54 protein-coding genes are annotated in these 56,347 nt (G+C 61.3%); 28 read left to right on the top strand and 26 right to left on the bottom strand.

Features of this window, described 5'->3' with window-relative positions; genetic code table 11:
- The first annotated feature begins 60 nt into the window (after nt 1-60).
- Together H281_RS0119145 and H281_RS0119140 are read left to right on the top strand one after the other, a co-directional pair.
- The gene (locus H281_RS0119145) at nt 61-825 is read left to right on the top strand and encodes an SDR family oxidoreductase (protein ID WP_020068768.1); all 765 of its coding nucleotides are present in this window, start codon (nt 61-63) and stop codon (nt 823-825) included.
- Nucleotides 826-898: 73 nt separating this feature from the next.
- Nucleotides 899-1,690 (top strand): SDR family NAD(P)-dependent oxidoreductase, encoded by a 792-nt coding sequence (locus H281_RS0119140; RefSeq protein WP_020068767.1) that lies wholly within the window; start codon nt 899-901, stop codon nt 1,688-1,690.
- Between the two features lie 313 nt (nt 1,691-2,003).
- On the opposite strand, the gene H281_RS0119135 is transcribed toward H281_RS0119140, so the two are convergent.
- The 4 genes from H281_RS0119135 to H281_RS0119120 all read right to left on the bottom strand — a co-directional run bounded on the left by H281_RS0119135 (nt 2,004) and on the right by H281_RS0119120 (nt 6,746).
- Nucleotides 2,004-3,134 (bottom strand): amidohydrolase family protein, encoded by a 1,131-nt coding sequence (locus H281_RS0119135; RefSeq protein ID WP_020068766.1) that lies wholly within the window; start codon nt 3,132-3,134, stop codon nt 2,004-2,006.
- 2 nt (nt 3,135-3,136) lie between these two features.
- A complete protein-coding gene (locus H281_RS0119130) occupies nt 3,137-4,444 on the bottom strand; it encodes an MFS transporter (protein WP_027804760.1) in 1,308 nt (435 codons plus the stop codon).
- A 71-nt stretch (nt 4,445-4,515) separates the two neighbouring features.
- Nucleotides 4,516-5,790, bottom strand: a complete 1,275-nt coding sequence (locus H281_RS0119125) for a CaiB/BaiF CoA transferase family protein (RefSeq protein WP_020068764.1) — start codon at nt 5,788-5,790, stop codon at nt 4,516-4,518.
- Nucleotides 5,787-6,746: a hydroxymethylglutaryl-CoA lyase gene (locus H281_RS0119120; RefSeq protein WP_020068763.1), complete on the bottom strand. Its 960-nt coding sequence runs from the start codon at nt 6,744-6,746 to the stop codon at nt 5,787-5,789. The genes H281_RS0119125 and H281_RS0119120 overlap by 4 nt, the downstream gene beginning before the upstream one ends.
- 365 nt (nt 6,747-7,111) lie before the next feature.
- Between H281_RS0119120 and H281_RS0119115 the strand changes: the two genes are divergently transcribed.
- Nucleotides 7,112-7,888 carry an IclR family transcriptional regulator gene (locus H281_RS0119115; protein WP_033379624.1) on the top strand — a complete coding sequence of 259 codons (777 nt, stop codon included), beginning with the start codon at nt 7,112-7,114 and terminating at the stop codon, nt 7,886-7,888.
- A 215-nt stretch (nt 7,889-8,103) separates the two neighbouring features.
- Here H281_RS0119115 and H281_RS34745 read toward each other — a convergent pair whose 3' ends face one another.
- Nucleotides 8,104-8,739, bottom strand: a complete 636-nt coding sequence (locus H281_RS34745; protein WP_020068760.1) for a DJ-1/PfpI family protein — start codon at nt 8,737-8,739, stop codon at nt 8,104-8,106.
- Nucleotides 8,740-8,821: 82 nt separating this feature from the next.
- Here H281_RS34745 and H281_RS0119100 point away from each other — a divergent pair, with 82 nt between their 5' ends.
- The 11 genes from H281_RS0119100 to H281_RS0119050 all read left to right on the top strand — a co-directional run bounded on the left by H281_RS0119100 (nt 8,822) and on the right by H281_RS0119050 (nt 20,715).
- The gene (locus H281_RS0119100) at nt 8,822-10,153 is read left to right on the top strand and encodes an aminotransferase-like domain-containing protein (RefSeq protein WP_020068759.1); all 1,332 of its coding nucleotides are present in this window, start codon (nt 8,822-8,824) and stop codon (nt 10,151-10,153) included.
- Nucleotides 10,154-10,327: 174 nt separating this feature from the next.
- Nucleotides 10,328-12,700, top strand: a complete 2,373-nt coding sequence (locus H281_RS0119095; RefSeq protein WP_020068758.1) for a bifunctional salicylyl-CoA 5-hydroxylase/oxidoreductase — start codon at nt 10,328-10,330, stop codon at nt 12,698-12,700.
- The gene (locus H281_RS0119090) at nt 12,697-13,470 is read left to right on the top strand and encodes an SDR family NAD(P)-dependent oxidoreductase (RefSeq protein ID WP_020068757.1); all 774 of its coding nucleotides are present in this window, start codon (nt 12,697-12,699) and stop codon (nt 13,468-13,470) included. The genes H281_RS0119095 and H281_RS0119090 overlap by 4 nt, the downstream gene beginning before the upstream one ends.
- On the top strand, nt 13,467-14,039 hold the full coding sequence (locus H281_RS0119085; RefSeq protein WP_020068756.1) for a MarR family winged helix-turn-helix transcriptional regulator: 573 nt from the start codon (nt 13,467-13,469) through the stop codon (nt 14,037-14,039). Before H281_RS0119090 ends, H281_RS0119085 begins: the two co-directional genes overlap by 4 nt.
- Nucleotides 14,040-14,063: 24 nt before the next feature.
- On the top strand, nt 14,064-14,915 hold the full coding sequence (locus tag H281_RS0119080) for an enoyl-CoA hydratase family protein (RefSeq protein ID WP_020068755.1): 852 nt from the start codon (nt 14,064-14,066) through the stop codon (nt 14,913-14,915).
- 1 nt (nt 14,916) lies between these two features.
- The gene (locus tag H281_RS0119075) at nt 14,917-16,125 is read left to right on the top strand and encodes an acyl-CoA dehydrogenase family protein (protein ID WP_020068754.1); all 1,209 of its coding nucleotides are present in this window, start codon (nt 14,917-14,919) and stop codon (nt 16,123-16,125) included.
- Nucleotides 16,122-16,565 carry an acyl-CoA thioesterase gene (locus H281_RS0119070; RefSeq protein ID WP_020068753.1) on the top strand — a complete coding sequence of 148 codons (444 nt, stop codon included), beginning with the start codon at nt 16,122-16,124 and terminating at the stop codon, nt 16,563-16,565. Before H281_RS0119075 ends, H281_RS0119070 begins: the two co-directional genes overlap by 4 nt.
- A complete protein-coding gene (locus H281_RS0119065; RefSeq protein WP_020068752.1) occupies nt 16,562-16,957 on the top strand; it encodes a RidA family protein in 396 nt (131 codons plus the stop codon). The genes H281_RS0119070 and H281_RS0119065 overlap by 4 nt, the downstream gene beginning before the upstream one ends.
- A 60-nt stretch (nt 16,958-17,017) precedes the next feature.
- Nucleotides 17,018-18,658 (top strand): AMP-binding protein, encoded by a 1,641-nt coding sequence (locus H281_RS0119060; RefSeq protein ID WP_020068751.1) that lies wholly within the window; start codon nt 17,018-17,020, stop codon nt 18,656-18,658.
- Nucleotides 18,659-18,716: 58 nt separating this feature from the next.
- Nucleotides 18,717-19,940, top strand: a complete 1,224-nt coding sequence (locus H281_RS0119055) for a dienelactone hydrolase family protein (RefSeq protein WP_020068750.1) — start codon at nt 18,717-18,719, stop codon at nt 19,938-19,940.
- An 82-nt stretch (nt 19,941-20,022) separates the two neighbouring features.
- Nucleotides 20,023-20,715 (top strand): glutathione S-transferase family protein, encoded by a 693-nt coding sequence (locus tag H281_RS0119050; protein ID WP_020068749.1) that lies wholly within the window; start codon nt 20,023-20,025, stop codon nt 20,713-20,715.
- A gap of 72 nt (nt 20,716-20,787) precedes the next feature.
- On the opposite strand, the gene H281_RS34740 is transcribed toward H281_RS0119050, so the two are convergent.
- Entirely contained in the window at nt 20,788-21,075 is a 288-nt protein-coding gene (locus tag H281_RS34740; RefSeq protein WP_051121014.1) for a hypothetical protein, read from the bottom strand.
- 174 nt (nt 21,076-21,249) lie between these two features.
- Nucleotides 21,250-21,510: a hypothetical protein gene (locus H281_RS0119040; RefSeq protein WP_027804758.1), complete on the bottom strand. Its 261-nt coding sequence runs from the start codon at nt 21,508-21,510 to the stop codon at nt 21,250-21,252.
- A 705-nt stretch (nt 21,511-22,215) separates the two neighbouring features.
- Between H281_RS0119040 and H281_RS0119035 the strand changes: the two genes are divergently transcribed.
- From H281_RS0119035 to H281_RS0119020, 4 genes are all read left to right on the top strand, one after another.
- A complete protein-coding gene (locus H281_RS0119035; RefSeq protein ID WP_020068746.1) occupies nt 22,216-23,727 on the top strand; it encodes a DHA2 family efflux MFS transporter permease subunit in 1,512 nt (503 codons plus the stop codon).
- A 179-nt stretch (nt 23,728-23,906) separates the two neighbouring features.
- Nucleotides 23,907-24,740, top strand: a complete 834-nt coding sequence (locus tag H281_RS0119030) for an AraC family transcriptional regulator (protein WP_020068745.1) — start codon at nt 23,907-23,909, stop codon at nt 24,738-24,740.
- Between the two features lie 65 nt (nt 24,741-24,805).
- Entirely contained in the window at nt 24,806-25,255 is a 450-nt protein-coding gene (locus H281_RS0119025; protein WP_020068744.1) for a DUF488 domain-containing protein, read from the top strand.
- Between the two features lie 147 nt (nt 25,256-25,402).
- Nucleotides 25,403-25,930 (top strand): GNAT family N-acetyltransferase, encoded by a 528-nt coding sequence (locus tag H281_RS0119020; protein WP_020068743.1) that lies wholly within the window; start codon nt 25,403-25,405, stop codon nt 25,928-25,930.
- Here the strand turns inward: H281_RS0119020 and H281_RS0119015 are convergent.
- The 3 genes from H281_RS0119015 to pdxR form a co-directional block, all read right to left on the bottom strand.
- A complete protein-coding gene (locus tag H281_RS0119015; RefSeq protein WP_020068742.1) occupies nt 25,837-26,436 on the bottom strand; it encodes a flavin reductase family protein in 600 nt (199 codons plus the stop codon). The two genes, H281_RS0119020 and H281_RS0119015, sit on opposite strands and share 94 nt — an antisense overlap.
- Before the next feature lie 66 nt (nt 26,437-26,502).
- The gene (locus H281_RS0119010; protein WP_020068741.1) at nt 26,503-26,901 is read right to left on the bottom strand and encodes a hypothetical protein; all 399 of its coding nucleotides are present in this window, start codon (nt 26,899-26,901) and stop codon (nt 26,503-26,505) included.
- Between the two features lie 200 nt (nt 26,902-27,101).
- Nucleotides 27,102-28,613, bottom strand: a complete 1,512-nt coding sequence (gene pdxR, locus H281_RS0119005; protein ID WP_020068740.1) for a MocR-like pyridoxine biosynthesis transcription factor PdxR — start codon at nt 28,611-28,613, stop codon at nt 27,102-27,104.
- A 118-nt stretch (nt 28,614-28,731) separates the two neighbouring features.
- Between pdxR and H281_RS0119000 the strand changes: the two genes are divergently transcribed.
- Complete coding sequence (locus tag H281_RS0119000; protein WP_020068739.1) at nt 28,732-29,469, top strand: GNAT family N-acetyltransferase; 738 nt, start codon at nt 28,732-28,734, stop codon at nt 29,467-29,469.
- Nucleotides 29,470-29,508: 39 nt separating this feature from the next.
- On the opposite strand, the gene H281_RS0118995 is transcribed toward H281_RS0119000, so the two are convergent.
- Nucleotides 29,509-30,048, bottom strand: coding sequence for a GNAT family N-acetyltransferase (locus tag H281_RS0118995; protein ID WP_020068738.1), 540 nt, complete (start codon nt 30,046-30,048; stop codon nt 29,509-29,511).
- 107 nt (nt 30,049-30,155) lie between these two features.
- The gene (locus H281_RS0118985) at nt 30,156-31,022 is read right to left on the bottom strand and encodes a LysR family transcriptional regulator (RefSeq protein ID WP_020068737.1); all 867 of its coding nucleotides are present in this window, start codon (nt 31,020-31,022) and stop codon (nt 30,156-30,158) included.
- A gap of 136 nt (nt 31,023-31,158) precedes the next feature.
- Here H281_RS0118985 and H281_RS0118980 point away from each other — a divergent pair, with 136 nt between their 5' ends.
- The 3 genes from H281_RS0118980 (at nt 31,159) to H281_RS0118970 (ending at nt 33,437) form a co-directional block, all read left to right on the top strand.
- Entirely contained in the window at nt 31,159-32,103 is a 945-nt protein-coding gene (locus tag H281_RS0118980; protein WP_020068736.1) for an AEC family transporter, read from the top strand.
- A 125-nt stretch (nt 32,104-32,228) separates the two neighbouring features.
- Complete coding sequence (locus H281_RS0118975) at nt 32,229-32,807, top strand: DUF4337 domain-containing protein (protein ID WP_020068735.1); 579 nt, start codon at nt 32,229-32,231, stop codon at nt 32,805-32,807.
- Between the two features lie 12 nt (nt 32,808-32,819).
- The gene (locus tag H281_RS0118970) at nt 32,820-33,437 is read left to right on the top strand and encodes a LysE family translocator (RefSeq protein ID WP_027804756.1); all 618 of its coding nucleotides are present in this window, start codon (nt 32,820-32,822) and stop codon (nt 33,435-33,437) included.
- A 120-nt stretch (nt 33,438-33,557) separates the two neighbouring features.
- On the opposite strand, the gene H281_RS0118965 is transcribed toward H281_RS0118970, so the two are convergent.
- The 4 genes from H281_RS0118965 to H281_RS0118950 all read right to left on the bottom strand — a co-directional run bounded on the left by H281_RS0118965 (nt 33,558) and on the right by H281_RS0118950 (nt 36,192).
- Nucleotides 33,558-34,832 carry an RNA polymerase sigma factor gene (locus H281_RS0118965; protein ID WP_020068733.1) on the bottom strand — a complete coding sequence of 425 codons (1,275 nt, stop codon included), beginning with the start codon at nt 34,830-34,832 and terminating at the stop codon, nt 33,558-33,560.
- A gap of 4 nt (nt 34,833-34,836) precedes the next feature.
- The gene (locus tag H281_RS0118960) at nt 34,837-35,244 is read right to left on the bottom strand and encodes a VOC family protein (RefSeq protein WP_020068732.1); all 408 of its coding nucleotides are present in this window, start codon (nt 35,242-35,244) and stop codon (nt 34,837-34,839) included.
- Nucleotides 35,245-35,273: 29 nt separating this feature from the next.
- On the bottom strand, nt 35,274-35,687 hold the full coding sequence (locus H281_RS0118955) for a YciI family protein (RefSeq protein WP_020068731.1): 414 nt from the start codon (nt 35,685-35,687) through the stop codon (nt 35,274-35,276).
- A 151-nt stretch (nt 35,688-35,838) separates the two neighbouring features.
- On the bottom strand, nt 35,839-36,192 hold the full coding sequence (locus H281_RS0118950; protein WP_020068730.1) for a YciI family protein: 354 nt from the start codon (nt 36,190-36,192) through the stop codon (nt 35,839-35,841).
- A 382-nt stretch (nt 36,193-36,574) separates the two neighbouring features.
- On the opposite strand from H281_RS0118950, the gene H281_RS0118945 reads away from it, so the two are divergent.
- Nucleotides 36,575-38,536, top strand: a complete 1,962-nt coding sequence (locus tag H281_RS0118945) for a hypothetical protein (protein ID WP_027804755.1) — start codon at nt 36,575-36,577, stop codon at nt 38,534-38,536.
- Nucleotides 38,537-38,602: 66 nt separating this feature from the next.
- On the opposite strand, the gene H281_RS0118940 is transcribed toward H281_RS0118945, so the two are convergent.
- Together H281_RS0118940 and H281_RS0118930 are read right to left on the bottom strand one after the other, a co-directional pair.
- A complete protein-coding gene (locus H281_RS0118940; RefSeq protein ID WP_027804754.1) occupies nt 38,603-39,076 on the bottom strand; it encodes a hypothetical protein in 474 nt (157 codons plus the stop codon).
- Nucleotides 39,077-39,924: 848 nt separating this feature from the next.
- On the bottom strand, nt 39,925-40,194 hold the full coding sequence (locus H281_RS0118930; RefSeq protein WP_020068726.1) for a DUF1488 family protein: 270 nt from the start codon (nt 40,192-40,194) through the stop codon (nt 39,925-39,927).
- 913 nt (nt 40,195-41,107) lie between these two features.
- Here H281_RS0118930 and H281_RS0118920 point away from each other — a divergent pair.
- On the top strand, nt 41,108-41,581 hold the full coding sequence (locus H281_RS0118920) for a GNAT family N-acetyltransferase (protein WP_027804752.1): 474 nt from the start codon (nt 41,108-41,110) through the stop codon (nt 41,579-41,581).
- 35 nt (nt 41,582-41,616) lie between these two features.
- Nucleotides 41,617-41,967, top strand: coding sequence for a DOPA 4,5-dioxygenase family protein (locus H281_RS0118915; protein WP_020068723.1), 351 nt, complete (start codon nt 41,617-41,619; stop codon nt 41,965-41,967).
- Nucleotides 41,968-41,989: 22 nt separating this feature from the next.
- Here the strand turns inward: H281_RS0118915 and H281_RS0118910 are convergent, their stop codons facing one another.
- Nucleotides 41,990-42,301 (bottom strand): high-potential iron-sulfur protein, encoded by a 312-nt coding sequence (locus tag H281_RS0118910; RefSeq protein ID WP_020068722.1) that lies wholly within the window; start codon nt 42,299-42,301, stop codon nt 41,990-41,992.
- Between the two features lie 63 nt (nt 42,302-42,364).
- Nucleotides 42,365-43,102, bottom strand: a complete 738-nt coding sequence (locus H281_RS0118905; RefSeq protein WP_020068721.1) for a nitroreductase — start codon at nt 43,100-43,102, stop codon at nt 42,365-42,367.
- A gap of 206 nt (nt 43,103-43,308) precedes the next feature.
- Here H281_RS0118905 and H281_RS0118900 point away from each other — a divergent pair, with 206 nt between their 5' ends.
- Nucleotides 43,309-44,304 (top strand): aldo/keto reductase, encoded by a 996-nt coding sequence (locus H281_RS0118900; protein ID WP_027804750.1) that lies wholly within the window; start codon nt 43,309-43,311, stop codon nt 44,302-44,304.
- A 37-nt stretch (nt 44,305-44,341) separates the two neighbouring features.
- On the opposite strand, the gene H281_RS0118895 is transcribed toward H281_RS0118900, so the two are convergent.
- The 5 genes from H281_RS0118895 to H281_RS0118875 form a co-directional block, all read right to left on the bottom strand.
- Nucleotides 44,342-44,911: a YbhB/YbcL family Raf kinase inhibitor-like protein gene (locus tag H281_RS0118895; protein WP_020068719.1), complete on the bottom strand. Its 570-nt coding sequence runs from the start codon at nt 44,909-44,911 to the stop codon at nt 44,342-44,344.
- A gap of 42 nt (nt 44,912-44,953) precedes the next feature.
- On the bottom strand, nt 44,954-45,865 hold the full coding sequence (locus H281_RS0118890) for an ROK family protein (RefSeq protein ID WP_020068718.1): 912 nt from the start codon (nt 45,863-45,865) through the stop codon (nt 44,954-44,956).
- Between the two features lie 4 nt (nt 45,866-45,869).
- Nucleotides 45,870-47,489, bottom strand: a complete 1,620-nt coding sequence (zwf, locus tag H281_RS0118885) for a glucose-6-phosphate dehydrogenase (protein ID WP_027804749.1) — start codon at nt 47,487-47,489, stop codon at nt 45,870-45,872.
- An 87-nt stretch (nt 47,490-47,576) separates the two neighbouring features.
- On the bottom strand, nt 47,577-50,372 hold the full coding sequence (locus H281_RS0118880) for an MGH1-like glycoside hydrolase domain-containing protein (RefSeq protein ID WP_020068716.1): 2,796 nt from the start codon (nt 50,370-50,372) through the stop codon (nt 47,577-47,579).
- Between the two features lie 51 nt (nt 50,373-50,423).
- The gene (locus H281_RS0118875) at nt 50,424-52,388 is read right to left on the bottom strand and encodes an amylo-alpha-1,6-glucosidase (RefSeq protein ID WP_020068715.1); all 1,965 of its coding nucleotides are present in this window, start codon (nt 52,386-52,388) and stop codon (nt 50,424-50,426) included.
- 212 nt (nt 52,389-52,600) lie between these two features.
- Between H281_RS0118875 and H281_RS0118870 the strand changes: the two genes are divergently transcribed.
- Nucleotides 52,601-52,912 (top strand): hypothetical protein, encoded by a 312-nt coding sequence (locus H281_RS0118870; RefSeq protein WP_020068714.1) that lies wholly within the window; start codon nt 52,601-52,603, stop codon nt 52,910-52,912.
- Between the two features lie 58 nt (nt 52,913-52,970).
- On the top strand, nt 52,971-55,133 hold the full coding sequence (locus H281_RS0118865; RefSeq protein ID WP_020068713.1) for a phosphocholine-specific phospholipase C: 2,163 nt from the start codon (nt 52,971-52,973) through the stop codon (nt 55,131-55,133).
- 78 nt (nt 55,134-55,211) lie between these two features.
- On the opposite strand, the gene H281_RS0118860 is transcribed toward H281_RS0118865, so the two are convergent.
- The gene (locus tag H281_RS0118860; protein WP_020068712.1) at nt 55,212-56,327 is read right to left on the bottom strand and encodes a succinylglutamate desuccinylase/aspartoacylase family protein; all 1,116 of its coding nucleotides are present in this window, start codon (nt 56,325-56,327) and stop codon (nt 55,212-55,214) included.
- Nucleotides 56,328-56,347: the final 20 nt, after the last annotated feature.

Raw genomic sequence — 56,347 nt, 5'->3', positions numbered from 1 at the left:
CTATATTGCTTCCACGGGCCAAGGCATAGGGCACTGGCCGAATGCATCAGGAGAGAGAACATGCAACGCTTGATCGGAAAAGTCGCTATCGTGACAGGTGCCAGTGCAGGTATTGGCCGCGCTACTGCAAAGTTGTTCGCGAAGGAGGGCGCCAAGGTGGTCATTGCCGCCCGGCGCGCGGCGGAACTCGAAGCACTGGCTGCGGAGATCGCAAGCGAAGGTGGCGAAGCCGCATATCTGGCGGGCGACGTGCAATCGGAAGACTTCGCGAAGGCGCTGGTGGAACTTGCCGTTGGGCGCTTTGGCCGTCTGGATATCGCCTACAACAACGCCGGTACGCTAGGCGAGATGGGCCCGAGCACCGGCATTTCCGAAGCCGGCTGGAACGCCGCGCTTGCGACCAATCTAACGAGTGCGTTCCTCGGAGCGAAACACCAGATACCTGAAATGCTCAAGCATGGTGGCGGATCGATCATCTTCACGTCGACGTTCGTCGGTTACTCGTTCGCGTTTCCGGGTACCGCGGCTTACGCGGCGAGCAAAGCCGGACTGATTGGCCTGACGCAGGCGCTCGCCGCCGAATACGGCGCGCAAGGCGTGCGCGTCAACGCGGTGTTGCCGGGCGCCGTGGATACGGAGATGTATCGCGGCATGAACGACAGCGACGAATCGCAGGCATTCGTGACTGGACTGCATGCGCTGAAGCGCGTCGCCAAGCCGGAAGAACTGGCGCGTTCGGTGCTCTATCTCGCGTCGGACGATTCGTCCTTCGTGACCGGTACCGCCTCACTGGTCGATGGTGGCGCATCCATTACACGTACGTGAACCCCTTGGCGGCATCCGGCATCAAAGCTTCGATGCCGCCGTACTTACTTCAACCACGGAAAGGAATTCACTCATGGACTTGAATCTCACAGGCAAACTCGCATTGGTAAGCGGCAGTACAGCCGGCATCGGTTTCGCTATCGCGAGCACGTTGGCGCAGGAAGGCGCACGTGTGATCGTGAACGGCCGCTCGCAGTCATCCGTGGATGACGTGGTCGCACAGCTGAAAGCGGAGACCGGCACCGACGTGCAGGGATTCGCGGGCGACCTCAGTACGGCCGCTTCGGCAGAAGAACTCGCACGACGCTATCCGAACGTGGAAATCCTCGTGAACAACCTGGGCATCTTCGAGCCGAAGCCGTTTGAAGAGATTCCCGACGCGGACTGGCAGCGTTTCTTCGACGTCAACGTCCTGAGCGGCGTACGTCTCGCCCGCCTGTTTTTGCCCGCGATGAAAAAGGCCAACTGGGGCCGCATTATTTTCATTTCGAGCGAAAGCGGGGTGCAGATTCCAGCCGAGATGATCCACTACGGGATGACAAAAACCGCGCAACTGGCGGTCGCGCGCGGACTCGCGGAGGCAGTTGCGGGCACGGGCATTACGGTCAACAGCGTGCTGCCCGGACCGACGAAGTCGCGGGGCGTGGGCGATTTTGTGGAATCTCTTGCCAAGGCCGACGGCAAGTCGTTCGAAGCGTTTGAGAAGGAGTTCTTCGAGAAGGTGCGTCCCACATCGCTCATCAAGCGATTCGGCACGCCGCAGGAAATCGCCTCGCTCGTGGCCTATGTCGCCAGTCCGCTTGCGTCGGCCACGACGGGAGCTGCGTTGCGGGCCGACGGAGGGGTCATAAAGAGCGCATTTTAAGGGGGCGCTGGGGTTGGCGCCGGGCTCTCTGCGTGTTTGGTGGATCGCTTTTTTGGACGCAGTGGGCCTGGTTGATGCGCTTCCTTTTTGATGCGGGACCGTAAAGTCGGGGACGGCGGTCTCTCATGAACTGCTGGTCTGTATGGGAAAGGGCACCGGCTACGGTTCCCAGCAAGGTCCGTCACGCAACGCGATCTCGAGGCTTGAGCTCGGCCCACGCCGGCAAAGCGACAATGCCGTGTTTCTGCAAAGAAGCGGCATTGTCGAATGCCCATCGCCAGATTCACCTGGTCGCTCGTGCTTCGCACTTCGCTCAAGCAAGCCGATACACTGTGGATGCCGTCCCGCCGAAGAGCGCAGCACGTTCACCAACGCTGGCTTGCGCAGTCAGCCGCTTGAAGGCGTTCCAGCCGTTGCTGTACGGGTACGAGCCTTTGTCGACAGGAAAATTGCTCTCAAACATGCAACGGCTCGCACCAAATGCCTCGATGCATGTATGCATCCACGGCTTCCAGGTTTCGGCCAGTTCAAGAGAGGATGGCGGCCGCTCACCCTTTTCAAAGTCAAAGCCGTTGATCCGCATCCCCATGCCGCCAACCTTGACATAGACATTCGGCAACTGTGCCAGTTGACGCATGGACCGCGACCAGCTTTCGAACACCTCGTTTCGCTTGTCCGCGTAGCTGGCGATGCGCACGATCCCGCCACAATGGTTAATGATGATCGGCAGGTCAGGGAAAGTCTTTGCGAGGTCGTATAGTTCCGGAAGTTGTGGAAAGAACAGCCACGCGTCGTATGACAGGCCGCGTGGCGCCAGCTGCGCGACACCTTCACGATATTTTGGGTCAAGCAACAGACCGCGCGGAACCGCAGACAGCGGATTGACCAGCGTTTGATCCGCGTCCCAGGTGACCAGGTGCCGAACGCCCCGGAAGCGCCCTTTGCCTGCCTCAATGTGGGCGTCCAGAACGCTTTGCACGGCAGCGCCGCGACGAAGGTCCGCGTAACCCACGATGCCCTTTGCGACCTGTGGCGAACCGGCGGGCAGCGCTCCAACGGCGTTCGCGACATACTCCGTTTCTCCCACGGGTCTTAGCTCCTCCGGCCCCGTCTGACGGTAGCGAGTGAGCCCCTGCATGAATACGGACGCCGTAATGTTGTGCCCGGAGCGAACGTCTACCAGATAGTCGTCGAGCAGGTAGATCCAGCCGGGACGCTCGTAGAAATGATGGTGCGCGTCGATAATCGGCATCTCCGGCTCAATCGCGGCTTCAGTTCCTGACGCGAGCCATTCCGGGCGTACCGGGAGATAGTTGCTGGTCGTCTTCATGTTGGGCGTGTCCTCTGCGGCGAACGCATACCTGGTGTCGATGGCGGAGGCCGCAACCGATGCAGCGGCAACCGCGAGGAACCTGCGCCTGCCTCGTGAATGGATCATGTCCATAGTCATTTCTCGCGGTTGAACGCATACAGCGATAGGGTCAACAGAGTCGTGATGCCGAGCGCGATCGCAAGCCCCATCATTCCGGCCGTGAAGGTGCCGTAACTGTCTTTGAGGTAGCCGACCAGGTATGGTCCGGCGAAGCCTCCCAATGCGCCAATCGAATTGATCAGGGCGAAGCCACCAGCGGCTGCCTGTCCCGATAGAAAACGAGCGGGCAATGTGTAGAAGATTGTTCGTCCGGCAATCGTGCCAATGAGTGCCAGGGTTACGCCGACCATTGCAGGCCCGAGTTGGTGGAAATGGGTCGATACACCGAGTGCCACGCCACCAATAAGGAGGCCAGCAGCAAGGTTCGCAATGGCGCCTCCGCGGCGATCCACACGTTTGGCCCACCACAGCAGTGCGATCGTGGCAAAGAAATAAGGCACCGCAGAGAGCCATCCGGTCTGAGCGACGGTCATCCCGTGCGCCTTGAGCATCTGGGGCAGCCAGATGCCTATCCCATACGATCCCATCGTAAAACCGAAGGAGATCAGCGCGAGAATGTAGACACGCACATCCCTGAGTGCGGCACCGAAGTGCTTCTCCTTGCGGCTAGACGACCCTTCCCTGTCAAACGCGCCCTGAAGAGCGTCGCGCTCCGCGGGTGACAGCCATCTGGCATCGGCAGGTCGGTCTGCGAGCATCTTGAGTACGAGAAAGCCGACTACGCACGCGGGCAATCCTTCGATGATGAACATCCACCTCCAGCCTGCCAGCCCCAACACGCCATCCAAATGGAGCAGCCACGTCGAAAGCGGTGCGCCGATCAGAGAAGAAAGCGGCGTGGAGACGGTGAACCACGCCAGAACGCGGGTGCGATATTGGGCGGGAAACCACAGGGCCAGGAAGAAGATCACGCCGGGAAAAAAGCCCGCTTCACCAATTCCCAACAGCAGCCGAATCACGTAGAAGCTGTTCGGTCCCACAGCAAAGGAGGTCGCGGCAGCCATGAGGCCCCACGTGATCATGATGCGGGCAAGCCAGCGTCGCGCGCCGAAGCGATAGAGGGCGAGGTTGCTCGGGACTTCACAGATGCAATATCCCGCGAACATGATGCCGGCGCCCCAGCCGAATTGGGTCGCCGTGAGCCCCAGATCCTTGTTCATGGTCAGAGCGGCGAAGCCAACGCTGGTACGGTCGAGATAGTTGAAAAAGTATGCGAGCGCGAGCAGTGGAATAAAGCGCCACGCTGCTTTGCGCACCGCCTGCTGTTCGATCGAACTGGCGTTGAGGCTGTCGGAAACCATGCCGGGGGAAATTGATGTCATTGTCGTCTCCATAACTTCGCCGGTCCGCTGCAAGAATTGGCGCGGCCGGGTGATTTCTTGCGTACAGCGGCTCAGGCGCTGGCAAGCTCGTTTGCGGATGGGCTCGCCTGATCGCCCGGCTGCCATTCCTGACATCGGACAACGCCGGCCTCAGCCAACTGCCTCAGATCGTCGGCCGTGTATCCGAGCTCCTCGAGAAGCGCCTGCGTGTTCTGCCCGAGCGCCGGCGGCGCAGCGCGCAAACGCAGCCGTTCGCCGGCCAGGGTCAAGGGCAACAGTGCGGTTCTCGTATTAACAGGTTCTCCGGCTCCGCTTGCGTCCGGCGGCAACGTGACGTCCGCGAGTCCGCCGGTGGCGAGCAGGTGCGGATCGTCAAACAAATCCTGGGGTTTGGTGATCGGGGCGTAAGGCAGCCCAATCCGCTCGAAAATCTGACTGATCTGCGCCGCGCTGAACCCTTCCATGTGCTTGCGCAACCGGGGCAGCAACCACTCCCGCGCCTGGACTCGCTGGTTGTTGGTGGCGATCCGCTCGTCCGCTTTGAGGTCATCCAGCCCGAGCGCATCGCAGAAGAGCGCCCACTGGGTGTCAGACACCACTGCAAGAAATATCTGTTCTCCATTCTTGACGGAGAACACGTCATAGACGGCCCATGCTGAGATGCGGCTTGGCATCGGCGCAGCGGCTTTGCCAGTGACTGCAAATTGCATCATGTGCTGCGCGACGAGAAACACGTTGTTTTCGAACAGCGCGCTCTGCACTTCCTGACCATGGCCCGTGCGTTCACGCTGAGCGAGTGCGGCCATCGCACCGATGGCGCCGAACATGCCGCCCATGATGTCGTTGACACTCGTCCCAGCGCGCAGCGGACGTCCTTCGGGGCCCGTCATATATGCGAGGCCGCCCATCATTTGCACGACCTCGTCCAGTGCCGTGCGATGGTCGTAAGGCCCCGGGAGAAATCCTTTGTGCGAGACGTAGATGAGGCGTGGATTGAGCTTCGACAGGGCGGCGTAACCAAGCCCCAGCTTGTTCATCGTTCCGGACTTGAAGTTTTCGCTGAAGATGTCGGCGCTGCCCAGAAGCTTGTGCACGATTTCCAGCCCACGTGGATCTTTTACGTCGACGGCGATGCTTTTCTTGTTGCGGTTGAAAGTGCTGAAGAAGCCTGCGCCGGAACCTCGGAGGGCACGCGTGCTGTCGCCAGCAATAGGCTCCACCTTGATCACCTCTGCTCCGAGATCTGCGAGCACCATCCCGCACGTAGGACCCATCACCATGTGGGTCATCTCGATCACACGGACGCCGCTATACGGCAGCGATTGATTCTGCTGCAGATCATTCATTGCGCAACTCCCTTCAGACAGCCGTCGGGCTGCACAGCGCTCGGGCTACGGCCGTCGGCATACTTGAATCCCTTAGGAAGGCCGGCGTCCTGAACGTGTCCGTATAAAGCTTCTTCGGGCAGGGCTTCGCTCAGGATCGAGCGCGCTGCTACGAGAGCATCAATGTCAATCCCGGTGTCGTGTCCCATGGATTCGAGGAGAAACGCGAGGTCTTCGGTCACGATGTTGCCGGTCGCCCCTGGAGCATATGGACATCCGCCAAGACCGGCCTGGCTGGAGTCGATCGTCTTCACCCCCGCCTCGAGTGCCGCCACTACATTGGCCAAGCCTTGCCCGCGTGTGTTGTGAAAGTGGGCACCACCCGCCTTGCTGCCGAACTCACTTTGCAGACGCCGGAACAGACGACGCACCTGCGTAGGGTTCGCGTAGCCGCTGGTGTCCGACAGGCCGATTTCATCGACACCGCACTCCGCCATTGCCGCACACATGCGAATCGTCTCATCGTCGCTAACCGAGCCCGCGATCGTGCAGCCGAAGGCCACTGAAACGCCGGCTTCGATTGCAATGCCCGGAAACTCACCATCTCGCAACGCGACGATCTGCCGGACCTCTTCGATCATCTGGCCGGTCGACTTGCGGATGTTGGCCATCGAATGCTCGTTGGTTACCGATACCGGCAAGGTCACTTTGTGGACACTGGATTCGAACGCCGCCCGGCAACCGCGAAGATTCGGTGCAAGGACGGCAACGTGCAGACCGGGAATAGTCAGGGCGTGTGCCACGACGTCCCGTATGTCAGCCATCTGGGGCAGCAGTCTTGCTGGCACGAACGAACCCACTTCTATTTCTTTGAGCCCCGCTGCGGCGAGTGCCGAGATCCACCGCAACTTCGCCTGCGTTGGCATGATGCTTTTGATGCTTTGAAGGCCGTCGCGCGGACCAACCTCGCTGATCATCACAGGAAAAGAGGGAGAGACATCCACGATATGCTCCTTTTCGTTCTGCCTAAGAGAACGCCGTTCTGTTGTTGAAAACTATACGGTTGAGGCGTGGGCTGATCAAGCGGGTAAACCCGCCAGATTGATCTGTTTTACGGAATACCGTTCTTCTGGACAGAACAAAGGAAAAGTATTTAAAGCGTTTCCGGATCCATCGATCCGTAGGCGCCACTCGAGCCTGCAGGTATGACGTCGGCCCAGCGCCGCTGTTGGCCATGGCTTGCTGCCTGATGGCTCGCAAGGTTTCACCCGTGACGCTTCCGTAATTGACGCGCGGCAAGCGAGTGTCTAGGATGGTTCTGTCTAACAGAACGGTATTCGGAATGCCCTCGAACGATGACGAAAAAGGCGGCGTAGCGGCACTTGACCGGGCGTTTGCCATTCTCGGAGTTTTCCAACCCGGCGAACGTGCGCTTTCCCTTGCGGAAATCGCTCGACGCACTGGCTTCTACAAAAGCACTATCTTGCGATTAATAGGTTCACTGGAACGTGGCGGTTTTATCCGCAGACTTGAGGACGGCAACTACTCGATTGGTCCTGAACCGCTCAGACTCGCGCAGATATTCCAGGAGTCGTTTCACATCCGCGAGGTCATTGAGCCGGTACTCCGGCAACTTTCTGCGGACTCCGGAGAGACGTCATCGTTCTATGTACGTCAAGGTGACTATCGCGTCGTTTTACATCGGGTCGAGCCGTCGCGGTCGGTACGTGTGTCGATCCGCGAAGGCGAGCGTTTTCCAATCGATCGCGGTGCGTCAGGAAAGATTCTCATCGCGTTTTCGAAACCCTCCCGGGCAAGTCATGATGCCGTGCGCGAAAGGTTGTGGGCCTTGTCTTATGGAGAACGGGATCCAGACACCGCGGCCGTGTCAGCTCCTGTGCTTGGTCCAAATAACGAACTTGCGGGCGCCTTGACATTGTCCGGCCCGAAGGATCGCCTCGGAGCCACTGAGACAATGCGAGCTGCCTGCAACCTGTTGCTGACCGCTGCAGCGAGGGCGACCGCCGCCTTGGGAGGAGATCATCGAATCTTCGCTTATGGAATGGCACTCGCCGCGCAGTTCGACTTTCCGCCGCCCACCGAAGTCCAGAAAGCCTGAGTGTGCGGTGACGGCTTATCGCGCGAAAACGGGTACGGGGGTGGCGATACCGCGTTTATCGTGACTGGCCGTATATGGCCGACCACTGCCTCGCGCGATCGCGCGGCCCATGCCAACTGCCACGTTGGCAATGCTTGCTTATCGTGATCGTCGTGGGCACATTGAAGCGCGACTATCCGATACCGGACCTGATGAGCGAACCGGTTTGAGGCGGCTCAACTCACGATTGATTGGCGCTGCCGGTCGCCGGCATCCGCAAGAAACGGTGCGATGTTCGCCATCGCGCGCTCGACGTAGATCTCCTTTTCACCCACGGGCGCCACGTAGTGAATCGCGTTGCGCGCAGCCTCAACGCCCTCCAGACGCGCAATCACCCACGCCGCCAGGTATTGCGACGACAAACATCCTCCCGCCGTTGCCACGTTCCGGTTTGCCACGAACGGCCGATCGAGCACTGCGACGCCGGCCTCCTCGACCCACGGCTTCGTGGTTGAGTCCGTACAGGCAGGCACGCCGTCGAGCAGCCCGAGCTTCGCGAGAATCAGCGTCCCCGAGCATTGCGCGCCCAACAGTTGGTGCTGCGGATCGAACGCGAGCCGCGACATCAGCCCCGTATCCCCCGCCACATCCCGCGTCCGGACGCCGCTGCCCACCAGCACGGCCTGCGCGTCCCGGGCCTCGTCCAGCGACGCTTGCGCCTCGACAACCACACCGTTCATCGACCGGACATGCGACGACGGGCTCGCTATCGACACCCGCCAGCCAGGTCTTTTGACCCGATTCAGAATATTGAGCGCAATCAGCGAGTCGAGCTCGTTGAACCCGTCGAAGGTCAGAATGGCGATGTGCATGGCTTGCTCGCTGAATAGGGGTGAATTTGCATCGTAGATCCGGGTATCAATACAATCAAATAATTGTCATGGATACATTTCGATGCCCGAGCTCCGCTACAAACATCTCGTCGATCGATTGGCGGCCGAGATCCGCGCAGGCCGCTTGCAGCCCGGAACAAGATTGCCCACCCACCGCGAACTCGCCGCGCGCGAAGGCATCGCGTTGGTGACGGCCACGCGCGTCTACGCCGAACTTCAGTCGATCGGCCTCGTGAGCGGCGAAACGGGGCGCGGTACGTTCGTGAAAGAGCCGCTGCCCCGTGGCGAAGGGATCGACTTGCATGCGTGGGACGCCGACACCGTCGATCTGAGCTTCAACTATCCGGCGAGTGCCGGTCAGGTTGCCTCGTTCAGGACGGCACTGCGCGACCTCGCGGGCGCCGGCGACCTGGCGGCGCTGCTGCGCTACCAGCCCCACGGCGGCCGCGAGCACCAACGCGCGACCGTCGCACGCCACCTCGCCGGAGCGGGATTGAGCGCCACGCCCGACACCGTCCTGCTCGTGAGCGGCGCACAGCATGGACTGGCGACGACCACGCTGGCGTTGCTGGAGCCCGGCGACGTGGTGGCCGTAGACTCGCTGACCTATCCGGGATTCAAACTGGCCGCCGAGATCAACCGGCTGGAGCTCGTCGCGGTCCCGGCGGCGGGAAACGGTCCGGACCTCGACGCGCTGGCGGCGCTCTGCAAGCGTCGGCGCGTACGCGCTGTCTACACGATGCCGACGTTGCACAACCCGCTCGGCTGGGTGATGAGCGCGACGCGCCGGCGTGAGCTGGTCGCGATTGCGCGGCGGCACGGACTGCTGATTATCGAGGACGCCGCTTACGCGTTCCTTGTCGAAAACGCGCCACCGCCGCTAGCAACGCTCGCGCCGGAGTTGACCGTGTACGTGTCGAGCCTGTCGAAAAGCGTCGCGACCGGGCTTCGTGTCGGCTTCATTCATGCACCGGCCAGCTTCGTTCCAAAGCTCGAACGAACCATCCGGGCAACCACCTGGAACACACCGGCGACCCTCACGGCGATCGCATGCGGCTGGCTCGAAGACGGCACGGTCGACCTGTTCGCGGCCGACAAACGCCGCGACGCCGCGGTGCGCCAGGCGATGGCCACTCGTTTGCTGAGCGGCGTGAAGCGGATCGGTCATCCGGTCTCGTACTTTCTATGGCTTCCGCTTGCCCAGGAAGTGCGCGCGGACGCGATTGCCATGGCCTTGAGGCGCGAGAAGATCGCCGTTTCGACTGCCCACCCGTTCGCCACGTCGCCGCATGTGCCGCATGCGATCCGGCTTGCGCTCGGCTCGGTCGGCTTGACGACGCTCGAACAGTCGCTGCAGACGGTTGCGCGGGTCATCGCCGATCAGACCTACTGACCGACGACAGTGCGACGCCGCGCTCGTCACCCCAGCGCGGCCGATCGCGCGTTGCGCCGTTTTGCCTGTAGCGGTTGCCAGAACGCCCGGGTAAACGCATCCACACATTTGCTTGACACCTAAACTATCTACGCCTAAATTAACTCCACGAGCAAGTTCACAGTGGGGAGCAGCATGCGCATTGTCTGTATCGGCGGCGGCCCGGCCGGGCTGTACTTCGGCCTGTTGATGAAAAGCCGCGACCCGGCGCACGAGGTCATCGTCGTGGAGCGCAACCGCCCGTACGATACTTTCGGCTGGGGCGTGGTGTTCTCGGATCAGACGCTGGGCAACCTGCGCGCCGCCGACGCCCCCAGCGCAAACGCCATACTCGACGCGTTCAATCATTGGGACGACATCGAAATCAATTTCCGCGGACGCCAGGTGCGTTCGTCCGGCCACGGGTTTTGCGGCATCGGTCGCAAGCGTCTGCTGAACATCTTGCAGGCCCGTTGCGAGGAACTGGGCGTAAAGCTCGTGTTCGAAACGCAGGTCACCGACGACACCGAATATCAGGCCGATCTCATCGTCGCGTGCGACGGAGCGAACAGCGCGATTCGTCAAAAGTACGCGTCGACCTATAAGCCCGACCTGGACATGCGCGATTGCCGCTTCGTCTGGCTCGGCACGCGAAAGCTATTCGACGCTTTCACGTTCGCGTTCGAAGAAACGCAGTTCGGCTGGTTTCAGGCGCACGCCTACCGTTTTGACGATCAAACGTCCACGTTCATTGTCGAGACGCCGGAGCGTGTGTGGCGCGCCGCCGGACTCGACGAAATGAGCAAGGAAGAGAGCATTGCATTCTGCGAAAAACTCTTCGCGAAGTACCTGGACGGCAACGCACTACTGTCGAACGCCGCGCATTTGCGCGGCTCGTCGCAATGGATTCGTTTCCCGCGCGTCGTCAACCAGGAATGGGTGCATTGGCGCAGCGATACCGACGGCACGCAAACGCCAGTCGTGCTGATGGGCGACGCCGCGCACACCGCGCATTTTTCAATTGGCTCGGGCACCAAGCTCGCGCTCGAAGATTCGATTGAACTCGCCAACAGCATCGGTGCGCATCCGGGCGATTTGCATGCTGCGTTAAAGCATTACACCGACGTGCGCAGCGTCGACGTATTGCGCATTCAGAACGCAGCCCGCAATTCGACCGAATGGTTCGAGCACGTGGACCGCTACACATCGTTCGAGCCAGACCAGTTCGCTTACTCGCTGCTCACGCGCTCGCAACGCATCTCGCACGAGAATCTGCGCGAGCGCGACGCGCGTTACGTGTCCAGCTTCGAAGATTGGCTCGCACGGCGTTCAGGCGTAGAACGCGCGCCGCAAAAACATTCGATTCCGCCAATGTTCACCCCATTCACGTTGCGCGGTGTCACGTTGAAAAACCGCGTTGTCGTTTCGCCAATGGCGCAGTACTCAGCTGTCGACGGAATCGCTGGCGACTATCATCTGATGCATCTCGGCGCACGCGCAATGGGTGGTGCGGCGCTCGTTATGACCGAGATGACATGCGTGTCGCCCGAAGCGCGCATCACGCCGGGATGCCCCGGCATGTATGCGCCGGAGCACCTCGCCGCATGGAAGCGTATTGTCGATCTCGTGCACGGGCAGTCCGACGCCAGGATCGGCATTCAGCTCGGACATTCCGGCGCAAAAGGATCGACGCGCGTGGCTTGGGAAGGCATCGATCAGCCGCTCACCGAAGGCAACTGGCCACTCATCTCGGCATCGCCGCAGCAGTATCTGCCGGGCATCAGCCAGCATTCGCGCGAAGCGACACACGAGGAGCTCCGCGAGATAGAAGCGCAGTTCGTGCGCGCGACGCAAATGTCGGCGGAAGCGGGTTTCGACTGGCTCGAATTGCACTGCGCTCATGGCTATTTCTTATCGAGCTTCCTCTCGCCGCTAACCAACCACCGCACCGATGAATACGGTGGCTCGCTGGAGAACCGTCTACGTTATCCGCTACAGGTTTTCAAGGCGATTCGCGCAGTGTGGCCGCAGGACAAGCCGATTTCCGTGCGCATTTCAGCGAACGATTGGGTCGAAGGCGGCACCACGCCCGACGACGCCGTGCAGATCGCACGCGCGTTCAAGGCGGCGGGCGCGGACATGATCGACGTCTCGTCGGGCCAGGTCAGCAAGAACGAAAAGCCCGTGTACGGCCGCATGTTCCAGACGCCGTTCGCCGACCGCGTGCGAAACGAAGCCGGCATCGCGACTATTGCGGTGGGCGCGATTTCGGAGGCGGATCACGTGAACAGCATTATCGCGGCCGGTCGCGCCGATCTGTGCGCGATCGCGCGCCCGCATCTCGCGAATCCATCGTGGACTTTGAACGAGGCCGCGAAGATCGGCTACTTCGACGTGACATGGCCGAATCAGTACACCGCCGCAAAGTCGCAACTCGAACGCAATCTGGAACGTGAACGCGCACAGGTTGCGGCAAATGCCGGCCTCTCGGCGCAAGAGCGCGCGCAGCGCGCGGAAGGAACCACGTGAACTCGATCCAATCTCCCCTTGCGGGACAACATGCCGTTGTTACTGGCGGCGGAAGCGGCATCGGCGCGGCCATTGCAGAGGCGCTGCTGCACGCCGGCGCGCGCGTTACGCTGATGGGCCGCAATTCGGAGCGGCTAGCGGCTCAGCGTGAAAAATGCCGCGCATGGGGCGACGTTGCATGCATTACCGTCGATGTCACGCAAGAAGAGTCCGTTGCAAAAGCATTCAACGAAGCTGGCGCCGTCGACATACTCATCAACAACGCAGGGCAGGCACAGGCCGCGCCGTTCACGCATACCGACATGACGCTATGGCAGCGCATGCTCGACGTGAACCTCACCGGCGTTTTCCTCGGCACGCGCGCCGTGCTGCCGGGCATGCTCGAACGCAGACATGGGCGCATCGTCAACGTGGCGAGTACGGCGGGACAAATTGGCTACGCGTATGTCGCCGCATATTGCGCGGCAAAGCACGGCGTGATCGGTCTCACGCGCTCTCTCGCGCTCGAAGTTGCCACGAAAGGCGTGACGGTCAACGCCGTTTGCCCCGGCTATACCGAGACCGAACTGCTGCACGCGTCGCTGCAGCAGATCACCAGCAAGACGTCGCGCACGGAGGAGCAGGCTCGCGAAAGCCTGCTTCGCTCGAATCCGCAACATCGCTTTGTGAGTCCAGAACAGGTTGCCAATGCCGTGCTGTGGCTGTGTCAACCGGGTTCCGATGCAATCACGGGGCAATCCGTTTCCATCTCCGGTGGAGAGGTAATGTGACCAGGCCAGCCAACGTCAAGAAGATTGCAGCAAGCGATGCAAAGGCAGCAGAAACGAAAGCGCAGCGCAAAGGCGTTGCGAAGCCTGCGGAGAACGTCGTGGATCTGGAAATGAGCACGGGCGCGGACAGCCACATGGGCTTGCGCTTGTGGCTGCGCATGTTGACTACGACGAACCTCGTGCAAGCCGAATTGCGCAAACGTCTGCGTAACGAATTCGACACTACGTTGCCGCGTTTCGATCTGATGGCCCAACTCGAACGTCATCCAGAAGGACTCAAGATGACGGAACTGTCGCGACGTCTGATGGTGACGGGCGGCAACGTGACCGGCATTACTGATCAGCTGGAGAAAGAAGGTTTGGTCTCTCGCGATACCGACCCTAACGACCGCCGCTCAATCAGCGTATGCCTTACTCCCGCAGGCCGCAAAGCGTTCGACAGAATGGCGGTCGCGCATGAACAATGGGTCGTTGAACTATTCGGCGGACTCAGTCTCGAGGAAAAGTCCCGCACGCACCAGCGGCTCGGCAAATTGAAAAAACATCTGCTGGACAGTTTGAAAGACTAACGCCCAGCGACAGGAGACACGAACATGCCACATTCAAACGCCGACGCGCTGTTGGCCGGTAATCGCCTGACACTCGCAGGTTACGAAGCGCGGCACTTCGGCTGGTCGGTCGCGAACAAAGTCGCGACCATTACGTTGAACCGGCCGGAGCGCAAAAATCCGCTTACCTTCGAATCGTATGCCGAGCTGCGCGATCTGTTTCGCCAGCTCACGTATGCGACCGATGTGAAGGCCGTTGTGATCCACGGCGCGGGCGAAAACTTCTGCTCGGGCGGCGACGTGCACGACATCATCGCACCGCTGATCGATCTGCCGATGCCTGAACTGCTTCTCTTCACACGCATGACGGGCGACCTCGTCAAAGCCATGCGCCATTGTCCGCAGCCGGTGATTGCATCGGTCGACGGCGTTTGCGCCGGCGCAGGCGCGATTCTCGCGATGGCCTCGGACATGCGTCTCGGCACTGCACGCAGCAAGCTCGCCTTTCTGTTTTCGCGCGTCGGCCTGGCGGGTTGCGATATGGGCGCGTGCTCGATCCTGCCGCGCATCATCGGTCAAGGGCGTGCCGCCGAACTGCTCTTCACGGGGCGCTCTGCCAGCGGCGACGAAGGCTACGCATGGGGCTTCTATAACCGGCTTTGCGAGCCTTCTGCACTTCTTGAGGACGCGCAACAACTCGCCGCCGATCTCGCCGCTGGCCCGACATTCGCGCACGGCATCACGAAGAAGATGCTGCACCAGGAATGGAGCATGAGCATCGACGAAGCGATCGAATCCGAAGCACAGGCTCAAGCCATTTGCATGAGTACTCGCGATTTCGGGCGCGCTTATCAGGCGTTCGCCGCGAAGTCGCGCCCCGTCTTCGAGGGAGACTGAGGTGAGCGCGGAAAAAGACGTTGATCTGCACAGTGCGCTCGCGTGGCCTTTTTTCGAGCCACGGCATCGCGAACTGGCTGCCGGTATCGAAGCATGGTGCCGCTCGAATTTGTCGCATGTCGAACACGGCGATGTCGATTCGACCTGTCGTCAACTGGTGCGCGAACTCGGCGCCGCCGGCTGGTTGAAATATGGCGTGGGCGGCGTGGCCTATGGCGGCCACGGTGACACGATCGACACGCGCGCCGTCTGTCTGCTGCGCGAAACGCTAGCCAGGCATTCGGGTCTCGCCGACTTCGCTCTCGCGATGCAAGGGCTTGGCTCCGGTGCGATCTCGCTTGGCGGCACGCATGAACAGAAAACGCGCTACCTGCCGCGCGTGGCAAACGGCTCCGCGATTGCGGCGTTCGCGTTGTCAGAACCGGAAGCCGGATCGGACGTTGCAGCAATGTCGCTCGCTGCACGCGAAGACGGTGACGCCTACGTGCTGGACGGCGATAAAACGTGGATCTCGAACGGTGGCATCGCCGATTTCTATGTGGTCTTTGCGCGCACCGGAGACGCGCCCGGCGCGCGCGGCATTAGCGCGTTCATTGTCGATGCGGATACGCCGGGACTGGAAATCGCCGAACGCATCGACGTGATCGCGCCGCATCCGCTGGCGCGCCTGCATTTCGCAGGCGCGCGCGTGCCGCGCAGCCAGATGCTCGGCGCACCCGGCGAAGGCTTCAAGCTCGCAATGCGCACGCTCGACATTTTCCGCACGTCCGTGGCGGCTGCCTCGCTCGGCTTCGCACGACATGCGATGGCAGAAGGACTGACGCGAGCCGCATCGCGCAAGATGTTCGGTCAGACCTTGGGCGATTTTCAACTCACGCAAGCGAAGCTCGCACAAATGGCGTTGACCATAGATAGCAGTGCGCTGCTCGTGTATCGCGCGGCATGGTTGCGCGACCAGGGTGAGAACGTGACTCGCGAAGCAGCCATGGCCAAGTGGCACGCGAGCGAAGGCGCACAGCAGGTGATTGACGCCGCCGTTCAGCTTCACGGCGGCATGGGTGTGCAAAGCGGCGTCGCGGTCGAACTGCTGTACCGCGAGATTCGCGCACTGCGCATTTACGAAGGTGCGACGGAAGTACAGCAATTGATTGTGGGCCGCGATCTGTTGAAAGAGCATGCGGCGACAAGCGCTGGAGAACGCGCGAAATGACCACGCACTTCGAAAGGCCCGTACGCATCCGCTTCTCGCACTGCGACCCTGCGGGCATCGTGTTCTTTCCGCAATATCTGGTAATGACCAATGCCCTTGTTGAGGACTGGTTCAACGAGGGTTTGCACGTCGACTACGCGCAGATGATCGGCCAGCGCCGCCTCGGCCTGCCGATCGTCAAACTGGACTGCGAGTTTTCGCGCCCGAGTCAGATGGGCGAAACAATCATGCTGACGCTAACCGTTGCCGCAATCGGTCGGCGCTCGATCACCATCGATATTCTCGGTCACTGCAACGGCGAGGCGCGGTTTAGAGCAAAGCAGGTGCTCGTCACAACCTCGCTGGAAAGCGGCCGCTCGATCGACATTCCCACCGACATCGCCGGCTCACTGGCGAAGTTCGCTCCACAGCCTGAACTCAGCGAGGCGCAACGCACATGAAAAAAGCTCTTCTCCCCGCCGGCTGGGTCAAGCCGCGCGGTTATGCGAATGGCGTCGCGGCAGTCGGCACGCAAGTTTTCATTGCCGGCCAGATCGGCTGGAATGAAGAAGCGCGCTTTCAAACCTCGGACTTCGCCGGCCAGGCTATCCAGGCACTCAAGAATGTACTGGCCGTGCTCCACGAAGCGGGCGGCAGGCCAGAGCATCTTGTGCGCCTGACGTGGTACGTCACGGATAAGCGCGAGTACCTCGCTTCGTTAAAAGAAATAGGCCGTGCGTTTCGCGAGTTGATCGGCGACTACGACATCGCAATGAGTGCGGTGCAAGTGGTTGCGCTGATCGAAGACGAAGCCAAGGTCGAAATCGAAGCAACCGCCGTCATTCCGCAGTAAGGACACGCAGCCCTCGTCAACTGAAGCGCATAGAGCCGGCTTGAAACCGGGGAGACCACGATGGAACCGTCAGCACACGTCGATACTTTCGCGCGCGACAATCTTCCGCCGCAGGATGAATGGCCTGTATTTCTGCTGGACAATCCGGATGTCGCTTATCCGGCGCGTTTCAACTGCGCGACGGAACTTTTGGCTAGGACGATCGAAGCAGGTCATGGCGAGCGTGCGGCTATCTGGTCGCTGGTCGACAACGAGCCGCGTGCTACGAGCTACAAAGAATTGCTTGCGATGGTCAATCGCAGCGCGCACGTACTCGTCGATGAAATGGGTTTGCAACCGGGCAATCGCATTCTGTTGCGAGGGCCAAATACATTGCAAATGGCGGTTGCTGCACTCGCCGCGCTGAAAGTAGGCCTGGTTGCGGTGCCTACCATGCCGCTGCTGCGGGCGAAAGAGTTGAAGCAGATCATTGCAAAGGCGCAAGTAAGCGCCGCGCTCTGCGATGCACGCCTGACCGAAGAACTCGCGCGTTGCAACGATCCTCAGGACGAATTTTATTGTGCTGAGCTGAAGCAAACGCTGCTGTTTCATGACGATGCAGTGGATTCACTCGACACGCTTGCGATCAACAAGCCCGCTGACTTCGCCGCATGCGATACGGCAGCCGACGACGTGTGTCTGATCGCCTTCACGAGCGGCACCACGGGCGCGCCGAAAGGCTGCATGCATTTTCATCGCGACGTGCTCGCCATGTGCGATCTGTTTCCGCGTCATGTGCTGAAGCCTTCGGCGAGCGACATATTTTGCGGCACGCCGCCGCTCGCTTTCACCTTCGGGCTCGGCGGCTTGCTGTGTTTTCCGTTGCGCGTGGGCGCGTCGACGGTATTGATAGAGAAGCTCACGCCCGAGACGTTATTGCAGACCGTCGAGCGCTTTCACGCAACCATCATGTTCACGGCGCCCACTTTCTATCGGCAGATGGCACCGCTCGTCGCGCGTCACGATGTGTCGAGCTTGCAGAAAACCGTGTCGGCCGGCGAGGCGTTGCCCGATTCGACACGGCGGCTGTGGCGCGACGCTACTGGCATCGACATGATCGACGGTATCGGCGGCACTGAGTTGATTCACATTTTTGTTTCGGCGCAGGGCGACGAGATTCGCCCCCATGCAATTGGACGCGCGGTGCCGGGCTACATCGTGCAAGCCGTGGACGACGCAATGCAACCCGTTGCGCCCGGCACGATAGGCAAGCTAGCCGTGCGCGGGCCGACAGGTTGCCGTTATCTCGCAGACGAACGGCAAATGAAATTCGTGCGCGACGGCTGGAATTTGCCGGGCGATTCGGTATATCTCGACGCGGACGGCTATGTTTTCTATCAGGCACGCGCCGACGACATGATCGTCTCAGCCGGCTACAACATTTCGGGTCCTGAGGTAGAAAGCGTTTTGCTGCAACATGAAGCGGTGGCCGAATGCGGCGTAATCGGCGTGCCGGATGAAACGCGCGGGCAAATCGTGAAGGCCTTCGTGGTGCTGAACCCCGGTTATACCTGCGACGACAATCTCGTGGCGCAACTGCAGGACTTCGTGAAAAATACGGTGGCGCCTTACAAATATCCACGCGTGGTCGCTTTTGTCGATTCACTGCCGCGCACCGAAACAGGCAAGCTCAAGCGCTTCGAATTGCGTACGATGGCGTAGGCTCTTCCCCGCTTCCTCGCTTCCTCGCTATTCCTCGCAAACCTCAGGAGACAAACGCATGGCCGGCTCTTTCATTGAAGTTGTCGCCCAGGACGGCGGCCGTTTCAACGCGTACGTCGCTCGTCCCGCGCAAGGCTCGGGCCCCGGACTCGTTCTGTTGCAGGAAATCTTCGGCGTCAACGACACCATGAAGGCGACGGCCGACCGCTTCGCCGAGGAAGGCTACGTGGTGCTGGTGCCCGATCTCTTCTGGCGGATAAAGCCAGGCATCGAACTGGGTTATGACGAAGCCGACATGAAGCAGGCGCTCGCCTACCTGAATCAGTTCGACACTAATCGGGCAGTGGACGATATCGCGGCCACCATTGCCGCACTGCGCGCGATGCCCGAGCAGGCCGGCAAGGTCGGCGCAGTCGGGTACTGCCTGGGCGGCAAGCTCGCGTTCCTGAGCGCGGCGCGCACCGACGTCGATTGCGCAGTGAGCTACTACGGCGTGGGTCTCGATGCCTATCTGGACGAAGTGCCGGCCGTGCGCTGCCCTATGGTGTTTCATTTCCCCGAAAACGACGCGCTCTGTCCGCCGGAAACTCGCGAACGAATCAGCGCCGCATTGCGCGCACGTCCGCAAATCGAGCAGTATGTGTACCCCGGTTGCGACCATGCGTTTGCGGCACCCGCGCGTCCGCAGTACGACAAGCCCGCGGCAATGATGGCGTATTCGCGAACGCTTGCGCTACTGCGTAAAGTGCTGGGACCGGTCTACGATCTGAACGCGCTGTGGGAGGCGCATTGCTATCACGAGTTCGCCACGCGCGACGTGGAAGCGGTCATGCCCACAATGGTCGCGCAGCCTTACGTCAATCACGTGCCGACTATGACAGGCGGTGTCGGCCACGACAACCTCAAGCGGTTCTATACGCATCACTTCGTCAACTCGAATCCGGCTGATACAAAGCTGATTCCGATTTCGCGGACCATCGGCGCAGATCGTATCGTCGACGAATTCATTTTCAGCTGCACGCATGACTGTGAAATCGACTGGCTGTTACCGGGCGTTGCGCCAACGGGAAAATATTTCGAGGTGCCGATGCTCGCGGTCGTGTGCTTCCGCGGCGACAAGCTTTATAACGAGCACATCTATTGGGATCAGGCTAGCGTGCTCGTGCAGGTGGGCCTGCTCGATCCGAAGGGACTGCCCGTGGCCGGCATTGAAAGCGCGCGCAAATTGCTGGACGAAACGTTACCTTCGAACGAATTAATGGGAACCAAGTCGCGAGTGTGACCAGGTTGGCCTGCTGCTAGAGGCCTGCCTCTGCGCAATATCCTTATGATGTGACGTTCCATTGGCCACAATCTATCGACCCATGCTGACCGTCCATCATTTGAATAACTCCCGCTCGCAACGCGTCTTGTGGCTGCTCGAAGAACTCGGCGTGCCGTACGAGGTGAAGCGTTACGAGCGCGATCCGAAAACCATGCTCGCGCCGCCCGAGTTACGCGCGGTGCATCCGCTCGGCAAATCGCCCGTCATTACCGATGACGGGCAGACCATTGCAGAGTCGGGCGCGATTATCGAGTATCTGGTGGAGAAGTATGGGCAGGGGCGTTTTGCGCCCGCGCAGGGCACGCCTGAGCGTTTGCGTTACACGTACTGGCTGCATTACGCGGAAGGCTCGGCAATGCCGCCGTTGCTGCTCAAGCTGATCGCAGGGCGCATCGCGAGTGCGCCGATGCCTTTCTTTGCGAAGCCAATTGCGCGCAAGATCGCGGCTACGCTGCAAACAGGATTTGTCGACCCGCAATTGAAGCTGCATTTTGGATATATCGAGAAGGAATTGGCAAAGAGCCCGTGGTTCGCCGGCAATGAGTTCACGGCCGCCGACGTACAAATGAGTTTCCCGCTCGAGGCGGCCACGGCCCGCGGCGGAATGGCGTGGCCAGCGGTCACCGCGTTCTTGCAGCGGATCCATGCGCGGCCCGCATATCAGCGGGCGCTGGAGCGCGGTGGGGAGTATGGGATTGTGGGTGGGGGTGAGGGACGCTCCGGATCAGGCTAGCCAAGCGCGATGAGAAGCAAAAAGGGCAGACAACCTGTCCGCCCTTTTTACTTTCGGCTCCGAGTCACTTTCTTATGAATTGTTGCCTGGAGGACTTGGCGGGCTGCCGGTCGGGTCTTGCGTAACCCTCATGTATTGCTTAATGCCCGGTTGACCCAAAGCGATGAGGTTGAGCATGGCGACTCCAAGCCGTCGAGCGAACTCGTCGTCAATCGTTGAGTCGCCTTCATCCCAAACAGGCAGCTCCATTCTTTCAGCCAACAGCGGAGCGAGCTTTGCAACTTCTACGGTATGTACGACCAACTGTTTAGGATCGCTCGTGTAGCTTAAGACTACGTCGTACGGTTGATGTTTCGCCATCAAAATCCTCGGCATGTTTGGTATCTTTGGAATGCTCGCACCCGGCACAGCGCGAGGCGTCTGGCATCGAGCATTGGCTTGTAGATTGCCGTGCACATAGGGGGAGGGCCAAGTTGTTCTTGGCCCCTCCCAGTCCGCGTGGTTTCAAGTCATCCTATTCGCGGCTACTTGCGGCTATTCGATTGGATCTTTAGTAATGTTCATGTATTGCTCGATAGCGGGTTGACCAAGTGCGATCAGGGCCAGCATTGCCGCACCGAGCCGTCGCGCGAATGCATCGTCAAGGTTAAATTTGTGCTCGTCGAGCAGAACAGGAATCTCGAGCGAGCCTGCCACGACAGACGTTAGTTTGGCTCGATCAATGGCCTGTAAGGAGAACTCTTGACGGTCTTCGAGGTAGGTCAGACCTACAGAATATGGTGGATGGTTAGCCATTAATAACCTCTACACTCTTGATAGATTTGAAATGCCTTTTGCTTGCATAGAACGATGGCTCGCGCTCCTCCCATGTACGGCGCTATCGCATTGCACATTGACATGTGAGCAGCATACTGCGCAAAGCACCCGCTTTCATGAGCTTCTCTCCCACTACATTTAACCATCCCCCCGCCGTCGCCTCCGGCCGCGAACAGCGCACTATAAAGCGCCGACCGCTTAGCAGAAGCCGACAAGTCCGGCACTAGGCCTGGATTGTTATGGCCGGTGTCGACGTAGCAACTGTTAAGGAGATTTGAATATCTTTACATCCGACAACTCTTAAAACTACGGTCAGCTTGCACTCGACTGAAACCAGCCCGTCATTCGCCCCTTCTCTGTGTGAGAAGTTGCCTGCGTACCTGTCGTGATTCCCGGCAGCGTTAGGAGAGATTGCAGAATCGGCGACTTGCGTCTGAGTCCGTCTCAAGGCAGCTTGGACATCAAAGAAAGTCCACCCGCCCAGGAATTCGTAGTTGTGACGCAAAACTCGCGAGTGCTAAACTAAAAAACCCCTCGCCCTCGACAACTTGCCAATTGCTTGATCAACATCGGGTTGATCAACATCGCGCCGGGCCGTGGGCCCGTCCGGCATCGCATTGAAACGGCGCACCTATGCTCGAAGCCGCCGGCAATCTCCATCGACCGCGGCTCAGGAGTTCTCGCATGACCCATTCCATTCACGGCAACAAACGCTGGCTCGCGCTGATCGTGCTGTGCCTCGGTGTGCTGATGATCGTGCTGGATACGACAATCGTGAACGTCGCGTTGCCGTCTATCGCTGCGGATCTTGGCTTCACGGAAACGTCGCTCGTGTGGGTCGTGAACGCGTACATGCTGACCTTCGGCGGGTGTCTGCTGTTGGGCGGACGGCTCGGCGATCTGTACGGTCATCGCAGACTGTTTCTCGGCGGCATCACGCTGTTCACCGTGGCATCCCTCGCTTGCGGCCTCGCCAACTCGCAGATTTTGCTCGTGTGTGCGCGCGCCGTACAAGGGTTGGGCGGCGCTATCGTGTCCGCGGTGTCGCTGTCGCTCATCATGAATCTGTTCACCGAGCCCGGAGAACGCGCGAAGGCGATGGGCGTCTATGGCTTCGTCTGCGCGGGCGGCGGCAGCATCGGCGTGCTGCTCGGCGGTCTGTTGACCAATCTGCTGAGCTGGCATTGGATCTTTCTCGTCAATCTGCCGATCGGCATCGCCGTGTACGCGTTGTGCGTGGCGCTGCTGCCTTCCGCGCGGGGTCACGCGCACGGCGAACGGCTCGACGTGGCCGGCGCGGTCACGGTCACCGTTTCGCTGATGCTAGCCGTGTACGCAGTGGTCAACGGCAATGAAGCCGGCTGGACTTCGGGTCAAACGCTTGGCTTGCTGCTCGTTGCGCTCGCGTTGCTTGCGGCGTTTCTCATCATCGAATCACGCGTTCAACATCCGTTGATGCCGCTCGGCCTGTTCCGTCTGCGTAACGTAGCCACCGCGAATGTCGTCGGCGTACTGTGGGCAGCCGCGATGTTCGCGTGGTTCTTCATTTCCGCGCTTTACTTGCAGCGCGTGCTTGGCTATCGACCGCTGCAAGTCGGGCTCGCATTTTTGCCCGCCAATATCATCATGGCGTTCTTCTCGCTGGGCCTGTCGGCGCGTGTGGTGATGCGCTTCGGTTTGCGCATTCCTCTCGCGGTGGGCCTGCTTGTTGCCGCGTGCGGGCTCGCGCTGTTCGCGCGCGCACCTGTGGGCGGCAGCTTCGTGCTCGATGTGCTGCCGGGCATGATGCTGCTCGGCTTCGGCGCGGGCATCGCCTTCAACCCGATGCTGCTCGCCGCAATGAGCGACGTCGATCCCGCCGACTCGGGACTCGCGTCGGGCATCGTCAATACGTCGTTCATGATGGGCGGCGCACTCGGCCTCGCGGTACTCGCGAGTCTCGCGGCCGCACGCAGCGGTGACTTGCTGGCGACGCAAAACGCGCTCGCCGCGCTCAACAGCGGCTATCACGTGGCGTTTGCCTTCGGCGCCATTTTCGCGGCGGCGGCAGGCGCGATCGGCGGTGTGATGTTGCGCGCGGGACGGCCGGGCGGTGCGGACGCCGCTACACATACGGATGCGGAGGAAGCACACGGCGCGTCCGCCGCCGGGCGGCCTCGTCCCACGGGCAATACGGCGGCGACGGAGAACGTCTGATCGACATGCGCGCGCGGCGCTGGCAGCCGGCGTGAGCTGGTCGCTTTGCACGCGCTCGTGGCACCGGTCACGCAGCCTGCATCGAGTAGTCGTTTGCATCGATTGCGAAACCGCAAGCGCGATCAAATGCCTGCGTCTGCGGCTGGCTATGCTGGTTTCATGCTGACATGAGAGCTGCTATGAATCCGGTTGGAAAAGCGCTGTGGTTTATCGAAAGCCACTTTGCCGACGAACTCACGCTCGACGACATCGCGCACTGTGCATGCGTGTCGCGCTTTCACCTTGCGCGTGCTTTCGAAGCAGCGACCGGCGCGCCGGTCATGCGCTACGTGCGCGGGCGTCGCCTGAGCGAGGCCGCGCGGCGACTCGCGAATGGTGCGCCGGACATACTGACGGTTGCTATCGACGCTGGTTACGGCTCTCACGAAGCATTCACGCGCGCGTTTCGCGAGCAATTCGGGCTCACGCCCGAGGCGTTGCGCGCGCGTGGTCATCTCGACAATCTTGTCATCGTGGAGCCGATCAAAATGGACGAAACCCTTCTTACGCATCTGGAGCCGCCGCGCTTTGAGGACGGCAGGGCGTTTCTCGTCGCGGGTCTGAGCGCGCGCTATACGTGCGAGAGCGCCGCCGCGATTCCATCGCAATGGCAACGCTTTAACGCGTATTTCGGCAAAGTGCCGGGCCAGGTGGGCAACGTCGCGTATGGCGTCTGCTACAACGCGGACGACGCCGGCAACATCGACTACGTGTGCGGCGTGGAAGTCAGCGACTTCGCTTCATTGCCCGGCGAGTTCAGTCGTTTGCGCATTGCGGCGAACAGGTATGCGGTGTTCAGTCATCGCGAGCATGTGTCGACGGTGCGGCGCACCTGGAACACAATCTGGAACAAGTGGCTGCCTGCGTCGGGACACCTTCCCGCCGATGCGCCCAACTTCGAGCGCTACGACGAGAAGTTTGATCCGGTTAGTGGGATGGGCGGGTTTGAGATATGGTTGCCTTTGAAGGGGTGATCTAAGTTGATTCCCAGAATCACGCATGACCTCACCGGACATGACGCAGCGAGGACGCGAGGCAAGTGACGAACATCGACGTTTCAACGATTGGATTCACGAACAAGACCGCGGAGAAGTTTTTCAGCTTGCTGCGCGGGGCTGGGGTGCGAACACTGCTTGACGTCCGTCTGAACAATACATCTCAGCTGGCCGGCTTCGCAAAGAAGGCGGATCTGAAATTTTTTCTGTCTGAGCTGCTCGGCGCCGACTTTGTCGAGCTAGGAGACCTGGCTCCGGAGAAAGGCATGCTGCGGCGGTATCAGGACAAAGAGATGACGTGGGACAGTTATGCTGACGCATACACAGAGCTAATCGCCAAACGGCGCGTGGAAAGCAATCTGGATATCGCGCTGTTCGATCGCGGATGCTTGCTATGCAGTGAGGACAAACCTCACCAGTGCCACCGCCGCCTCGCAGTTGAGTACCTGAATTCGCGATGGGGCAACAGGCTGAAGGTCTCTCACCTTTACTAAGCACCGTTACGAGTCCGTCGCATGGAACCTCGGCGCAGTCACTGCTATGCTCGCTGTTCAAGCTAAAGGAGCGCTGGCCTACCCGACGTGCTACGTGCGCATCAGGCTCCGACACTCGATCATTCAACGCAACAACAGAACCCACCCTTGACCATCCAGATCCGCCCCGCCACCGCCGCCGACGCCCCGCTCATCCTCAACTTCATCACCGAACTCGCGATATACGAAAAGGCTGAGCACGAAGTCGTCGCCACCGTGCAAGACATCGAAGCGAGCCTCTTCTCCCCCGCAGCCACGGCCACCGCGCTGATCTGCGAAATGAACGGCGCGCCGATCGGCTTTTGCGTCTATTTCTTCTCCTACTCGACGTGGCTCGGCAAAACAGGCCTGTATCTGGAAGATCTGTACGTATCGCCGAAATCGCGCGGCAGCGGCGCCGGCAAACAGATGCTGCGCCACCTCGCGCGCATTGCATGCGAGACCGGCTGTGGCCGCTTCGAATGGAGCGTGCTCGACTGGAATGCGCCCGCAATCGGCTTCTATGAATCGATCGGCGCGAGCGCCCAAAGCGAATGGGTTCGTTACCGGCTCGCCGGCGACGCGCTCAGAGCATTTGCCGCAGGTGAAACTTCGAACGCGTCGCCCGTGGCAAAAAACGTCCCGCCGGCGACGTAATGGCAGGTGCGAAGATCGGGATCGTCGCCGAAATGCCAACGGTTGTTCGAGTACACACGGCTGTCGGCATAGGCGGCCACCACTTCGCCGATAATCAGATCGTGCCGCTGGCTATCGTCGGGAATCACCTTGCATTCCATCCACGTGATGCAGCCGGCCAGCATCGGCACGTCGATTTTTTCCGCAGAGAACGTTTCGAGTTCGAAGGCAGAAAACTTGTCGAGTTCCAGCCCAGCGTTGGTGCCGACGGCAAGCGTCTGCGCGGCGAACTTGCGGCTCGGCAGTTGTAGACCGAACACACCGCTTGCTTCGATCAATTGCCGGGTCAGCGTGCGGCTGTCCACCACGACCACTACCTTCGGCGGATCGAAGTCGAGCGGCATCGCCCATGAAGCTGCCATGACGTTCGAGCGGCCCTCGTGCGCGCTCGTGATGATGGTGACCGGTCCATGATTGAGTAACTGCGTGGCGCGTGGCAATGCCACCGGTTCCCGCGTAACTTTCATACTTTGTTTTGCCCGAAGGTCTGATCTGTCAGGGCGGCAACCCATGAGCCGCCGCCCTCGCATGCATCAATGCGGCGCTTTTCCGTTGGGAACGGCGTCCACCGGTTTGTGCTGCTCTTCGCCAAGCCCTGGGAAGAACGCGTTCCATGCGGCTCGTACGCCGTTCGCCGCGGTGGCCTCGGCGTCGATGTGTTCGTCTGCGCCTTTGGCGTCGGCATCGCCGGCGGCTTCGGCCCCGTCGGTCACTGCTTTGGCCTCGTCTTCAGCGCCCTCACCCGCCTGCGATGGATCGGCGGAAAGCCCGCGCCAGTGCGTGAACTCATCGTCCGGCTTCTCGGTCCACTCGCCCTTGCCGAATTTGGCGAATGCCGTGTCCCCGCTCGCCAGTTGCACCTCGTACCAGCCGTCGCGCGCGGGCAAGTCAGCGGCCAGTTCAAACCACGGGGTCGGTTCGATTTCCTTCATGTCATCTCCAATCGGATAAATCGTCATAGAAAACCACACCAAAGGGATGCTTCATGCCCGGACTGCGCAGCCGTCCGGCGACGCGCACCAGACGGCGCGCGGAACATGATGCGGGCGCTCCGTCGATATTGCCTCGTCGCAACCGCCACGCATAAACGACACGATAGCGCGACATGGGCCGCGCGGACAAACGCTAAAACTCAGGCCCGGCGACGACGCGGTTTTTCCATGCCGGCAGCAAGCTCGGACAGGGTCCGCACGGCCGGTGCGAGTTCCTCCGCGGAGGTATTGCCATAGCCGATCACAAGGCCGTTCGTGCCGGCGTTCGGCTTGAGCGCGAATCCGGACAACGCACGCGGACTTAGCCCTTTCGCCAGTGCGCGTGGGATAAGCGCCTGATCGTCGATGCCCGGCGGCATGCGGAGTGTCAAATGCATGCCGCAATCGCCGCCCAATATCTCCGACGACGCGAAGTGTTCGCTAAGCGCTTCGCGCAGTGCCTGCTGCCGCTCACGATATAGCCGTCGCATGCGGCCAAGATGCCGCCCGAATTCGCCGCTCTCCATGAAATGCGCGAGCGCAAGCTGCTCCAGCCGATGCCCGCCACGCAGCATTTCACACAAGGCTCCCTCGACGTGCGCGGCAATCGCCGGCGGCAACACGACGAAGCCGATGCGCAGCGCCGGGAACATCGTCTTGCTGAACGAGCCGACGTAGAGAACCGGCGCGTCGTCGACGAGCCCCTGCATGCTCGCAATTGGTTCCCCGGCGTAGCGGAACTCGCCGTCGTAATCGTCCTCGATCACCCACGCGCCGCAGCGGCGCGCCTCGGCGATCAATTCCAGCCGCCGGGCTACCGACAATACCGCGCCCGTCGGATACTGGTGCGCGGGCGATGTATAGATCAGTTTCGGCAGATGCGCGCGCCAGGCGCCGGACGGCACGCACATGCCTTCCGCGTCGACGGGCATGGGCACCATTGTCAGATCACCCTGGTTGAACGCCGCCTTCGCGCCGCGATAACCGGGGTCCTCGATCCACGCGACATCGCCGGGATTCGTGAAAAGGCGCACGCAAAGGTTCAGCGCCTCCTGCGCGCCTTCGGTGATCACTACCTGCGAGCCTTCGCAGCGCACCCCGCGCGCCATCCGCAAATGCGCGGCAATGGCGTCGCGCAACGCCGGCTCACCCGCTGGCGTCCCGTAGCCAAGCGCGAGCGGCAACGCGCGCTCCATCGAACGCTCCAGCGCGCGCCGCCATGCGGCCAACGGGAAGCGGTCCAGCGCCGGTGTGCCGGGCGTGAGCGGCAACGCAGCATCCACAGGGGTGCGCGTCGCCGTGAACTGGCCGACGCGGGCCGCGTAGGCCACTTTCGGCGGGGCAGATCGTGCAGGCGGCTCGGCACGCGCGGCGCGGCTCGACAGCGGGCTTACGCGCGTGCCCTTCTTGTCCGCCACCACATAACCGACTGCCGCCAGGTGTTCATAGGCAATGACCACGGTGTTTCGCGACACGCCCATTTCCGCCGAAAGCAGTCGCGATGACGGCAGCAACGACCCGGCCGGCAAGCGCCCGCCGAGAATCGCCTGCTGCAAACGCTCGATCAATTGCTTCTGCAGCGGCGCGGGCTTCTGGGCGTCGCCGATAGCGGCGCCAGCCGCGAGCCCGCGGTTCGCGGCTGTGTGAGCAAGCGGGCCAATAATCTCGATCATGGACGGCTGGACCTATCAGAAACGCTTCGCGTGGATCTTTTTAACATACCACGATTGCCGTATCGTTCATCATGTTCTTTGTGACCAACGATTAACCCCAGACGCCAGGAGTGCAGACATGGAACCCCGACGTAACGCGTTCGAACAACCGATCGGAGCGCCGCTGCCCGACTGGAACGGCGCGAAGCCGCCCGCGCGGACGCCGCTAGCCGGCCGCTATTGCCGGATCGAACCGGTCAACGTCGAAGCTCACGCGGCGGATCTCTTCGACGCCTACCGCTCGGCACCTGACGCCCGCGACTGGACGTATCTCGCAATAGGCCCGTTCGAAACCCTCGACGCCTACCGTGAGCATCTGACGCGCATCGCGGCGTCGGCTGATCCGCTGCACTACGCAGTGATCGACGCCGCAAGCGGGAAGGCGGTCGGCACGCTGGCGCTGATGCGAATCGATCCGGCTAACGGCGTGATCGAAGTGGGACATGTCACCTATTCGCCGCGTCTTAAGCGAACGCGCGTGGCGACCGAGGCCATGTTTCTGCTCATGCAATACGTGTTCGACGAGCTTGGCTACCGGCGTTTCGAGTGGAAGTGCGATTCGCTGAACGAGCCGTCGCGCGCTGCGGCGTTGCGCTATGGCTTTACGTTCGAGGGAATCTTCCGCCAGGCGATTGTTTATCGTCAGCGCAGCCGCGACACCGCATGGTTTTCAGTTATCGACAGCGAATGGCCTGCGCTGCGTCCGAGCTACACACGTTGGCTCGACAACTCGAACTTCGACGCCGAAGGCCGGCAGGTCGAGCGGCTAGCGGATCTCATCGCGCGACAAAGAGCAGCGTCTCACGAAGGTCAGTGACGGCCTATCTAAGGGTGAATAAGCCAGCTTCGCGCTGGCTTATTTCGCCGCACGAGGTGCGCGCCGAAGCATGATGGTCGGCTGCCCCTTGTATATGGTGCGGAGGTGCTCGCGATAGCCGACCTTGTGCGCGACTCGCAGCGAAGCTTCATTCTCCGGCGCAATGATGCAAGCGGTCTCTGCGTCTGGCCATCTTTCGTCTGCCCAATCCAACACGGCACGGACGGCTTCCGTCGCATAGCCGTGGCCATGCAGTGCGGGGCTCAAAGCCCAGCCCATTTCCGGCGTGCCCGCCAGCGAGGGCTCGATATCGCGCTGATAATCGGCCAAGCCCACTTCGCCAATGAAACGCCCGCTGTCTTTCTCGCGGACGACCCAATATCCGTAGCCGAGCATCGTCCAATGACCGGCGTAGCGCAGCAAACGCGCCCAGACTTCTTCGCGTGTGGAAGGCTTGCCGCCGATATACCGGATCACCTCGGGATCGGACCACATCGCGTGGCTGTCGAGGAAGTCGTCGCGCGTGTGGGCGCGTAGGATCAGGCGGGCGGTGGTGAGAACAGGCGGCTGTGTCGGCATTGAAAGATCAGCGGAAAGGCAAGGTTAGCTAAGGCGCGTGCTTTCGATGATCGCAGATTCCTCGCTGAAAAAAATTGCGCTTGCGTTCGCACTTGCGTACTTCGAACTCAAGCCAACTCCAGGAACCGCGCGAGACACGGATTCCGGTTCGCCGGCGACCAGGCCAGCACCTGCTCGATCAACGGCGCGTCCACCAGCGGCTTGAACACCACTCCCGCAAGCTGGGCCTTGCGCATGGAAGCGGGCACGAGTGCAACGCCCACGCCTTCATCGACGAGGCTCAACACGGTCTGTTGCAGCTGCACTTCAAAGCGAATGTCCGGTTCAAAGCCGCCTGAGCGGCAATGATCGAGAATCGTCGCGCGTAACGTGGGCGCCACTTCCGCGGATGCCAGCACGAACGGCTCGCCGGCTAGTTGCGCGATCTTGAGCCGCCGGGCGCGAGCCCGCGGGTGACCTCGCGATAACGCGACGCAAAGCGGCTCGCGCAAGATGGTGCGCGTGGCGAGTCCCTTATCGGGCACGTGCGGAAACATGATGGCGGCGTCGATGTGCCCCGCCACCACCTGCGCGGCCAGGTCGTTCGACACCACTTCGCGCAGATTCAGCGCGACCTCGGGGTACGCCGCGCCGAACGCCCGCGCATAGCCGGGCACGACGTTATAGGCGGCGCACATCGTGAAGCCAATCGCGAGCTTGCCCGCGTCGCCCGACGCCGCTGCCTGCGCATTGCTCACCGCCTGTTCGACCGACGCGAGAATCGCCTTTGCATCCGCGTAAAAGCGCTCGCCCGCGGCGGTCAGCGTGACGCTGCGCGGGCTGCGCTCGACAAGCATCACGCCGAGGCTCGCTTCCAGCGCCGCCAGTTGACGGCTCAACGGGGGCTGCGACAAGTTCAGGCGCGCCGCCGCCCGCCCGAAATGGCGCGTCTCGGCAAGCGTCACGAAATAGCGCAGCGGCTTGATGTCGATCACGTGTCCACCTGAGTCAAGCGACGATGCATAAAAGGTATCGTCCAGCGTAAAAAACAGTATTTGATTGTATCAACGCAAGTCACTACGCTGACGGGTTGCCCTCTTACACGCCGTATCGCTCGCGCGTTTCCCACCGATGTTAGCCACTCTCGAGATCCTGCTTCCCGTTTTCGGCCTCATATTCGCGGGCTTTGCCTGTCGGCGACGCGGCGTGCTCGGGCCGAACTCGGCGTCGGAACTGAATCGCTTCGTGGTCTGGCTCGCGTTGCCCGCGCTGCTGTTCGACACCATGGCGCGCGCCACATGGGAGCAGCTGTACCAGCCGGCGTTTGTCGTCACGTTTTCGATTGCATGCGCTGGCATCTTTGCTGTGATTCTCGTCATGCGACTACTAAGCGGCCGCCATCTCGCGGATGCAAGCGTCGACGCGATTGCCGCGTCGTATCCGAACACCGGCTACATCGGCTTTCCGCTCGGCATGATCGCGTTCGGCCAGGCGAGCCTGACACCCACCACGATCGCGACAATTCTCGTCGCCTGTGTGCTGTTTGCAGGCGCCATCGTGTTGATCGAAATCGGCTTGCAGACCGAACGCACACCGCACAAGCTCGGCTTGAAAGTGCTGCGTTCACTGGCGCGCAACCCGTTGATCGTGTCGCCGATCGCGGGCGCGCTGTTTGCCGGTCTGCACGTGGCCATGCCGCCGAGCGCGGAGACGTTCCTCAAGTTACTGAGCGGTGCGGCCAGTCCGTGTGCACTGGTCAGCCTCGGCTTGTTTCTCGCCGAAAGGCGCCCGTCCGAATCGGGTACACGGGGCATTGCGTTGCTGCTGACGCTCGTCAAGCTTGTCGTGCAGCCGGCGCTGACATGGTGGCTCGCCTCGCGCGTCTTCCGGCTCTCGCCCGCGCTGGTCGAAATGGCGGTCGTGCTCGCAGCGCTGCCCACTGGCACCGGCCCGTTCATGCTGGCCGAGTTCTATGAGCGCGAAGCGCAGATCACATCGCGCACAATTCTTTTATCGACCGTGGGTTCTGTCGTGACGCTGTCGCTCCTGCTGCTGTGGATGGGTCATCGCACCTGAATCGGAACAACGAGGCACTCGCAGAAAGCATGCTTCTCCATCGTCGTGACGTCACGCGCTAAGATTGAGGCCCCGGGTCCGCGCGACGCCCGGATACGACAAAAGAGTTTGCCTCGGAGAATCTGATGCCTGAAGAGTATGAAGTGCATGGTCCACACGACCACGCGGTGCAGCACGCCGGCCACCACGACGCGGACTCTTTCGGGAGCCGCATGGCCGTGGTAACGGCGGTCCTCGCGACGATTGGCGCGTTGTGCGCGTACCAAAGCGGAAACAGCGAGAACCTCGCGCTGTACTACAAGAACGAAGCCGCGATCAAAAAGACCGAAGCGTCGAACCAATGGAACTATTACCAGGCGAAGGGCGAAAAGCAGAACCTCGCGGAGCTGGGCGCGGCGCTGTCGGTCGCCAGTTCTGACGAGCATGCAAAATTTCTCGCGGATGTCGACAAGTACAAGCAGCAAAAAGAGCCGATCCGCGCAAAGGCTGAAGCGATAGAAAAAGAGGTGCTCGACAATGACGCGAAAAGCGAGGCGCTGCTGCATGGCCATCATCGCTGGGCGCAGGCTACTACGCTGATTCAGGTTGCCATCGCTCTGTGCGCGATCACGCTGCTCACGCGCAAGAAATGGTTGCGCAATGTGTCGTTCGTGGTCGCGGCTGCGGGCGTCGCGACCGGTGCAATGGCCTTTTTCTCTGCTTGATCGGAGCTTCGCGTGGTAGATAGTTCGGCCGTTCTAGGTGTGTTATCCGTGTATGTGGCCGGCGTTGTGATTCCCGGTCCGAACTTCGTTGCGGTCGCGCATAAGGCGGCCTCCGCTACACGCACCGAAGCGCTGGCGGTGGTGGCGGGCATTGTGCTCGTCAATCTGTTCTGGGCGAGTTGCGCGATTCTCGGCGTCGGCATTGTGTTCGCAGCGTTTCCGTGGCTGGCCTTCGCCGTTAAAGTGGCCGGCGCCGCTTATCTGATCTGGTTCGGTGGACGTCTGATCTTCAAGGCTTCCGCAGGCAACCCGCAACCGAATGCGCAGGCGCCCGGCGGCAGCGTCCGCCAGGCATTCGCTCAAGGCTTCGCGACGAATATCGCGAATCCGAAATCGGTCGCGTTTTTTGCCGCCGTGTTTTCGTCGGCGGCGCCGCCGCATGAGAGCGTCGGCACTTTCGTCGCGATGCTGGGCATGGTGTTCGTCGTGGCAAGCAGCTGGTATGGCTTCGTTGCGCTGACGTTGTCGCACGCGCGGATCGCGTCCGCGTACCGGCGCAGCAAGGCATGGGTCGACCGGGTCTGCGGCGGCCTGATCATCGCGTTGGGCGTGCGTCAGTTGATCCGCTAGCAGGTTCCATTGCGCCTTCGGTGATGTTTCCTACAGTGCCGGAGAATAATGCCGTCGTCGGCGCACGACAGCGCGCAGTGCCGTGGCTATGCCCGGTTTATGCGCACAAACTTCGGCAGCCTACTGCATCACCGCGCGCGCGCGTTCGAGCAACAACTCGCGCTCGCGTGCGTTGCGCGTCATCGCGGCAGCACGTTCGAAGTCCGCGCGCGCTTCATCCATACGACCGAGTTTCGCAAGCAGATCCCCGCGCACGCTCGGAAGCCAGTGATAGTTGGCGAGCGCCGCATCTGCCGCGAGCGCATCGACAATCTCAAGGCCTGCCGCCGGTCCGAAGGCCATACCCACCGCAACCGCGCGGTTCAATTCGACAACCGGCGACGGCGCCACCTGCGCAAGCGCGTCGTATAGCGCGACGATCTGCGCCCAATCGGTATCTTCGGCCCGATGCGCACGGGCATGACACGCGGCCAGCGCGGCTTGTAGCGCGTATGGCCCGCTCGCGCCGCCAAGCGCGTGCGCAGTGTTGAGCGCGGCCAGCCCGCGACGGATCAAAAGCGGGTCCCAACGGCTTCGGTCCTGATCGAGCAACAGAACGGGGCGCCCTTGTGCATCGGTGCGCGCATGCGTGCGCGACGCCTGAATTTCCATCAACGCGACAAGGCCGTGCACTTCACTTTCGTCAGGCACGAGACCGCTGAGCACGCGCCCGAGCCGCAGCGCTTCTTCGCAGAGTGCGGGGCGCATCCAGTCGTCACCGGCCGTCGCCGAATAGCCTTCATTGAAGATCAGATAGATCACCTGCAGCACCGACGCGAGCCTCGGCGCACGCGCTTCCGCCTGCGGCACCTCGAACGGCACTTTCGCGGCCGACAGCGTCCGCTTCGCGCGGACAATGCGCTGTGCGACGGTCGGTTCCGGCACAAGAAAAGCGCGGGCGATCTCGTCCGTCGTCAGGCCGCCTAGCAAACGCAACGTGAGCGCGACGCGCGCGTCGGTGGACAACACCGGATGGCATGCGGTGAAGACGAGCCGCAGCAAATCGTCACCGATATCGTCGGCACGCGCGGCGTCGAGCGCATCGACGAAATCCGGCACGACATGCGCCTCTAGCGCGTCCAGGTCGTGACCCAGCTCTTCGCGTTTGCGCGCGTGCAACGCTTCCTGCCGCAAGCGATCGAGGGCGCGGTTCTTTGCGGCCGCCATCAGCCACGCTCCGGGATTGTCGGGCACGCCCGCGTCGGGCCAATGTTCGAGCGCCGACACGAGCGCGTCTTGCGCCAGTTCTTCGGCGAGCCCGACGTCGCGCACCATTCGCGCGACGTAGGCGATGACCTTGGCGGACTCGATCCGCCAGACTGCCTCGATGGCACGGTGAGTGGCCGGTTTCGTCACAGATTCAACCCGGCGCCTTCGCGTTGGGGTCCATGTAGATCAGCTCCCAGATATGCCCGTCGATGTCTTCGAAACCGTGGCCGTACATGAAGCCGTAGTCCTGCGGCGCACGCGGCGCCGTGCCGCCCGCAGCGAGCGCTTTGGCGACGAGCGCATCGACTTCGCCTCGACTGTCGCATGACAGGCCTACGAGCGCTTCCGTGCTTTCCTTCGGATCGCAAAGCGACTTGCGCGTGAAGGACTTGAACAGGTCTTTGACCAGCAGCATTGCGTAAAGATTTTCACCGAGGATCAAACACGCCGCCTGATCGTTGGTGAATCGCGGATCGAAATTAAAACCGAGTGCGCTGAAGAATGCCTTTGACCGATCGAGTTTATCGACCGCGAGATTGACGAAGATCTGCTTGTGCATGATGAGTCCAGTAATCGATTGGCGTGGAATCAGCGGCGGCCCGCTTCCAGTTCACGAAAGCGCTCGAGTTCCGCGCTCGGCTCGAAGTCATCGAGTTCGTAGAGTTGCCGCACCTCGATTTCACCGTCGGCCTGTTCGCCGAACGGCGCGGGAAAACGCCGCGCCCATTCCATCGCTTCTTCACGCGAACGCACCTGGATCAGTGTGTAGCCGGCGACCAGTTCCTTCGTCTCAGCAAACGGACCGTCGATCACCGAGCGCTGACCGCCGCTGTAGCGAACGCGCCATCCTTTCGAACTGGGCTGCAAGCCCGTGGCGTCCAGCAGCACACCTGCCTTGGCGAGTTCTTCGTGGTAAGCGCCCATCGCGGCCATTAAGGACGCTTCTGGCATTTCGCCGGCTTCGCTCGCGGCAGTCGCCTTCACCAGAATCATGAATCGCATCGCGGTTACTCCTTTCGTCGTGAGGTTCGAGGATGTCTCGTTGAGCGTGGCGCGTTGGCCTGCTCTTACTCACACGACGAGCAATGCACGAGCGATTCGACAGACAGCTCGGGCGCCTGGTGAAAACCCCGAGCAAACAGCCGGAGATAGCCTAGGCGAAGCAGGGGCCGAGCTTGCGTACCTCGACGGTGCACCAGGTCGCCGCCGGACAGGCTTGCGCAATGGCCACCGCTTCCTCGCGCGAGTCGCAATCGAGGAGGAAAAAGCCGCCGACCATTTCCTTCGCTTCTGCGAAGGGTCCGTCGACCAGTTTCGGCTGCCCGTCGCGCACCTGCACGCGCACAGCGTCGCGGGAAGACGTGAGCGATTCGACCGCGAGCAGTTTGCCGCGCTCTTTCAGGTCAGCGGCGAAACGCACCATCTGATCGTAGACTTCACGGCCTTTCGCCTCGCCGCGCTCGATGCGCTGTTCCGGGGGCTCGACAATCAGCAGCATATAAGACATGGCGTCTCCAATGAGTGAGCTGCGGACAGGCGCCCGGCAGTCGTATGGCGGAAGAAAAATGCGCTTGGATGAGCGCGGAAAACCAGTCTAGCAAGCGCGGATCGTTCCGGTAAGCCTGAACCGCGGACTAATCGGCGGCTAACCCCGCGCTTTTACGGAGACTCGTAAGCTTCAACGCTTTGCGGATTCACTTTTGCGACACGGCACGCTTGCGTCGATTTGAAGTATTCTCCCAACGCGCCATCAGCCGCTATTTAAACGGCCGTTAAAGTGTGAGAAAACATAGGTATTGCTTTCAATCCGACGACACCGCGCGAGGATTGAAAAGCGCTTATCGACATAACGGGCCGATATCAAAACGAATCACAGCATCGGGGATTTCATGCATCGAACGTTAGTGCGCAGCGCCGTCGCGGCCGCAGTGGCTTTTGCGTTTCTTCAACTGAGCGGTTGCGGCGGGGGTTCGGGGTCGGGGTCAGGCTCGTCCAACACGCAAACTGCCACCGCGACATCCGTTACCGGCACTGTAGCGAGCGGCAGCGCATGGGCCGGCGCAAGTGTGACCTTGATGGACGCCACCGGGGCGCAAGCGACCGCCACCACCAACGCACAGGGCGCGTTTAGCGTCTCCGTCAAAGGCATGACCGCGCCGTTCCTGCTGATGGCAAACGACGCGACCGGCTTCTCGAGTCCGCTTGTCTCCGTGCTGGCCAAGCTACCCAACGGCACGGCGCCCGCCGTTGCCAACATCACCACGCTCACCACTGCTATTGCCGCGATGTTGACGGCATCGGGCAATCCGTCCGATCTCGCGTCGAGCACCGCACTCGCTAAAGTTACGCTGCCCTCGGTTCAGATCGCCATCATCACGCTCGACGCAATTCTCGCGAACGTGCTCGCGCAAAACGGCATCCAGTCGGCCGGCTTCGATCCTGTCGGCACCGCGTTCACGCCGAATCACACGGGTGCGGATGCGGTGATCGATACGGTGTCGGTTGTGACCGGCCCTAACGGCGGCTTGCTGCTGCTGTCCAACGCCGCGCCCGGTACAACCGTCGCGCTGAACAAGCAGACAGGGCAATCCACGAAGCTCGCCGCGCCGGCGGCTGCAGCCAATTATCTGGAACCGCTCGCGCCATTGCTGACGGCGTGTGCTGCGACAGGCACGCTGGATACGTCGTGCGCACCCGCCATCGACAGTACTTTTCTGGAGAACGGCTCAAGCAACCTTGCGACGGGTCACGGCTTGCCGAACGCGTCGCTTGCCGGTGCGCGCTTCGGATCGCCGAAGACCCTCGCGTTTTTCACGCGCAACGGCAAGCAACAAGCGCTCGTACAAATCCCGCTGACGCTCGCCGACGGCACAGCAGGCGCGCTGTACAGCATTGCTCAGCAGATGGCGGCCCCGGTTGCGCTCGCGGGCGGCACGCAGCTCGGCTGGAACCTGGTCGGCAACCAGTCGCAATTCGCCGTGGCGATCAATTCGCGAATCCAGCGCCGCACGTTTCTCGACGCGCGGGTCAACGACGTGAACCGCTATGAGTCCGGCCTGGAAATTACGATTCCGGTCGCGCTGAACCCCGCTGTGTACTCCGCGTCCGTCTCAGGGCCCGGGCTCGCGGCGCCTGTGTGGCTTCTGCCGCGCAGCGCCGCTGGCAGCAGCACGCTCGGCCTCTCTGACACGGCGTTGAGTGCCGCGCCGGTATCGCCGGCCACGACTGCGAGCAGCACGTCCATGTATCGCTGGTCATGGCAATCGCTACCGTCTACGGCCAGCTTCGCGCCGCCCGCGTCGAGCGGCGCGTATGCGGCGCAATCAGTCGATGTCGGCACAGTGCCGCTCTACGCCGCCTACACGGTGACGTTTTACGACAGCACCGGCACGAAACTCGGCGTGTCGCAGGTCATGAATCCGGGTAGCCCGCTCGGCGCGGCAGCCGGTGCGACGGTGTCGTGGCCGACTTTGCTGTCCGACTTCCAGACGCAGTTTCTTACTCCTGCCGGATCGCTTGCCGGTATTCAGTATGCGATGAGCGTCAGCTGGTCCAGCCTCGTCAACGGACAGAGCCTCGCGTATCCCGTGAATTCGGTGCAGATTCAGGCATTCGGTCTGACCTTGGCCGGCACGAACGGCGAAGTCGACGGCTTTGCAGTGGGCAGCCCGAACAACACCACGTTTGGGCAGTATCAAACGACGGTCAGCGCCGGAATCGATTCGCAAGGCGTTCGCACGTGTACGAATTGTCCCTTCCCCGCGCTGACCTCAGGGGGTTCGCGCCTGGTTGAACTCGGCGGCAATCAGAACTGGATCAGCTATTACGATGTAACGCAGTACAACGATTAACCGGCGCGGCAAAAAAAAACGCCCCACATGGGGCGTTTTCTATTTGGGGGATTTGCGGCTTTACCGTCAGAGCACCGCTTCGGCGATTGCTCTCGTCCGCGCGGACCGCATCAAGCCTTCGATCATTCGCGCCTGAGCGCTCGCAATCTCGCTCAACGATGCCACGGACAATTGCTCGTCCAGAATCGCGAGCGACGTGCACAGGCGTGCGTGTTCGTCGTCGCTGAGCGTCCACTTGCCGGTTATCTGCTCGCGGCTGTCTAAGTGGACCATAGCGGCGTGGCCGCTCTCGATATCGTCGATAAGGTCTTCGCCGAGGCCGAGGCGCGCAAGCTCCTGCGACACGAGCAAGTGCCGGCTCAACGACATGTGCAGATCGCGTGAGCCGTGACCGTGCTCGAACGCGTCGAGCGCCGCATAGCACTGCAGAAGCATCGCAGCGGTAACCGGCTCGTGCGTGCTACGGCTTTGAGTCAGCGCACGCAACAGCGGCGACATGGCCGGCGAATTGTGTTTGCGGACTCGCGATTTACTGGACATAGGTTTTACCTCCTTCGCTAATTCTCGGCTTCGTCGCACGATCGGTATGATTTCCCGCGACGAGTGCCGCCGATGCGCCGGCGGCCGAACAGCCTCTAATGTGAGTCTGTGTAAGCATGATGGCAAGCGAATATTAAGTCCGGCTTAAAACGCGAAGGTCGCGGGCCTTCATCGCATCGACGAAAAAAAACCCTGTTCCCGCGAGAGAACAGGGCCGGACAGGATGGAAGAGTCGTGCTCGCGCGTGGATGCTCGCCGACCTGTAACCATCGAAACTGAAACGCTGTTACTGCCAATCTGCTACTTATGTTGCTGCTGCGAAGACATCTTCTGAACTTGTACTGCTACTGCTGAGACTTTCGTTGCGACTTCAACTGTTACTGGAAAACGGTCGTTGCCAGGTCAACTACTACCAGCACTGCAAAAACGGTTGTTGCTACTTCACCTGCTACTGCGCCATTGTTCTGCTTCTACTTCGTGTTGCGTTACTGCCCTGCCGCGTCGAACACCGCGGCAAACTGCCATCAACGGTACGGTTCAAAACAACGCGGGGGAAGACCGCGTCGATGGGGCTCGGTGATTTGTCGCTCCATGTAAAACAGTTTATGCGAGCGAGCGCCCAGGCAATTGGGCAAAAGGAAGGGATTTGCCGCGCCAGTTTGACGAATCGGCGTAACAATCGGGGACGCATGCAGGAGGGATGCCGGAACCGCGTGAACGACTCACACGCGAATGGCGAACAGGCAGGCGAGCGAGGGCGCTACCGAGCGCCCGCTCGCACAAGATTCAGCGCGACGAAAGCGCACGCAACGTCATGACGACGATGCGTGCACGGCGATGAACCGTCATTAGCGCGCGGCAAAATCGCTGATCGTCAACAGGACTTTATCGCCCGGACGGGCCAGCATCTTTCTTTCGGCGACAGCAGTGATGCGTTTGCGGCCATCCGCAAACGTTTTCAGCATGCGGTCCTCGGCAGCGCCGCGCTGCAGCCAGAAATGCTGCTCCAGCGCTTCACGCGTTACCGCGCATTCGAGGTCTCGTCCTCGCGCCGAAAGCTGGAAAATCACCGCGCGCCCGTCAGCCGAGACGCTAGGTTCAAGCTCGATAATCTCCATGGCCCACCTCGCAAAGTTGGTTATGCCGTCCGCCGTACTGAAACGGACAACACCGAACAAAACTGAATAGACACGCAAACCGGCGCCGATCTTTCGGCTGATGAATTCCCTACTGTGCTGCCGCTACTTTCATCGTAAGCGAACGCAACGGCGCGTGCATGTCCGCGTCTCCCGGCAACACTGCCGACGTAGACGCGGGCCGGGCTGCGAGACGAAGCGCCGGCGCAAACATCAGCGCGCTGGCCGCTGCCGGCATGTGCGCCCGGCCGCTCAGCCACCTTGAGCGTTTCCGGCAGAATTCATGCAATAGGGTACTCAAGCCTTCGGACATCGCGTGTGTCCCGCCGCGCACTTCGCGCAACGCGGACGAAATCGCAAACCAGGAATGCGGTGGCCGGAGTTCGTGGCACACCACACCGCGTGAATCGGCGAAACGCAGGCAGCCTGTGTCGGGGTAGAAGACGAGCGTCATCGCGTCGCCATCTATCGCGCGCGTCAGAACATGTGGTTTCGTGTTCAGCATTGTTCGTTGTATGCCAAGTGGCGCCGTTTCCCGGCGTTTCGGCGTGTCGCGCGCGAAGTCTCGGACTCGCGCGCGTAGCAATCCGCGGGTAGGGCAAAAGCAAGGCACATGCCAATCAGCGCTAAACGCGCTGCGCTCATGCTTCGGCGACCCGTACAGCGCGTTTGCATCGAGTGTCGCGCGAGCGGCAAACATCGGCGGCGCCTGATGCATCGCGGTTAAAGTCGCGGCGCCGCTTCCGGCTTTCATGACTCGCACGAGCGGCGACCAATCCGCATTCTCTGCGCGAGCGCGCGCATCGGAACAAGCTAGCATGGTAAAAAAGCACTGGCAGCGTGACAATTCGCGCCCATTCTTACTAACCGGCTCCGCACCCGGCACCGCTCCGACATGTCCGACGACCACGCTGCAATAACCCTGCGCCCCGCCGTCGCGCGAGACGAGCCCTTTCTCTTCGAACTGCGCAAGGCGACGATGACCGAACACCTCGCGCGTATCGGCGAACCTGCGGACGACGCCGAGCATCGCGCGCGTTTGCTGCATCGTTACGACACAGCGCGTGTCATTTGTGTCGACGGCATGCCTGCCGGCTTGCTCAAAGCGCATCGCACCGATACTGAATGGCTAGTCGTTCAATTGCAGATCGCGCCCGCGCTGCAAAGGCGCGGCATCGGCGAACGAGCGCTCAGCACGGTGCTGCGCGCCGCCGACGCCGACGCATTGCCCGTCGCGCTCAAGGTGCTCAAAGGCAACCCGGCACAGCGTCTCTACGAGCGGTTCGGTTTTGAAATCGTGGGCGAAGATGAAAGACAGTTTCACATGAGGCGCGCGCCGCGCGCGTCGGCGGAAACTGAAGCAGAATAAATGGCGGATAACGACTGACACACCACAGGCTCGGCATGACTCTTCGTGACACTTTCGTGATTCAAAGCTGGCACGCACACGTCTACTTCGATTCCGCGACGCGCGACAGCGCCTGGGCGTTCCGCGAGCAGATCGAAGCGCGCTGGCATGGCAAGCTGCAGATGGGTCGTTTTCACGAACGCCCGGTCGGGCCGCACCCGATGTGGTCGTATCAAATGGCTTTCGCCCACGAGCAGTTCGGCGAGCTGATTGGCTGGCTGACGCTCAATCACGGCACGCTCGACATTTTCGTGCACCCGAATACCGGCGACGCACTGCGCGACCACCGCGACGCCGCCGTGTGGATCGGCCGCTCACATGAGCTTCTGCTCGCCGCGTTGATCTGACGAATGCGCGGCTGCCCGCGGTTCACATGTTCGTGTACGAACTGCACCAGCCGCGCGCGGCGACCTGTTTGTCGCCGAACAGCGTGCAGCCGCCGTACGCGTCGGTAGCCTTGCCCTGAAAGAGCGAACATGTCGCGCAATTCTGGCCCGCTGCGTATTGCGGATACTTGGCCTTGTCGACTTTTGACACGTCGTCTTTATAGCCGAGCGCCTGCGCCTGCGGATCGGCCTCGCTGAGTGCGTTCGCGCCGGCGGCGAATGCCGCGCGTGAAATCATGAGCGATGAGCCTGCACTCACGCCCAACAATAAAAAATGGCGGCGCGATGTTTTCATTATTCGACTCCTTTGTACGTAGTAGGACGCGCCTGAACCAAAGGCCGTCTTATCACCAGGCGTTCAATCGAGAAACCGCGTGAATCGTTCCACCGGTTCCCGTTCGGAGCGCAGCGCGTTGACCGGCGCGTTTTCGTCTGCGAAGCCGAGCGACATGCCGCACACCAGTTGCTCGTCTGGCGGCAGATCGAGTTGCGCTGCGATCACCTGATGAAACGGCGTGAACGCGGCCTGCGGGCAGGTGTCCAGGCCGCGCCCGCGCGCCGCCGTCATGATGGCTTGCATGAACATGCCGTAATCGAGCCAGCTGCCGCGCTCCATTACGCGGTTGATGGTGAAGAAAAGGCCCACTGGCGCGCCGAAAAAGCGATAGTTCTGCGCGTGCTGTTCATGCATGCGCGCCTTGTCGCCCTTTTCAATGCCGAGCAGTCCGTACAGATCCCAGCCGATCTTGCGGCGGCGGTCGATGTAAGGAGACACCCATTCGCGCGGATAGTACGGATATTCCTCGCGATAGAGCGTGTCGCGCTCCGGATGATCGTAAGCCTCCAGCAACGCCTGCGACACACGCGCGAGCGAGTCGCCCGTCACCACATAGACCTTCCACGGTTGTGTATTGGTGCCGGAGGGCGCGCGGCTCGCCACTTCGAGAATCGCCTCGATGTCCGCGCGCGGCACGGGCGTCGGCAGAAATGCGCGGATCGAGCGGCGCGTGACGAGCGCGGCATCCACCACGCTTGTGGCTTCGCTTGCGCTGTGGCTCGTGGCGTGGTTCGTGACTGTGGCGGCTGGGCGTGTCATCGTCGAAATTCCTGTTGAAGCAGCAAGCAATGCGCTGCAACGATTCTAGCGCGAGCGGCCATTTCCAAGCGGGCAAGCGCGCAGCTTACGTTTGCAATGCATGGCTGTGCGCCTGTCAACGCAACTATCGTTTTGCGTTTATCCTCTTCGCACGCTTCTTGCCGTATTCCCTATCGCAACCCATTCGTTCAATTCCGGAGTTGAGCATGCAATACCGCAAATTCGGCCGCACCGGCCTGACGGTTTCCCGCTTGTGCCTCGGCACGATGACCTTTGGCCTGCAGACTGAAGAAGACGCTTCGCGCCGCATTCTCGATACTGCCGCCGACGCCGGCGTGAATTTCATCGATACGGCCGACGTATATCCGCTCGGCAGCGACCACAGCGACGCGGGACGTACGGAGGAGATCGTGGGCCGTTGGCTGAAGGGCAAGCGCGACCGCTTCATTCTGGCCACGAAGGCAGTTGGCAAGATGGGCCCCTCGGCATGGGACCAGGGCGCGTCGCGCAAGCATCTGCTCGATGCAATCGATGCCTCGCTGAAGCGTCTCGGCACCGACTATGTAGACCTCTATCAACTCCATACCGACGACGCGAGCACTCCGCTCGACGAAACACTCGAAGCGTTGGACGTGATCGTTCGCTCGGGCAAAGCACGCTACATCGGCGTATCGAACTTTCTTGCGTACCGGCTCGCGCGTGCGCTGGGTCGCGCCGACGTATTACGCGTGGCGCGCTTCGTCTCGGTGCAGCCGCGTTATAACCTGCTGTTCCGCCAGATCGAACGTGAACTGCTGCCCCTGGCCGCGGAGGAGCAACTTGCAGTCATGCCGTACAACCCGCTCGCGGGCGGCTTGCTGACGGGCAAGCACAAGCTCGATGCAGCGCCGCCGTCGGGCCGTTTCACTGAAACCGTCGGCAAAGCGGGCGCCATGTATCAGGAGCGGTACTGGCATCAACGCGAATTCGAGACGATCGAGCGGCTCAAAGCGATTGTCGAGCCGACCGGCGAGTCGCTAACGCGCGTGTCGCTTGCATGGGTGCTGGCAAATCCACTGGTCACGTCGGCGATTATCGGCGCGAGTCGCGCCGAGCAATTGAACGACACGTTGGCTGCGTCCGAACTCGTGCTGCACGCCGACATCAAGCAGCAACTCGACGAGGCCAGCGTCGAATACCGGTGGGGCGACGCGGCGCGCTAAACGAGGCGGGCGACCGCTAGCTGCAAGCGCGTTGCGATCATCGCCCGTATCGAAGCACTGTGCTGGTTGCCGCAATCACGTGATCCTTCATTGCGGCAAGCAGCGCGTCTCTCGTCAAGCCGGCCGGCAAAGCGTCGGGCGCGAGATCAAGCGCGTAGACCTGCACGACGTAGTGATGCGGCACCTCGCCGACCGGCGGGCATGGTCCGTAATATCCCGTGCCACCGGTGCGATTCGTCCCACCGACACTGCCAGGCGGCGGTGCGGCTCCCGAGCCAAGCGAGGTAACGGAAGGCGCAATGCCATAGAGCACCCAATGCACGATGCCTAAACCCTTCGCGCCGTCTGGATCGAAGATGGTCACCGCATAGCTTTTCGTGCCTGTGGGCGAGTTGTGCCATTGCAATGCCGGCGACACGTTGCCGCCGCCGCAGTTGTTGGCGCTGGCCGCGTGAGCCGATTCCAGTGTGGCGCCGTCGGCCAGCCCCAGCGACGTCAAGGTGAACGCCTCAGCCGCATTTGCAGCAGCCACGGTGAAGGCGAGCATCATGCCCACGCCGGCAGACATCAGGCGCCGCGCAGTGCCAACGTAAGCGCGTCGAATCATTACTGCTCGCTCCCGGTTATTCGCCATTGACGTGAGTTCGAATTATTCGAATTTGCCAACGCGCGCGTTCGCTTCGGGAAGCTGCCGCGTTTCGCGCACCGACCGTGGATGCCATAGCCGCGCGCCGCCTTCAATTCCCGCGTCGTTCGAAACCGTCGCCACGTTCGCCGGCAATTGGAATGTCAGGCGTGCCGCGTTACCGCCGCCGATCCACAACTTGTCGTAGTTCACCAGCGATTCGAGAATCCGAATCACTTTTTCAACGCGCCGATTCCAGCGCTTATTCCCAGCTTTTTCGCGAGCGGCGTCGCCAATGTATTCGTCGTAAGCAACGCCTTTCTTGCTCACCGGATGGTGTGCAAGCTCCAGATGAGGCATCAGCTCGCCGTCGCGAAAGAGCGCCGTTCCCGCGCCGGTGCCGAGCGTCAGGACGAATTCAAGTCCTTTGCCTTCAATTGCGGCGAAGCCTTGCATTTCGGCGTCGTTGATCATGCGGACCGGCAAACCACCGAGCCTTTGCGCGAGCAGATCGGCAAGCGCAAAGTCGTGCCAACCTTCCACGCCGAAATGCGGCGCCGTCAGAATGCGGTTGTTGCGCACCACGCCCGGAAAGCCGATCGACATCAGCGCGGGCGGCGCTTTTGCGACCAGCGGCTCCACGAGTTTTGCCAACGCATCGACGAGTTGATCGGGCGTGCACGGATGCGGTGTCGCGACACGCAAGCGCTCGGTCTGCATCTTGCCGTCCGCGTCGATAATCGCCGCTTTCAGGCCGGTGCCGCCGACGTCGATTGCGAGAATGCGCTCGTCACTCGTTGCTGCTTGCGCAGCTTTGGCCGCATTGGCCTGCTTTGCGGCGTTTGTCGCTTTTGCCGCGTTTTTCGCGTTTTTCGCCTTTGCCGCGTTTGCTTTGGATGTCGCCACGGTTACCCCATATGTGTGGTTGTGCTTCATGGCATTACTTCTTCTGGACCGCGCCCGCTTTCAACGGACGCCACGCGCGGCCGTCGCGCGCCAGCAGCGCGTCTGCTTCGGCGGGCCCTTCGCTGCCGGCCGCATAGCCGTGCACCGGGACCGCGCCGCCCGCTTTCGGATGCAACACATCGTCCACCGCGCACCAGCTCGTTTCGATGCTGTCGGCGCGCTGGAACAACGTCTCGTCGCCGAGCATGCAGTCGTACAGCAGCGTTTCATAGCCTACGTTCGCGCGTTCCGCGAAAAAATCGCCGTAATCGAACGAAGACTGTACCGGGCCGATCTGCATTACCGGGCCCGGCGTTTTTACGTTGAAGTCGAAGCTCGTGCCGTGCGCAGGGTCTATGCGCAAAGTCAGCACGTTAGGCGTAAGCGCATCGACAGGCGTGTCGCGGAACAGACGAAACGGCACGGGCTTCAGTTGCACTGAAATTTCCGTGCGGCGCGCGGCGAGCCGCTTGCCCGTGCGCAGATAAAAAGGCACGCCGGCCCAGCGCCAATTTTCTACGAACACGCGCGCGGCGGCATATGTTTCCGTCGTGCTGTTCGGCGCGACATCCGGCTCCTCACGATAACCCACGCCTGCAGCGCCTTTTTCGTATTGACCGAACACGACGTCGTTCGGCGTCAGCGGCAAGATGGCGTCGAAAATTTCGGCCTTTTTATCGCGCACGGCTTCCGCATCGAATGAATTGGGCGGTTCCATGGCAACCATGCCGAGCAACTGGAACAGGTGGTTCGGCACCATGTCGCGAAACGCGCCAGTCTGTTCGTAGAACTTGCCGCGCCCTTCCACGCCGATTGTTTCCGCCGCCGTGATCTGCACACTGTCGATATATTCGCGTCGCCATACCGGTTCGAATAGCGCGTTGGCAAAGCGCACGGCAAGAATGCTCTGCACCGTGTCCTTGCCGAGAAAGTGGTCGATGCGATAAATCTGCGATTCCTTCGCATATGAAAGGATATGCGCATTCAGATCGCGTGCTGTTGCAAGGTCGGTGCCGAACGGCTTTTCGATCACGATGCGGCGAAAGCCATCGCCCTCTTTAAGCAACCCCGCCTCGCCCAGATGCTGGACGATCGGTTTGAAGAAACGCGAAGTGACCGCCAGATAAAAGATCACATTGCCGCCCGGCGCGTCAGCGAGTTTCTGCTTGAGCTGCGCGAAGGTGTCGGGTGTCTCGAACTCGCCGGCCATATATTCGAGGCGTTGCGCCACCCAGTTCCACGCGTTGTCATCCAGCTTGCCGGCGTGAAAGGTGCTGGCCTTGTCGGCTGCGAATTTTTGCAGCGACTGGTGCAGGTCTTCCCGCCACTCGGCCGTCTCTCGCGCGCCGTGATTGACGCCGACAATCTGCATGCCGTTGTCGAGCAGGCCGTCCACCGCGAGGTTGTAAAGCGCGGGCATCAGCAGGCGCTTCGTAAGGTCGCCGCCCGCGCCGAAGATCACCAACGTGCAAGGCGGCGCGGGACGTTTGCCCGCGGGCGACGGCGGCTCACCTTGCGCGTTCGCACTGACTTTGCAACTGCGCTCCACAGCAACGTTGCCGTCAGCGTCTGCGTTCGAAGAATTAGCGGCTTGAGAATTCGGTGTAGTCGGCATGGGATTCACTTGAAGAAGCCAATGAAACGGACGTGGCAATACTTGAAAGACCACGCCCGCAGCCACACAGTTCAAAACGATAGCGCGCTATTTGACGGAACTTGTCGCCAACGCAGACGCCGTTTCAGGCTCGACCTCGCGTGCCGGTGCCGACGGCGCAGTCGGAATCGGCGCGCGCCCGGCCTCGCCCGCGCGCGGGACGCTGCCGGAAGCGGCCATGACACGTGGTTGTAACAGCAGCGCTACCAGTCCGCTCCAGCCGGTTTGATGCGAAGCGCCGACGCCGCGTCCATTGTCGCCGTGGAAATACTCATGGAACAGAACCAGATCGCTCGAACGGGGGTCGGCTTGCAGCAAAGGATAAGCGCCCATTACCGGACGCTCGCCGTTCTTGTTCTTCAGGAACAGCGTGGTCGCGCGGCGTGCGAGCTCGTCGGCGATTTCGCACAGCGAGAACTTCTGGCCCGAACCAGTCGGATATTCGACGCGGAATTCGTCGCCGTAATAGCGGTGGAATTCGTATAGCGATTCGATCAACAGATAGTTGACCGGCATCCACACCGGACCGCGCCAGTTCGAATTGCCGCCGAACACGCGCGTGTCCGATTCGGCCGGCAAGTATTTGACAGTAAAGCTGTTGCCGTTGTGGTTGAAGACGAACGGATGATCGCGGTGGTATCGGGACAGCGCGCGCACGCCATGATCGGAGAGGAATTCGCTCTCGTCGAGGGCGCGCCGCAAAAGCGCTTTCATACGATGCCCGCGCAACACCGACAGCAGCAGCGCGTTGCCCTTGCCCGGCTCGTCCCAGCGCGAAACCAGCTTTGCGAGGTCCGGACGATGCTTGAGGAACCAGACAAGCCGATCCCGCAATCCAGGCAAGTGACCATGCAAGCGCTCTTCGAGCACGTGCACCGCGAAGAGAGGAATGAGCCCGACAATCGAGCGTACACGCATGGGAACGCTGCTGCCGTCAGGCAGGCGCAGCTTGTCGTAGAAGAACTCGTCCTCGCTGTCCCACAGTCCGGTATCGCAGCCGTCGTCGCAACTCACGGCCTGCGCGATGTACAGAAAGTGCTCAAAAAACTTCACGCCGATATCGACGAACACATGGTTCGCATACGCAAGTTCGAGCGCGATGCGCATCAGGTCGAGCGCGTAAGCGGCCATCCACGCGGTGCCGTCCGCCTGATCGATGTGACCGCCGGTTGGCAACGGCGACGAGCGATCGAAGATTCCCACGTTGTCGAGACCGAGAAAGCCGCCCTGAAAAATGTTGTGCCCGTCGGCGTCCTTGCGATTCACCCACCAGGAAAAATTGAGCAGCAGCTTATGAAAGATCAGCTCGAGGAAATCGCGGTCTGGCTTACCGGTGAGCGCACGGTCGATTTCATAGACGCGCCACGCGGCCCACGCATGCACGGGCGGATTTGCATCGCCGAGCGCCCATTCGTAAGCCGGCAATTGTCCATTTGGATGCTGATAGCGGTCCTTCACCAGCAGCAGTAACTGACGCTTCGCAAACGCTGGATCGATCAGCGCGAACGCTGCTGCATGAAACGCGAGATCCCACGACGCGTACCACGGGTACTCCCATTTGTCCGGCATCGACACGATGTCCGCGTTGCACAAATGCATCCAGTCCGCGTTGCGTCCACGCTTGCGTCCGGCCGCTGGCTTTGGCTGCAACGGATCGCCTTCCAGCCAGCGATGCACGTCATACCGGTAATACTGCTTCGACCACAGCATGCCCGCCAGCGCCTGACGCTGCACCAGGCGCGCGTCAGGGTCATTCATGTCGTGCTGCAGCGCGCCGTAAAATTCGTCGGCCTCCGCAATCCGCTTTGCAAAGAGTGCATCGGCGTCGAGGGGCACTTCGTCGGGGCTCGCTTCCGGACGCCAACGCATGTAGACCACCGCGCGGCCGTGCGCAGCGAGTTCGATCGGCGCATGTGCGCCGGCTTTCGTGCCATGCTCGCGACGCACCGCTTGCTGGTCGCCATGCACCAGGTAGTCGTTGAAGCCGTCTTTGAACGGACCTTCGGCCTCCATGTTGAACAGCCGCTTCACGTTGGTGTCGTTCTCGCAGAAGAGCCACGTGACTTGCGGCACGTCGTTCGACCAGGCCGTGACGACGATCGGTTCCTGCCCATGCTGATGACCGATCAATTGCGCGTGACCGTTATGGTCGGTGCCCGCAACCAGCGAAGGTTTGTCCGTGTTCTCTTTCCACGACCACGAATTGCGCGCCCAGATTTGCGGCAGCACATCGAGCGACGCTGGCTCATCCGCGCGATTCTCGATTGTCACGCGCATCACGATGTCGTTCGGCGCGTGCTTTGCGTATTCGACCTGCACGTCGAAATAGCGCAAGTCGTCGAACACACCGGTGTCGAGAATCTCGTACTCCGGCATGTCGCCGCCACGTCGCGCGTTTTCCTCGATCAGATCCTGATACGGAAAAGCGTTGTGCGGATACTTGTAGAGCATGCGCATGTATGAATGCGTGGGCGTACCGTCGAGGTAGAAGTACAACTCCTTCACGTCCTCGCCATGGTTGCCCTGCGCATTCGTGAGACCGAAGAGCCGCTCCTTCAGGATCGGGTCCTTGCGATTCCACAGCGCGACCGACACGCACCAGCTCAGCGTGTCGTCGCCGAATCCGGCAATGCCGTCTTCGCCCCAACGGTACGCGCGGCTGCGCGCATGGTCGTGCGGAAAGTAGTCCCAGGCTGTGCCGTCCGCGCTGTAGTCCTCGCGTACGGTGCCCCATTGGCGCTCGCTGAGGTACGGTCCCCAGCGCTGCCAGTGGGCGCAGTCCGCCGAATGCAGGCGTGAGCCTTCAGTGGTGTCTAACAGATTCGCAGCGCGCAGCGGTGGCATGACAGCGTCCTTGCGTCGGGCTTGGCGGAGAGACACACATCGTAGCGCGGTTTAAGCGCCGGTGCGATCCAACCCGGCAAGCAGGTACTCCATCCTCAGCAGTTCTCCAAGCGACCACGCCTGAAACGGTGTGCCTGCGGGGGCATGCGGCGCGTCGCCGTCAGCAATTTCGGAGATGTGATCGAGACCGGCGTGATCGAGATGCGTGTATAGCGGATCGACAAATCGTGTCCGGGCCTCCCGGCGCGCGTCTGGTGAATCGCCGCGCACGCGCAACCAGGCCTCGACGAACGGCCCGAGCAGCCACGGCCACGCCGTTCCTTGATGATAGGCGCCATCGCGTTCGTAGGGCGCGCCACTGTAGCGGCCGCGATAAGCAGGGTCCGACGGCGCAAGCGTGCGCAAGCCGAGCGGCGTGAGCAATTGCGCTTCAACCTGATCGACCACCGCGCGCGCCGCCGCGCCTTCGAGCAATGCAAAGGGCAGACCGCCGACCGCGAAAATCTGGTTCGGGCGAATCGAGCGGTCCACAGTGCCGGTTACATGATCCACATCGACGTTGTCGAAAAGCGTTTGCGTGGACGGGTCGATGAAGCGTTTAAGAAACGCTTGCAACGCCTGCTCGGCCGGCGACTGCCATTGCCAGTTCCACGTTGCTGCAATGCGCAACGCGTTGATCCACAGCGCCTGCACTTCCACCGGTTTGCCGATACGCGGCGTCACGACCCAATCGCCGACCTTCGCGTCCATCCACGTTAGCTGCATGCCGGGCTCGCCCGCACATAGCAGACCGTCTTCCGCAGACGCCTTGATGTTGAAACGCGTACCTTGCGTATAGCCCGTGAGGATCGCTTCGACCGCTTGCTGCAGACGCTTTATGGTTGCGGCGCTCGCGTGGTTCGTCGCCAGATAGTCGTGCACGGCGACGATAAACCACAGCGATGCATCGACCGAGTTGTATTCCGGTGCATCGCCATAGTCGGGAAAGCGGTTCGGCAGCATACCCTCGGACAATGTTCCAGACCATTCGAGCAGGATCGCTTCGGCAGCGTCGAGTCGGGCTGTTGCAATCAGCAAGCCGCGCATTGCGATAAACGTATCGCGGCCCCAGTCGGTAAACCATGGGAAACCCGCGAGTATCGTGCGGCCTTCGTTACGCTGCACGACGTAGGCGTCGGCGGATCGTTGCAGACGCGAGCCGAAGGCATTGCGACGCTGTTCTTCGACGGCGGCCAGCTGATCGCCATGGCTCGTTGCCGCAGCGTGTGCGGTTGTGTCCGACGCGCTCAGGATCATCACTGCTTGCGCCTCTGCAAGATCGAAACTGAAGACGCCGGGCGTTGCCAGATCTTCGCTGAAATCGAGCCCGCGCTCGCGCTCGCGGACGTAGCAGAAGTTGCGATACCAATCGGGCGCATGCGTGTAGACGCCGTTCGTCGTCGCATGAATACGCGGCCGATCTCCATACGGTTGCCAGCTTACGCAGCCGGCATTGCTACCGGTTTGAGCGCTGAAGTCAAACGCGGCGTTCTCATGATGCAGCGCGTGATAGTCGCGGCCCGATAAAAGCGGCCGCACTTTCAACGTGAGCCCACTTGCTTGCGATGCTGTTTGCGCACTCTGCCACCTCCAGCGCAATACCGTTTCACACGTCGCCTTGCTGACGAACACTTCGGCTATGACAACGATTTCCGCGTTGAACTGGAAGCGCCATGTCGGCCAGGGTTCCGTGGTGAAGTCGAGCATGTTCGCCGCCGCGTCGGGATAGACCACATCGGGCACATAGCGTTGCATGCTGAGTGGATAACGCTCGCCCGGCGCTTCGAGCCATGCTTCGATGCCGTTCACGAGCACGATGCGGCCGCCCGGCGCTCGCGTGGCGCTCAGCAGCAACGCGTGGTAACGGCGCGTGCGCAGTGTGCCCACGGTTCCGGATGCGAAGCCGCCGAAGCCGTCGGCTTCAAGCCATTCGTCTTCGAGACGCGTCATGTCGAAAGGTCGTTCAATGCGTGTCATGGCGTGAGCACTCTTGCAAGGCGGTTGCTATGTTTCGGTGTGCCTGAACGTCAAGCAGATGGCGCTAACGTGTCCATTCTCCTACTTATCACTTTCCGGTTCCTTTCGAAGAACTCACAAACGCGAGTCATTTTTCCCACTCGCAAACGTTTCACAATTATTTCTTGAAAGGGTTAGAGACTGCATCCGCTCTCACGAAACTGGATGCAGACATGAGAAGAGACAAACGCCTCGCTGGCGCGCTGTTCGTTGCGCTCGCAACGTTAGCGCTGAACGGTTGCGGCGCGGATGATTCCGCGTCGAGTAATGCGTCTTCATCGCCGGGCGTTGTCGCGAATAACGCGGCGAGTCCAGCGGATTCTTCGCCAACATCCCCTCTCAACGCTTCGGCGACGCTCGCGTCGGACCCCGCCCTCGCGTCCGACGCGATCACGCAGAACATGCAAGCCAGCCTCGCCGCCGACAGCCACCAAGTGGCGCCCGTCATGCATTACGCACCAGACGACAGCGCGAACAGCAACTGAGCGATTCCACCGGCGCGCGCGGCGCGCTATTCTTTCCCCCCGCAGAAGGTGATATTCGATGACATCAAATAGCCGTCGCCGTTTCCTGCAGACCGTGGCTTCATCCGCCGGCGCTGCCGCCGCGCTGACCGCGCTGCCTGAGTCGATCCGCAATGCGTTGGCCGTTCCCGCGTTTTCGCGCACGGGCACCATTCGCGACGTCGAACATATCGTCGTGTTCATGCAGGAGAACCGCTCGTTCGACCACTACTTCGGCCACTTGCGCGGAGTGCGTGGTTACAACGACCGCTTCCCGATCCCGCTACCGAGCGGCAAGCCGGTGTGGTATCAACCGTCGAAGGCAGACCCGACGAAACCTGTGCTGCCGTTTCATCTGGATACGTCCACGACGAGCGCGCAATGCGTGGGCGACCTCGATCACAGCTGGTACAAAACGCATGCCGCGATCGACGGCGGCCGCTATGACCAGTGGCCCGCCACCAAGACCGACATGACAATGGGCTACCACCTGCGCGGCGACATCCCGTTTCACTATGCGCTCGCCGATGCGTTCACCGTATGCGACGCGTACTTCTGTTCGCTGCCGGGACCGACGCACCCGAACCGCTCGTATCTGATGACCGGCACCGTGGACCCGACCGGCAAGTTCGGCGGGCCGCTGCTCGATAACAACGATTGGGTGGACGGCGACGGTCCGCCGAACTATCAGTTGCTGTCCTGGACCACGTACCCCGAGCGCCTGCAAGCCGCGGGCATTTCGTGGCAGGTCTATCAGCAAGGGCTGACCGGCTCCGATCCGTTGAATGGCAATTACGGCACCAACATCCTGCAGAATTTCAGCAACTTCATCAACGCGCAGCCGGGCTCGCCGTTGTATGAACGCGCGCAGACGGTGCGCACGATCGACGATCTGAAAGCCGACGTGCTCGCCAACAAGCTGCCGCAAGTCTCGTGGCTGTGCCCGCCGGCTGCCTACTCGGAGCATCCGCAATACACGCCTGCATACGGCGCCGAATACACGTCGCAGATTCTCGATGCATTGACGTCGAACCCGGAGGTGTGGAGCAAGACCGTGCTCTTCATCATGTACGACGAGAACGACGGCTTCTTCGATCACATGGTGCCGCCGCAACCGGCGACCACGCCCGCGCAAGGCAAGTCGACGGTCAGCACCGAAGGCGAAATTCACAACGTGGTCAACCCGGGTCGCGGCGGCAGCTATACGGCCGACGGTCTGCCTTACGGCCTCGGCCCACGTGTGCCGATGACCATCGTCTCGCCGTGGAGCAAGGGCGGTTTCGTATGCTCGCAGGTGTTCGATCACACGTCGGTGATCCGCTTCATTGAAACGCGCTTTGGAGTGTATGAGCCGAACATAACCGCATGGCGTCGCGCTGTGTGCGGCGATCTGACGACGGCGTTCGATTTCCGCACGCCGGATTCGAAAGTGCCGCCGTTGCCCGACACGAGCAACTACAAGAGCATTGCCGACAACCAATGCGCGACGCAGCCCAAGCCGACCGTTCCGGCGACGCCGGGCGCAATCGACCCGCAGGAAGGCGGCATCCGCTTCGCGCGCGCATTGCCATACGAACTGCATGTGAACGGCCACGCCGACCCAAAGAAGAGCACGTTCGAACTCTCTATCGGCAACACCGGCGATCAGGGCGCGCACTTCTATGTGTACTCGACGAACCGCACTGACGGTCCGTGGCGTTACACCGTTGAAGCAGGCAAGTCGCTCAGCGAGTCGTTCGATCTCACGACGACTAACGGCGCATATGCATTCGAAGTGTTCGGTCCGAGTGGCTTCGTGCGCAAGTTCGCGGGCAACGTAGCGGCAACCGCGCAAGGGGCAACGCAGGCATCGCAGTTTGGCGCGGGGCATCACAACGAGAAGCCCGCTCAGCCCGAAGTGAAGGTGCAATACGACGTCGCGAACGGCAACGTATTCCTCAAGTTCAGCAACAAGGGCGACAAGCTCGCGCGTTTGACGGTGACGGACAACGCGTATGGCGCGCGCCCTCGCCCGGTGCTGGTGCCGGCGGGAGCGCATATCGAAGAGGCGTGGGTGCTCGCGGCCAGCCATCACTGGTACGACTTGACAGTGACCAGTAACGACGACGAGAGCTTCTTGCGCCGCGTTGCAGGCCACGTCGAAAATGGCCGACCGAGTATCAGCGATCCGGCTGCAATCGCGCCGGTGCTGGTGGCAAATTAACAGCGTGTGAAGCTTAGGCTTCGGCTGGCCGCGTGTTGTCTGCGCGGCGTGCCGAAGTCTTCTCGCATGCTGGTGTAACTACGCCCCTAACAACACGCCTGTTCTGAACGGCCGCGTTCCTGTCACTCGCCCAAGCGGCGCGCCCGCCGTCACAAAGCGGATCGCGCGACGCATATAAAACACGCCTTCCGTATGACTCGTGAGCGTTGTCGTTTCGTCGGTTAATGGATCGACAATATCGAACAGCGGCTGCCCCACGCGGATCGTGTCGCCAATGTTCGCGCGGTGAATCAGAATGCCGCTCACTGGCGCATAGAACTGCTCACTGCCCGCAAGCGGCGTGGCGGCCGCCAACAGCGGCGGCAGCGGCTTCGCTTCTAGTCGAATAGCTTTGCGCCACACGAGATAGTCGACAATCGCGTCGGCATCCTGCTGTGCGGCTTCGTAGGTCACGTCGCGCTGGCCGCGGCACTCCACCGTCACGGCGATCGCGCCGTTGGGCACCGGCTTGTCGGCGGGCATTTCCTGCTGCAATTGCCACCACAACAGGCTGTGCGTTTCGTCGAAGGCCTCGCCGCCCGAGTTGGTTGCGAGCAACGAGGCCTGTGCGCCGAGATAGCGCGCGAACGGTTCGAATTGCGGCCACGCCGCCTCGCTCGTGTACAGATGCATCGCGGCTTCGAGCGAGCAGTGCAGATCTATTACGACGTCCGCATCGAACGAGAGCTTGAGCATCGCCAACTGCAAAGACTCGAACTCGGTCAACGGTTTTTGTGCGGCCAGTTCCTCTGCAATCAACCGACGAACAATGCGCACGTTTTCCGCCGCGTCGGCACCTAGCGCTTCGCGGGCCCGCGCAATCAGCTTGGGGAACCGCAGGAAATGCCGGTTGAAGTTCTTGCCGCTCGCGAGATCGAAGCGCCCTAGAAACTGGCCGAGTATGTATTGCCCGAGTCCAACCGGATTGGCCACCGGCACGAGCACGATCTCCGCATTCAATTTGCCCTGCTGTTCGAGCTCCACGAGACGCCGTTTCAATAGAACCGTGGTCAACATTGCCGGCGTTTCGTCGGCGTGCAGCGACGACTGAATATAGATCTTTTCTCCGCTGCCAACCGGGCCGAAGTGAAACGACACTAGTTCGCGGTGCGTGCCGATAGCCGGCGAAAGAAGCGGATGCGATTGCCTGTTCATGAGTGGAAAGCTGTCGGTTG

Origin of the sequence: Paraburkholderia caledonica, assembly GCF_000383275.1 — a bacterium.
Lineage (GTDB): Bacteria > Pseudomonadota > Gammaproteobacteria > Burkholderiales > Burkholderiaceae > Paraburkholderia > Paraburkholderia caledonica.
Note: the sequence above shows the minus strand (reverse complement) of the source record. Positions and strands in the feature narration are given on the sequence as shown.

Excerpts from the sequence above, each read along its gene's own strand:
- H281_RS0119145 (WP_020068768.1), top strand. The coding sequence starts at position 61 with ATGCAACGCTTGATCGGAAAAGTCGCTATCGTGACAGGTGCCAGTGCA.
- H281_RS0119140 (WP_020068767.1), top strand. The coding sequence starts at position 899 with ATGGACTTGAATCTCACAGGCAAACTCGCATTGGTAAGCGGCAGTACA.
- H281_RS0119135 (WP_020068766.1), bottom strand. The coding sequence starts at position 3,134 with ATGGACATGATCCATTCACGAGGCAGGCGCAGGTTCCTCGCGGTTGCC.
- H281_RS0119130 (WP_027804760.1), bottom strand. The coding sequence starts at position 4,444 with ATGACATCAATTTCCCCCGGCATGGTTTCCGACAGCCTCAACGCCAGT.
- H281_RS0119125 (WP_020068764.1), bottom strand. The coding sequence starts at position 5,790 with ATGAATGATCTGCAGCAGAATCAATCGCTGCCGTATAGCGGCGTCCGT.
- H281_RS0119120 (WP_020068763.1), bottom strand. The coding sequence starts at position 6,746 with ATGATCAGCGAGGTTGGTCCGCGCGACGGCCTTCAAAGCATCAAAAGC.
- H281_RS0119115 (WP_033379624.1), top strand. The coding sequence starts at position 7,112 with ATGCCCTCGAACGATGACGAAAAAGGCGGCGTAGCGGCACTTGACCGG.
- H281_RS34745 (WP_020068760.1), bottom strand. The coding sequence starts at position 8,739 with ATGCACATCGCCATTCTGACCTTCGACGGGTTCAACGAGCTCGACTCG.
- H281_RS0119100 (WP_020068759.1), top strand. The coding sequence starts at position 8,822 with ATGCCCGAGCTCCGCTACAAACATCTCGTCGATCGATTGGCGGCCGAG.
- H281_RS0119095 (WP_020068758.1), top strand. The coding sequence starts at position 10,328 with ATGCGCATTGTCTGTATCGGCGGCGGCCCGGCCGGGCTGTACTTCGGC.
- H281_RS0119080 (WP_020068755.1), top strand. The coding sequence starts at position 14,064 with ATGCCACATTCAAACGCCGACGCGCTGTTGGCCGGTAATCGCCTGACA.
- H281_RS0119070 (WP_020068753.1), top strand. The coding sequence starts at position 16,122 with ATGACCACGCACTTCGAAAGGCCCGTACGCATCCGCTTCTCGCACTGC.
- H281_RS0119065 (WP_020068752.1), top strand. The coding sequence starts at position 16,562 with ATGAAAAAAGCTCTTCTCCCCGCCGGCTGGGTCAAGCCGCGCGGTTAT.
- H281_RS0119060 (WP_020068751.1), top strand. The coding sequence starts at position 17,018 with ATGGAACCGTCAGCACACGTCGATACTTTCGCGCGCGACAATCTTCCG.
- H281_RS0119055 (WP_020068750.1), top strand. The coding sequence starts at position 18,717 with ATGGCCGGCTCTTTCATTGAAGTTGTCGCCCAGGACGGCGGCCGTTTC.
- H281_RS0119050 (WP_020068749.1), top strand. The coding sequence starts at position 20,023 with ATGCTGACCGTCCATCATTTGAATAACTCCCGCTCGCAACGCGTCTTG.
- H281_RS34740 (WP_051121014.1), bottom strand. The coding sequence starts at position 21,075 with ATGGCGAAACATCAACCGTACGACGTAGTCTTAAGCTACACGAGCGAT.
- H281_RS0119040 (WP_027804758.1), bottom strand. The coding sequence starts at position 21,510 with ATGGCTAACCATCCACCATATTCTGTAGGTCTGACCTACCTCGAAGAC.
- H281_RS0119035 (WP_020068746.1), top strand. The coding sequence starts at position 22,216 with ATGACCCATTCCATTCACGGCAACAAACGCTGGCTCGCGCTGATCGTG.
- H281_RS0119030 (WP_020068745.1), top strand. The coding sequence starts at position 23,907 with ATGAATCCGGTTGGAAAAGCGCTGTGGTTTATCGAAAGCCACTTTGCC.
- H281_RS0119015 (WP_020068742.1), bottom strand. The coding sequence starts at position 26,436 with ATGAAAGTTACGCGGGAACCGGTGGCATTGCCACGCGCCACGCAGTTA.
- H281_RS0119010 (WP_020068741.1), bottom strand. The coding sequence starts at position 26,901 with ATGAAGGAAATCGAACCGACCCCGTGGTTTGAACTGGCCGCTGACTTG.
- pdxR (WP_020068740.1), bottom strand. The coding sequence starts at position 28,613 with ATGATCGAGATTATTGGCCCGCTTGCTCACACAGCCGCGAACCGCGGG.
- H281_RS0119000 (WP_020068739.1), top strand. The coding sequence starts at position 28,732 with ATGGAACCCCGACGTAACGCGTTCGAACAACCGATCGGAGCGCCGCTG.
- H281_RS0118995 (WP_020068738.1), bottom strand. The coding sequence starts at position 30,048 with ATGCCGACACAGCCGCCTGTTCTCACCACCGCCCGCCTGATCCTACGC.
- H281_RS0118980 (WP_020068736.1), top strand. The coding sequence starts at position 31,159 with ATGTTAGCCACTCTCGAGATCCTGCTTCCCGTTTTCGGCCTCATATTC.
- H281_RS0118975 (WP_020068735.1), top strand. The coding sequence starts at position 32,229 with ATGCCTGAAGAGTATGAAGTGCATGGTCCACACGACCACGCGGTGCAG.
- H281_RS0118960 (WP_020068732.1), bottom strand. The coding sequence starts at position 35,244 with ATGCACAAGCAGATCTTCGTCAATCTCGCGGTCGATAAACTCGATCGG.
- H281_RS0118955 (WP_020068731.1), bottom strand. The coding sequence starts at position 35,687 with ATGCGATTCATGATTCTGGTGAAGGCGACTGCCGCGAGCGAAGCCGGC.
- H281_RS0118950 (WP_020068730.1), bottom strand. The coding sequence starts at position 36,192 with ATGTCTTATATGCTGCTGATTGTCGAGCCCCCGGAACAGCGCATCGAG.
- H281_RS0118945 (WP_027804755.1), top strand. The coding sequence starts at position 36,575 with ATGCATCGAACGTTAGTGCGCAGCGCCGTCGCGGCCGCAGTGGCTTTT.
- H281_RS0118940 (WP_027804754.1), bottom strand. The coding sequence starts at position 39,076 with ATGTCCAGTAAATCGCGAGTCCGCAAACACAATTCGCCGGCCATGTCG.
- H281_RS0118930 (WP_020068726.1), bottom strand. The coding sequence starts at position 40,194 with ATGGAGATTATCGAGCTTGAACCTAGCGTCTCGGCTGACGGGCGCGCG.
- H281_RS0118920 (WP_027804752.1), top strand. The coding sequence starts at position 41,108 with ATGTCCGACGACCACGCTGCAATAACCCTGCGCCCCGCCGTCGCGCGA.
- H281_RS0118915 (WP_020068723.1), top strand. The coding sequence starts at position 41,617 with ATGACTCTTCGTGACACTTTCGTGATTCAAAGCTGGCACGCACACGTC.
- H281_RS0118910 (WP_020068722.1), bottom strand. The coding sequence starts at position 42,301 with ATGAAAACATCGCGCCGCCATTTTTTATTGTTGGGCGTGAGTGCAGGC.
- H281_RS0118905 (WP_020068721.1), bottom strand. The coding sequence starts at position 43,102 with ATGACACGCCCAGCCGCCACAGTCACGAACCACGCCACGAGCCACAGC.
- H281_RS0118900 (WP_027804750.1), top strand. The coding sequence starts at position 43,309 with ATGCAATACCGCAAATTCGGCCGCACCGGCCTGACGGTTTCCCGCTTG.
- H281_RS0118895 (WP_020068719.1), bottom strand. The coding sequence starts at position 44,911 with ATGATTCGACGCGCTTACGTTGGCACTGCGCGGCGCCTGATGTCTGCC.
- H281_RS0118890 (WP_020068718.1), bottom strand. The coding sequence starts at position 45,865 with ATGAAGCACAACCACACATATGGGGTAACCGTGGCGACATCCAAAGCA.
- zwf (WP_027804749.1), bottom strand. The coding sequence starts at position 47,489 with ATGCCGACTACACCGAATTCTCAAGCCGCTAATTCTTCGAACGCAGAC.
- H281_RS0118880 (WP_020068716.1), bottom strand. The coding sequence starts at position 50,372 with ATGCCACCGCTGCGCGCTGCGAATCTGTTAGACACCACTGAAGGCTCA.
- H281_RS0118875 (WP_020068715.1), bottom strand. The coding sequence starts at position 52,388 with ATGACACGCATTGAACGACCTTTCGACATGACGCGTCTCGAAGACGAA.
- H281_RS0118870 (WP_020068714.1), top strand. The coding sequence starts at position 52,601 with ATGAGAAGAGACAAACGCCTCGCTGGCGCGCTGTTCGTTGCGCTCGCA.
- H281_RS0118865 (WP_020068713.1), top strand. The coding sequence starts at position 52,971 with ATGACATCAAATAGCCGTCGCCGTTTCCTGCAGACCGTGGCTTCATCC.
- H281_RS0118860 (WP_020068712.1), bottom strand. The coding sequence starts at position 56,327 with ATGAACAGGCAATCGCATCCGCTTCTTTCGCCGGCTATCGGCACGCAC.